This is a genomic window from Amycolatopsis sp. NPDC059027 (assembly GCF_042739735.1).
GTDB lineage: Bacteria > Actinomycetota > Actinomycetes > Mycobacteriales > Pseudonocardiaceae > Amycolatopsis.
Genome location: NZ_JBHYIK010000068.1, coordinates 1 through 54,007, shown reverse-complemented (window position 1 = coordinate 54,007; position 54,007 = coordinate 1). Strand labels below are relative to the sequence as shown.

General features: G+C 70.8%; 30 protein-coding genes. 17 read left to right on the top strand and 13 right to left on the bottom strand.

Annotated features, from left to right (window positions below; genetic code table 11):
• Positions 1-105: 105 nt before the first annotated feature.
• From ACFWY9_RS35430 to ald, 4 genes are all read right to left on the bottom strand, one after another.
• On the bottom strand, positions 106-1,506 hold the full coding sequence (locus tag ACFWY9_RS35430) for an amino acid permease (RefSeq protein WP_378330363.1): 1,401 nt from the start codon (positions 1,504-1,506) through the stop codon (positions 106-108).
• Between the two features lie 405 nt (positions 1,507-1,911).
• On the bottom strand, positions 1,912-3,276 hold the full coding sequence (locus ACFWY9_RS35425) for an aspartate aminotransferase family protein (RefSeq protein WP_378340908.1): 1,365 nt from the start codon (positions 3,274-3,276) through the stop codon (positions 1,912-1,914).
• A gap of 107 nt (positions 3,277-3,383) precedes the next feature.
• Positions 3,384-4,847, bottom strand: a complete 1,464-nt coding sequence (locus ACFWY9_RS35420; protein WP_378330336.1) for a PLP-dependent aminotransferase family protein — start codon at positions 4,845-4,847, stop codon at positions 3,384-3,386.
• Between the two features lie 60 nt (positions 4,848-4,907).
• On the bottom strand, positions 4,908-6,023 hold the full coding sequence (ald, locus tag ACFWY9_RS35415) for an alanine dehydrogenase (protein WP_378330337.1): 1,116 nt from the start codon (positions 6,021-6,023) through the stop codon (positions 4,908-4,910).
• 378 nt (positions 6,024-6,401) lie between these two features.
• Between ald and ACFWY9_RS35410 the strand changes: the two genes are divergently transcribed.
• The 4 genes from ACFWY9_RS35410 to ACFWY9_RS35395 all read left to right on the top strand — a co-directional run bounded on the left by ACFWY9_RS35410 (position 6,402) and on the right by ACFWY9_RS35395 (position 9,308).
• Positions 6,402-7,502 carry a VanZ family protein gene (locus tag ACFWY9_RS35410; RefSeq protein ID WP_378330338.1) on the top strand — a complete coding sequence of 367 codons (1,101 nt, stop codon included), beginning with the start codon at positions 6,402-6,404 and terminating at the stop codon, positions 7,500-7,502.
• 89 nt (positions 7,503-7,591) lie between these two features.
• Positions 7,592-7,906, top strand: coding sequence for a hypothetical protein (locus tag ACFWY9_RS35405; RefSeq protein ID WP_378330339.1), 315 nt, complete (start codon positions 7,592-7,594; stop codon positions 7,904-7,906).
• 28 nt (positions 7,907-7,934) lie between these two features.
• Positions 7,935-8,306, top strand: a complete 372-nt coding sequence (locus tag ACFWY9_RS35400) for an MmcQ/YjbR family DNA-binding protein (protein ID WP_378330340.1) — start codon at positions 7,935-7,937, stop codon at positions 8,304-8,306.
• Between the two features lie 471 nt (positions 8,307-8,777).
• Positions 8,778-9,308, top strand: a complete 531-nt coding sequence (locus tag ACFWY9_RS35395) for a hypothetical protein (protein WP_378340907.1) — start codon at positions 8,778-8,780, stop codon at positions 9,306-9,308.
• Between the two features lie 228 nt (positions 9,309-9,536).
• Here ACFWY9_RS35395 and ACFWY9_RS35390 read toward each other — a convergent pair whose 3' ends face one another.
• Both ACFWY9_RS35390 and ACFWY9_RS35385 read right to left on the bottom strand, forming a co-directional pair.
• Positions 9,537-10,160 (bottom strand): VOC family protein, encoded by a 624-nt coding sequence (locus ACFWY9_RS35390; protein WP_378330342.1) that lies wholly within the window; start codon positions 10,158-10,160, stop codon positions 9,537-9,539.
• Positions 10,161-10,278: 118 nt separating this feature from the next.
• Positions 10,279-10,866 carry a TetR/AcrR family transcriptional regulator gene (locus tag ACFWY9_RS35385; RefSeq protein WP_378330343.1) on the bottom strand — a complete coding sequence of 196 codons (588 nt, stop codon included), beginning with the start codon at positions 10,864-10,866 and terminating at the stop codon, positions 10,279-10,281.
• Positions 10,867-10,982: 116 nt separating this feature from the next.
• Between ACFWY9_RS35385 and ACFWY9_RS35380 the strand changes: the two genes are divergently transcribed.
• Both ACFWY9_RS35380 and ACFWY9_RS35375 read left to right on the top strand, forming a co-directional pair.
• A complete protein-coding gene (locus ACFWY9_RS35380) occupies positions 10,983-12,101 on the top strand; it encodes an FAD-dependent oxidoreductase (protein WP_378340906.1) in 1,119 nt (372 codons plus the stop codon).
• 225 nt (positions 12,102-12,326) lie between these two features.
• A complete protein-coding gene (locus ACFWY9_RS35375) occupies positions 12,327-13,298 on the top strand; it encodes an alpha/beta hydrolase (protein ID WP_378340905.1) in 972 nt (323 codons plus the stop codon).
• Positions 13,299-13,353: 55 nt separating this feature from the next.
• On the opposite strand, the gene ACFWY9_RS35370 is transcribed toward ACFWY9_RS35375, so the two are convergent.
• From ACFWY9_RS35370 to ACFWY9_RS35350, 5 genes are all read right to left on the bottom strand, one after another.
• Complete coding sequence (locus tag ACFWY9_RS35370) at positions 13,354-13,920, bottom strand: YbhB/YbcL family Raf kinase inhibitor-like protein (protein ID WP_378330346.1); 567 nt, start codon at positions 13,918-13,920, stop codon at positions 13,354-13,356.
• A 159-nt stretch (positions 13,921-14,079) separates the two neighbouring features.
• Positions 14,080-14,538, bottom strand: coding sequence for a dihydrofolate reductase (locus ACFWY9_RS35365; protein ID WP_378330347.1), 459 nt, complete (start codon positions 14,536-14,538; stop codon positions 14,080-14,082).
• The gene (locus ACFWY9_RS35360) at positions 14,535-15,332 is read right to left on the bottom strand and encodes a thymidylate synthase (RefSeq protein WP_378330348.1); all 798 of its coding nucleotides are present in this window, start codon (positions 15,330-15,332) and stop codon (positions 14,535-14,537) included. The genes ACFWY9_RS35365 and ACFWY9_RS35360 overlap by 4 nt, the downstream gene beginning before the upstream one ends.
• Positions 15,333-15,403: 71 nt before the next feature.
• The gene (locus ACFWY9_RS35355) at positions 15,404-16,198 is read right to left on the bottom strand and encodes an FkbM family methyltransferase (protein ID WP_378340904.1); all 795 of its coding nucleotides are present in this window, start codon (positions 16,196-16,198) and stop codon (positions 15,404-15,406) included.
• 28 nt (positions 16,199-16,226) lie between these two features.
• On the bottom strand, positions 16,227-17,495 hold the full coding sequence (locus ACFWY9_RS35350) for a nucleotide disphospho-sugar-binding domain-containing protein (RefSeq protein WP_378330364.1): 1,269 nt from the start codon (positions 17,493-17,495) through the stop codon (positions 16,227-16,229).
• Positions 17,496-17,719: 224 nt separating this feature from the next.
• Between ACFWY9_RS35350 and ACFWY9_RS35345 the strand changes: the two genes are divergently transcribed.
• Entirely contained in the window at positions 17,720-18,715 is a 996-nt protein-coding gene (locus ACFWY9_RS35345) for a proline iminopeptidase-family hydrolase (protein ID WP_378340903.1), read from the top strand.
• 6 nt (positions 18,716-18,721) lie between these two features.
• Positions 18,722-19,684, top strand: a complete 963-nt coding sequence (locus tag ACFWY9_RS35340) for an ACP S-malonyltransferase (RefSeq protein WP_378330351.1) — start codon at positions 18,722-18,724, stop codon at positions 19,682-19,684.
• 34 nt (positions 19,685-19,718) lie between these two features.
• On the opposite strand, the gene ACFWY9_RS35335 is transcribed toward ACFWY9_RS35340, so the two are convergent.
• Positions 19,719-19,967, bottom strand: coding sequence for an acyl carrier protein (locus tag ACFWY9_RS35335; RefSeq protein WP_378330352.1), 249 nt, complete (start codon positions 19,965-19,967; stop codon positions 19,719-19,721).
• A gap of 122 nt (positions 19,968-20,089) precedes the next feature.
• Here ACFWY9_RS35335 and ACFWY9_RS35330 point away from each other — a divergent pair, with 122 nt between their 5' ends.
• The 8 genes from ACFWY9_RS35330 (at position 20,090) to ACFWY9_RS35295 (ending at position 49,590) form a co-directional block, all read left to right on the top strand.
• Complete coding sequence (locus ACFWY9_RS35330; protein WP_378340902.1) at positions 20,090-21,622, top strand: AMP-binding protein; 1,533 nt, start codon at positions 20,090-20,092, stop codon at positions 21,620-21,622.
• A gap of 518 nt (positions 21,623-22,140) precedes the next feature.
• Positions 22,141-23,652 (top strand): AMP-binding protein, encoded by a 1,512-nt coding sequence (locus ACFWY9_RS35325; RefSeq protein ID WP_378340901.1) that lies wholly within the window; start codon positions 22,141-22,143, stop codon positions 23,650-23,652.
• Complete coding sequence (locus ACFWY9_RS35320) at positions 23,649-24,896, top strand: type III PLP-dependent enzyme (protein WP_378340900.1); 1,248 nt, start codon at positions 23,649-23,651, stop codon at positions 24,894-24,896. Before ACFWY9_RS35325 ends, ACFWY9_RS35320 begins: the two co-directional genes overlap by 4 nt.
• A complete protein-coding gene (locus tag ACFWY9_RS35315) occupies positions 24,893-25,372 on the top strand; it encodes a cobalamin B12-binding domain-containing protein (RefSeq protein WP_378340899.1) in 480 nt (159 codons plus the stop codon). The genes ACFWY9_RS35320 and ACFWY9_RS35315 overlap by 4 nt, the downstream gene beginning before the upstream one ends.
• Positions 25,369-26,670: a methylaspartate mutase gene (locus tag ACFWY9_RS35310; protein WP_378330357.1), complete on the top strand. Its 1,302-nt coding sequence runs from the start codon at positions 25,369-25,371 to the stop codon at positions 26,668-26,670. The genes ACFWY9_RS35315 and ACFWY9_RS35310 overlap by 4 nt, the downstream gene beginning before the upstream one ends.
• Positions 26,667-27,863, top strand: coding sequence for a cytochrome P450 (locus ACFWY9_RS35305; protein WP_378330358.1), 1,197 nt, complete (start codon positions 26,667-26,669; stop codon positions 27,861-27,863). The genes ACFWY9_RS35310 and ACFWY9_RS35305 overlap by 4 nt, the downstream gene beginning before the upstream one ends.
• Before the next feature lie 137 nt (positions 27,864-28,000).
• Positions 28,001-44,200 carry an SDR family NAD(P)-dependent oxidoreductase gene (locus tag ACFWY9_RS35300; protein ID WP_378340898.1) on the top strand — a complete coding sequence of 5,400 codons (16,200 nt, stop codon included), beginning with the start codon at positions 28,001-28,003 and terminating at the stop codon, positions 44,198-44,200.
• Positions 44,197-49,590, top strand: coding sequence for an SDR family NAD(P)-dependent oxidoreductase (locus ACFWY9_RS35295; RefSeq protein WP_378340897.1), 5,394 nt, complete (start codon positions 44,197-44,199; stop codon positions 49,588-49,590). Before ACFWY9_RS35300 ends, ACFWY9_RS35295 begins: the two co-directional genes overlap by 4 nt.
• 45 nt (positions 49,591-49,635) lie before the next feature.
• Here the strand turns inward: ACFWY9_RS35295 and ACFWY9_RS35290 are convergent, their stop codons facing one another.
• Complete coding sequence (locus ACFWY9_RS35290; RefSeq protein WP_378330361.1) at positions 49,636-52,299, bottom strand: AAA family ATPase; 2,664 nt, start codon at positions 52,297-52,299, stop codon at positions 49,636-49,638.
• A 712-nt stretch (positions 52,300-53,011) separates the two neighbouring features.
• Between ACFWY9_RS35290 and ACFWY9_RS35285 the strand changes: the two genes are divergently transcribed.
• Entirely contained in the window at positions 53,012-53,782 is a 771-nt protein-coding gene (locus ACFWY9_RS35285; protein ID WP_378340896.1) for a thioesterase II family protein, read from the top strand.
• Positions 53,783-54,007 lie beyond the last annotated feature (225 nt).

Sequence of the window (54,007 nt, the reverse complement as noted above, 5' to 3'; positions counted from 1 at the left end):
CCCACAAGCCACGCCCCACCCCCCGGGCGCGGCGGCGCCCGGGCGCGGCGCCCCGCCCCCGGCCGCCGCCCCCCGGAGGGGGCGCCGCCCGGGCAGGGGAGCGGGTCAGGCGAGGTCGGTGCCCGGGGTGTTCCGGAGTCGTGGCAGGGGAGTGTCCGGCGTGGCCGGAGGCGCCTCGGCGGACGGCGACGCGGGTGCCGGGGGAGCGCCGCGGCGGCGGCGGACTTCGTAGCCCACCAGGATCAGGACGAGGGTCACCGCGCTGAGCCAGAACTGCGAGCGCGTGGTCGGCAGCACCGCCATCGCCCCGATGACCAGCACCATCAACGCGATCGTCGCGTAGCTCAGCCACGGGAACAGCCACATCTTCAGAGCCAGCTTGCCCGGGTCCTCACGCTGCAGCCGACGGCGGAGCGTGACCTGAGCCAGCGCGATCGCCAGGTAGACGAACAGCGCGACGGCGCCGTAGGAGTTCACCAGGAACTGGAAGATCAGATCCGGCGAGGTGTAGGCGGCGATGACCGAGGCGTAGCCGACGACCGTCCCGGCGAGGATGGCGCGGCGGGGGACACCGCTGCGGGACAGCCGCGTGAACGCCCGGGGCGCGTCGCCGTGGTGGGTCAGCGCGAACAACATCCGGGACGAGGTGTACAGCGCCGAGTTCAAACAGGACAGCACGGCGGTGAGCACGATGCCGTTCATGATGGTCGACACCGCCGGGATGCCCAGGACGTCGAGCACCGCGGCGTACGGGCTGACAGCGGTTTCGGGGGAGTCCCAGGCCTTGATCGCCACGACCACGAACACCGATCCGACGTAGAACAGCACGACGCGGAAGATGATCGACCGCATCGCCTTCGCGATGGCCTTCTTCGGCTCGGCCGACTCGGCCGCGGCGATGGTGACGATCTCCGCCCCGGTGTAGAAACCGATACAGGGCACGACGGCCGCCAGTACCGCGCCGATGCCGAGCGGGGCGAAACCGCCGTGGGACACCAGGTTCGACACGCCACCGTGCGAGCCCGGCCAGATGCCGAACAGGTACAGCGCGCCGAGCACGAGGAACACGATGATCGCGACGACCTTGATCGAGGAGAACCAGTACTCGAATTCGCCGTAGGAGCGCGCGGAAACCATGTTGGTGCCGGTCAGCAGCACCAGCAGGCCGAGGCTGAGCACCCACAGCGGTACGCCGGGCAGCCACAGCTGCAGGATCCGCCCGCCCGCCACGGCTTCGACGGCCACGACGATGACGAAGAAGTACCAGTACATCCAGCCGACGGCGAACCCGGCGCGGTTGCCCATCGCCTCCCTGGCGTAGACGTAGAACGAGCCGAGCGCGGGCTTCGCCACCGTCATCTCGGCCAGCATGCGCATGATGAGCACGGTGATCAGGCCGGCGATCAGGAACGAGATCACCGCGGCGGGCCCGGTCGCCTGGACGACGACACCGCTGCCGACGAACAGTCCGGCACCGATGACACCGCCGAGCGCGATGAGGTTCATGTGCCGTTGTTTGAGCCCCGGTTTCAGTCCGCTGGGCCGGGCGGGTTCGGACATCGAGCTCACGTCTCCTCCAAGTCGCGGCACCGTTGCCGCTGGGCTGCTGGGAGCTTCGTTTGTGGTTCCCGTCACCGTAGGTACTGACTGGGCCCGGTACGAGAGCCAGTTACGCCGTGGCCGAGGGGTCCAGATGGCGACCGACTCTAGCGCGCGCGACAGGTCACCGGAGGTGATCCCGCAGTCCGGGATCGTGACCGATTTCCTCTGCTCCACAGGAATATCCGAGCCGGAGCGCGCAGCGTGAGCGTCCACAATGTACTCACATCGTGATACGGCCTTGACCGGGTAACAAAAACCGGGTGGGGCTGCCGAAGCATCGGCGGCCCCACCCGGGAGAAAGAGGGACGATCAGGGCTGGACGGCCTTCTCGACGTCGGTGAGCATCGCGTCGACGCCGTGCACCAGCTCGGCGAGTTCGGCCTCGCCCGCCACGAGCGGCGGCGAGATCATCAGCATGGTCGCGCCGCGGTCGTCGCCGCGCAGGATCACACCGGTGCGGCGGAACGCCTCGGGCAGCACCTCGCGCAGCACCTTGAGCGACTCGGCTTCGGTCAGCTCCCTGCCGCTCCGGTGATCGGCCATCAGCTCGATCGCGTAGAAGAACCCGGTCCCGCGGACGTCCTTGACGCAGCGGTGGGAGTCCTTGAGCGCGTGCAGCGCCGTGGACAGCCGCGGTGCCTCCTCCCGGACGTGGTCGAGGACGTGCTCGTCGCGCATCGCGGTCAGGTTCGCCACCGCGGCGGCGGTCGCCACCGGGTGCCCGCCCCAGGTCGCGCCATGCGTGAAGACACCGCCCTTCGGCGAGTCGTACAGCTCGGTGACCAGCCGCTCACGCACGATCAGCCCGCCGAGCGGCGCGTACCCGGACGTCGAGCCCTTGGCGAAGGTGATCATGTCCGGGACGACGCCGGTCAGGCCGTGGCCGAACCAGTGCCCCAGCCTGCCGAACGAGCAGATCACCTCGTCGGAGACCAGCAGGATGCCGTACTTGTCGCACAGCGCCCGCACCGCGGGCCAGTAGCCGTCGGGCGGTACCAGCGCGCCCCGGCCGTTCTGCACCGGCTCGGCGAACAGCGCCGCGATCGTTTCCGGGCCCTCCTCGAGGATGACGTCCTCGATCGCCTTGACACAGTCCAGTTCCCCGGCGGGCCCGCAGTCGCCGAGCAGGCCCAGGGTGTTCGGCACGTGCCGGACACCCGGCAGCAGCGGGCCGAACGGGTCCTTGATCTTCGGCAGGCCGGTGACCGACAGGGCACCCAGTGTGGTGCCGTGATACGCCATGTCGCGGGCGATGATCTTCGTCCGCTCCGGCCTGCCCTGGCTGCGGTGGTACTGACGGGCGAACTTCAAGGCCGACTCGACCGCTTCGGAGCCGGAGTTGACGAAGAACGTGGTGCCCAGGTCTCCGGGGGCGAGTTCGGCGATGAGCGTGGCCGCCTCGATCGCCGGATTGTGCGCCGAACCCCAGTTGCTGGCGTAGGCGAGGGTGCTCACCTGGTCGGCGACGGCCTTCGCGACGTCTGTGCGCCCGTGCCCGATGTTCACGCAGAACAGCCCGGCGAGGCCGTCGAGGTGGCGGCGGCCCTCGGTGTCGACGAGGTGGCAGCCCTCGCCGCGCACGAACACCGGGAAGTCGCTGTCCCAGGTGTCCTTGCGGGTGAAGTGCGGGCCGAGATGGCGGCGAGCCTGCGCTCGCAGCTGGGTGACGTCCACCGGAGACCTCCTTCAAGGCGCGAGTGTGTGCTTCGACTCTCGCAACCGCGCTGGTCCGAGGCCCAGCACCAGAAACGTGCGTTCCGACGGGTCCAGATGGGGCCGGGTCAGCCGCCGAGGAGTTCCCGGCAGGCCTGGCCGAGCAGGCGGATGCCCGGCTCGATCGCGCGTGGCGGGATCGCCGCGAAGCCGACCCGGAAATGGTTGCGCGGCGGGTCGTCACCGATGAAGAAGATGTCCCCGCCCTCGATGAGGACGCCGTCGCGTTCCGCGCGTTCGGCGAGGCGGCGACAGTCCAGTGTGGACGGTCCGGTCACCCACAGGCTCACCCCGCCCGGTGGGTACGGGCCCTGCGGCCACGGCAGGTGTTCGGCGACCGCCGCGCGCGTCGCCTCCCATTTGCGCATCAGCTTCGTCCGGTAGCGGCGCAGCGACCGCTGGTACTCGCCGCTGTCGATGAGCAGGGCCATGGCGCGTTGCAGGTGACCGGGCGGGTGCCGCAGCACGTAACGGCGGATCTCGCGCAGCTCACGGACCAGTTCGCGCGGGGCGGCCAGATAACCCAGTCGCAGCCCGGGGGAGAGGAACTTCGAGAACGTGCCGAGATAGACGACGTCGCCGGAGCCGTCAAGCGCTTTCAGCGCGGGCGTCGGACTGCCCTGGTAACGGAATTCGCTGTCGTAGTCGTCCTCGACGACCACCGTGCCGGCCGCCGCGGCGAGTTCGAGCAGGCGACGGCGGCGGCCGATGCTCAGGGTGACGTTGGTCGGATGGTGATGGCTGGGCGTCAGGTACAGCAGATCGACGCCGGTGAGTTCGTCCGGCGGGCGCAGGCCGCTCTGGTCGACGTCCAGTCCGCGCACTCCGGCACCGGTGCGCAGGAAGATGTGCCGCGCGTCGAGGTAGCCGGGGTTCTCCATCGCCACCGTCTGCCCCGGTCCGAGCAGCGCGCGCCCGAGCAGGTCGAGGCCCTGCTGCGAGCCGACGGTGATGAGCACCTCGGCCGGGTCGGCCTCGATTCCGCGGGCGGGGAGCAGATGCTTGCACACCATCTCGACCAGCATCGGGTCGTCCGAGCCGACGCTGTCCTGCAGCGCCGGGAAGACGTGCGGCCGGTACAGCGCGTCGCGCAGGCACCGGGCCCACGACCGGGCCGGGAACGCGGTGACGTCCATCTGGCCCGCCACGAACGGATAGGGGTAGGTGTGCCAGTCGGCGCGTTTCTCGACGTGCGGCACGTCCGCGTCGGGGTAGCGGCGGACCCGGGCCCGCCAGTCGATGCGGGACCGGGTCGTGCGTTCCTGCACCGCGCGGTGCGGCCGCATCTCCGCGTTGACGAACAGGCCGCTGCGCTCCCTGCTCTCCACGAACCCCTCGGCCACCAGCTCCTGGTAGGCGAGGTTGATCGTGTTGCGGGAGACGCCGAGTTCGGCCGAGAGTTCCCGGGAACTGGGCAGCCGGTGTCCCGGGTCGAACGTGCCGACCGCGATGCCGTGCTCGATAGCGCGCCGTACCTGGCGGTACAGCGGCTCCGGCGACGACCGGTCGATTTCGATCAGCGTACGGGGCACCGTTGCTCCTCGCCGAGGTCCGGGGCGAGGAGCAACCTAACCCGAACGGACGTCGCCCGGCTAGCCCAGCGCGGTTTCCGGCGCGACGGCGGTGAGCCCGTGGGCGGCCGCGACCGGCTCCGAGGTCAGCGCGCCGTCGACGGTGCTGACACCGCCGCGCAGCTCCGGGCGCCGGTCGATCGCCTGGCGCAGACCGCCGTTCGCCAGCTCCAGCGCATACGGCAGGGTCACGTTCGTCAGCGCGTGCGTCGAGGTGTGCGGCACCGCGCCCGGCATGTTCGCGACGCAGTAGAACACCGAATCGTGCACCCGGAAGGTCGGCTCCGCGTGCGTGGTCGGGCGGGTGTCTTCGAAGCAGCCGCCCTGGTCGACGGAGATGTCGACGAGCACACTGCCCGGCTTCATCCGCGAGACGAGGTCGTTGGACACCAGGCTGGGCGCCTTGGCACCGGGCACCAGCACCGCGCCGATCACCAGATCGGCCTCCAGCACGGCCGCTTCGATCGAGTAGGCGTTCGCCGCCGCCGTCCGGATGCGTCCCTGGTACATCCGGTCGGCCGCGCGCAGCTTGTCGACGTTCTTGTCGAACAGCACGACGTCGGCCCAGCTTCCCGCCGCGCCCGCCACGGCGTTCATCCCGGCGACGCCCGCGCCGAGCACCACCACCCTGGCCGGGGCCACGCCGGACACCCCGCCGATCAGCACGCCGCGGCCGCCGTTGGCCCGCATCAGCGTCTGCGCGCCGACCTGCGGCGCCAGCCGCCCGGCGACCTCACTCATCGGGAACAGCAGTGGCAGGGACCCGTCCGGCAGCTGCACGGTCTCGTAGGCCACCGACGTCGTGCCCGCCGCCAGCAGCGCTCGCGTGCACGGCTCGCTCGCCGCGAGGTGCAGGTAGGTGAACAGCAGCTGGCCCGCGCGGAGACGACCGTACTCCTCTTCGACGGGCTCCTTGACCTTGAGGACGAGTTCCCCGGTGGCCCAGACGTCGTCGGCGTGCTCCAGCACCTTCGCGCCCGCGGCGACGTAGTCCTGGTCGGCGATCGACGAACCCTCGCCCGCGCCACGCTCGACGAACACCTCATGCCCTGCCGAGACGAACTCGTGCACGCCGGCCGGGGTGAGGGCCACCCGATACTCGTTGTTCTTCACTTCCCGGGGAACACCGATCCGCATCTCCCGCTCCCATCCGCTGTCACCGTAGCTGTCGGACCCGCTGAGCTTGGGTGACGGCTGGCCTGGTCAGAAGGACCAGAACGCGCCCGTTCGAAGGGGCCAGTTGCCGCCGGGCGGTGCCGATCGCCGGAAATCCGGAGGCCTTCGCGAATCGGATTCCGGCACGCTCCCGATATTTGTCACGGTGATAAGAATTTTTCGAGGCCGCGCACATCGCGATTGTCACCTTTCGGCGGTGTCGCCGTTTCACGTACATTCTTCGGTGGTTGGAAATTCGCGGTCATGATACGTTGCCGTGACATTCGGAAGTGGTGATCCGGGGCGGCCCCGGATCGGGGATGTCCTTTGTGGACAAAACCGGAGGGGTTGTCCGAACCCATGTCCGAACTGACTTTTCCTGCGATTGTCGCGCTCTTCGGCGGCGGTGGTCTCGCGCTGCTGCTGGCGATTCCCTATCTGTGGTGGACCTACCGGGGGCGCGGTGAGTTCGGCGCCGGGCACATGGTGCTGGCGTTCGGTTGTCTCGTCTACGCGCTGGCGCTCTGGACCTACACATTGTTGCCGGTGCCCGAAACCACGCCGCAGTGGTGCGCACGACATGTGGTGGAGCCACAACTGCGCCTCTTCCATTTCGTCGACGACATCCGGGCTCGCCGCGGCGAGCCAGGGATCGCCGGTCTGCCGGGCAATCCGGCCCTGCAGCAGGTCGTCCTCAACGTGATCCTGTTCGTGCCGCTGGGCATGTTCGGGCGGCATCTCTTCCGCTGGCGGTCGCTCACCACGGTCGCCATCGGGCTGCTGCTGTCGCTGTTCATCGAGACCACCCAGCTCACCGCGGTCTGGGGCGTGTTCGAGTGTCCCTACCGCCTTTTCGACGTCGACGACCTGCTCGCGAACACCGTGGGCGCGGCCGTCGGCGTGCTGCTGGCCCCGGCCCTGCGCTTCGTCCCGGGACAGCGGGTCACCCGGCCGCCCGGGGACGCCCGGCCGGTCACCGCCCGTCGCAGGCTGCTCGGGATGGTCCTCGACGTGTTCGCGGTCTTTCTGCTCGGGACGTTGCTCAGGACCGGCGCCGCGCTGCTGGCCGCCAACGGACTCGGCTCCTTCGCCGGTCTGCCGGGAGCGAGCTGGCTGCTGGATTACGTGATCCCGGTCGGCGTCCTGCTGCTCCTGGTCCCGCTGTGCGGTGACGGCGCGACCGCCGGACAGCGGATCGTGCTGCTCGCCCCCGTTCGTCCCGACGGCAGCCGTCCTGAGCGCTGGCGGGTCCTGCCGCGGTTCGCTGCCGGAGGCGGTGGTTTCTTCGCTCTCGATCACCTCGGCCTGCACTTCTTCGCCGCCGTTCTCGCCGTCGTCGCCGCGTTCCTCGCCTGGCGTACGGCGGGACATCGCGGCCTGAGTGGATGTGTCGCGGGCCTGCGCTTCGCCGACTCCCGTGCCGTGAGCACCGGCGCGGCGGCGAAGGTGGCGCGTCAGTAACACGCAAACACTTGTACAATCGTTTGACTGTTGACTGGAGCGGGGGTTGACTGAAGGGAGGCCGGTACCGGCCGGAGGAGGTGAGTCCGATGTGGGCAGCGCTGACCCGGTTCCTGCGCCGTCGCCACGGCGACGGCTACGAGGAGCTGCTCGCGCAGGCGCGCCGGGAGTTCGAGTGTGACGTACTGGCCGCACTCCCGGCGAACCTCGTCGCCGAATCGCCCGGCGTGCCCGCTGTGGTGTTGTCCGTCGGGCTCACCCTGGCCGAACGCGGTGCCTCGCTGGGCGCGTTGTGTACCTGTCTCGAGGTGACCCGCGAGCAGGCGCGGACGTTGCTCTTCTACGCCGGGCGCCGTGACGGCGGCTTCGTGCTGCCGGGTCCGGAGCTGTATCCGAGGTACTGACATCGCCGTCCTTGGATAGGGTGGGCCGATGCGGGCTGCCGACTTGAAGAAGATCTGTCTCGGGCTGACCGGTGCGCGCGAGGAGTTCCCCTTCGGTGCGGAGAACAGCGTCTTCAAGGTGGCGGGCAAGATGTTCGCGCTGAGCCCGTTGCGAGGGCGGCCGTTGCGCGTCAGCCTCAAGTGCGATCCGGACGTCGCCGTGCAGTTGCGCGGCCAGTACCCGGCCATCACCGCCGGATACCACCTGAACAAGCGGCACTGGAACACGGTGGTCCTCGACGGTTCGGTGCCCGGCGATCTCGTCCGCGAGATGATCGAGGATTCCTACGATCTCGTGGTCGCCGGGCTGTCGCGCCGGGAGCAGGAAAAACTGCACTGGGTGGCGCTGTCCCGGGAGTGAACTTCGGTGCTGTGAAGGGCCCTTCAGGGCCTTCGAGGTCCGCGCTCACTGGCAAAGCCGTATCCCCGCCTCTGCTGAGAAAACCCCGTTAGGTCCCTGACTGTCCACTTCATACTGTCCGTGCCGGTATGCGGGTGTGTGACGGGTAAACCGTAGTTCCGCGGTAATTGGCGTGATCCGGGCTTGTCGTCGGCTCTGGGCATTGCGTCGTATTGGTCGGCATTCCTGCTTTCTGCTGAGAAATATCCACCGATTCCTGTCTGTATGGCCGGAAATCGTCGTGTTGTGAAGAACTGACTTCGCAATTTCACAGCGTGGTGGATGTTTACTGTTTCGCGGCCCGTAGCCGCCGTTTCCTGTCGTGTTCGTGTTCGGTGGCGAAGATTTCGGGTCGCTCCGCTCGCCGAGGTGAACGCGATCTCGGAAACGGGGCTTCGTCATGCCGTCTGGGAGGAAGATCCAATGCGTGTTATGCCCGCTTTACGTGTGATGGCGCCGATCGGCGCGGTTTCGGTCGTCATGGCCCTTGCCGCTCCGGTGTCCGCTTCGGCCGAATCCGCTACCACCGCCGCGACCTGTTCGCAGGCGGACCTGCCGTTGCCGGATCCGGCGTGCACGCCGGGCGCGACCAATCCGGACGTCACCCAGGACACGATCGGTTCCACGATCTGCGTCTCGGGCTGGACCTCCACGATCCGGCCGCCGACGTCCTACACCAACGCCCTGAAGCGCCAGGGTATCGCCGACTATGGCTACTCCGACACCAATCTGGCGGACTACGAGGAAGACCACTTCCTCCCGCTCGAACTCGGTGGTGCGCCGAAGGATCCGAAGAACCTCTGGCCGGAACCCCACTCCGGCGACGAGAACTCCTACTCGAAGGACTCCGTGGAGAACGCGGTCAAGAAGGCCGTGTGTGCCGGGAAGGTCACGCTCGCCGACGCACAGCACGCCATGCTCACGAACTGGACCACCGCCAAGGCCGTCCTCGGCATCGGCTGACCCCGCGGGCCGATGCGGTGCCGGGAGCCTTCAATGCGATGGGGGCTTCCGGCACCGCGACCGTTCAGTCCGAAGTGGACGGCGAGAGGGTGGTTGGCTTCCCGGGATCCGGGAAGCCGGGCCCGTCCGGTGGGCACGGGGCTGGTTCTTCCCGGAAATCGCGGGGTGCGGCGGAATCGGTGCTGTCCCAGGCGAGAGCGGCGACCATGCCGGGGTGATAGCGGCACATCAGGACCGCGCCGCCAGCGAGGTGGCTTCCCAGGCGAACCCGTCCGGGTCCGTGAAGGGCCCGGCGCCACTGACGGCGATCCGGTGCGAGCCGGTGCCGTCGGGGGAGACGCCGAGGTCCTTGGCGAGGGCGTGGCGCCGGTACAGGGCCAGTTTGACGGCGCCGCTCCCGGCGGCGAACTCGACGTACCTGCGGCCGAAACTCCTCGCCACGGTGAGGCCCTGGCCGACGTAGAACTGCTTGCTCGCGGTCACATCGGCGACCCCGAGGAGCAGCACGATGTCGTCGATCCGCCGGGTGGCGGGGCCGGTGTTCTTCTTCGCCGAGGTCGCGACCTTCCAGATGGCGCCGTCCGGGGCCTGGACCACCCCGCCGTAACCCCACATCGATTTCGCGGCGGGCTTGAGCATGGTCGCGCCCGCGTCGAGAGCGGCGTCGATGAGGGCGTCGACGTCGGCGGGCTGGGATACCGTGAGTGCCAGGGTGAAGCCGCGGAAGCCGGTGGCCGGCGTCTGCGAGGCCCGCAGGCGGAGCAGGGTGTCCAGCCCGAAGGCGGTGGCGTAGAAGCGTCCGGCGGCTTCGGGGTCGGCCGTTTCGAGGGTGATGCTGTCGATGGAGGTCATGACAGGAACGCTAGGCGCGACCCGGTGATCCGTGCTTCTCGATTCCTGATCGGTCTCGCGGTCCGTGTCGAGGCGCGCTTCCGGGTGTCCGGACGTGGCTTCGGGACCGCCGGCGCGGTCATCGTCGGCCGTCCTGGGGCGCGAGGACGCGGAGCATGCCGGTGAGTACGTCCTCGGCCGCGGGCGCGTTGTCCGCGTCGATCGGGAGCTGGAATCTCAGGCCGGTGACGAGGCACGTGCCGAACGCGCCGACGGTGCGCACCAGCTCTTCGTCCACAGTGTCCTCGTCGGCATCGAGCACTTCGGCCGCGAAGCCGCGGCGGCTGAGATCGAAGCTTCTGCGCAGCTCTTCCCGGAGTTCGGGCGAGTGTTCGGCGGCGACCACCGCTTCGCAGAACGCCAGCCAGATCTCCCGGTGTTCGGCGAAGTGCCTGATCGTGTCGGCCAGCACGGCGGCCAGCCGCTCGACCGGGCTGCCGGTACCACCCGCGGCCCGGCGCCTGCTCTCCCGCAGCGAGTCCGCGAACTCGCTGAGCGTCCGGACCATCGCGGCGTTGAGCAGCGTCTGGACCGAGCCGAAGTGGTAGCCGATCGCCGCGAGGCTCGTACCGGCCTCCGTCGCGATGTCCCGTGCCGTCGTGCGCGCGTACCCCTTCGTGGCCAGGCAGCGTCGCGCGCCGTCCAGCAGATCCTCCCGGTTTCCCATGGTGAGCATGCTAGCGCAGGAATGAGACGAACGTCTTGCACAAACGTGCTAGACAAACGTCTGAATCGGTCCTACCGTCGATCTCGGCTGGGGTACTCGATCAACGGGAGGAACGGATGAAGGCGGGGAACGTCCTGGTGTCCGGCGCCGGCATCGCCGGTCTGTCGGCGACGTACTGGCTGGCACGGCGCGGCTGGCGGGTGACCGTGGTGGAACGCGCCCCGGCGCCGAGGATCGGTGGTCAGGCGATCGACGTCCGGGGGTCGGCGCTGGGCGTCCTCGACCGCATGGGGATGCTCGATCGGGCCCGGCGGGCCAAGACCGCCATCCAGGGCATGAGCATGGTGGACGCCGACGGCGTCGAGCTGCTGCGCGACACCGAAACGACCATCACCGGCGGTGTCATCGACAACGACGACATCGAACTCATGCGGGACGACCTGAGCGGGCTCGTGACCGAAGCGATCGGATCGTCCGCCGAGTTCGTGTTCGGCGACTCGGTCACCGAACTGGCACCGGACGACAGCGGCGTCGCGGTCACCTTCGAGCACGCCGAGCCACGTCGGTTCGACCTGGTCATCGGCGCGGACGGGACGCACTCGCGGGTCCGCGCGCTCGCCTTCGGCCAGGAGGCGCGGTTCACGCACGCGCTCGGCAGGCATATCGCGATCTTCACCACGGAGAACTTCCTGGGGCTCGAGCACTGGCAGACGTGCCTGCGTACCGACGACCACCTGGTCGTCATGATGAGTGTGCGGGACGACGCCGAAGCGCGGGTGCTCCTCAACTTCAAGTCCACATCGGACACTCCGGACCACCGGGATGTCCAGCGGCAGAAGGAATTTCTCGCCAAGCACTTCGCCGGGGCCGGCTGGGAGCTGCCCCGGATGCTGGACGCGATGTGGCGGGCGCCGGATTTCTACTTCGACGAGATGTGCCAGATCAAGATGCCGGACGGCTGGTGCGCGGGCCGGATCGCGCTGGTCGGCGACGCCGCCCACTGCGCGTCGCCGATGTCCGGCCAGGGCACCAGCCTCGCGCTGGTCGGCGGTTACGTCCTGGCGGGCGAGCTGTCCACCGCCGGTGACCACGACGCGGGTTTCGGTGCCTACCAGCGGGAGATGGCGAGCTACGTCGCCGCGAATCAGGCGCTGGTCATGGACGACCGGGGCGCGCAGGCGCACCCGGAGGCGCTGGCGAAGGCGGCGAACGCGATCACCGTCAAGGACTACTGAGCACGACGTCGCGTCACCGGGCCGTGTTAGCCTCACGGCATGCTCATCGAGGTGGACAGAGTCTAGCCGCCGGGCCCGTCGGCGGCGTACCGGCCGACATCGGCCCCACCACGACTCTTTCCACCTCCGCTTCCCTTCGTTACGCGTGTTCCGGCGCGGGCACGAACGCGCCCGCGGTCGGCGGCGCGGCGACGGCGGAGGAAGCGATGACTCCCAGGAGTACCGATGACGCACGAAATTCCACGGCCGCCGTTCGATCCCGAACTCGCCGCCGTGTTGCCGACGCTCGACGGCCGGGTCCCGGCCGGGATGACCGCGGATCGGCTGGAGCACTACCGGGCGCTGCCTTTTCCCGGTATCGCGGAACAAATCGGGGACCGGCCGGTCGGCTGCGTGCACCACACGATCACCGGTCACGGCGGGGCGGAGATCGCCGTCTCCGTACTGTCCTCTGTGGACCACGAGAAGCCCGGGCCGGGGATCTATCACCTCCACGGCGGTGGCATGGTCATGGGCGACCGGTTCGCTTCGGCCGGTCCGCTGATCGACTGGGTACTGAAGTACGACGCGGTCGCCGTCACGGCCGAGTTCCGCCTGGCGCCCGAACACCCCGACCCCGTTCCCGTGGAGGATTGTTACGCGGGCTTGCGGTGGATGGCCGGCAACGCAGACGCTCTGCGGTTCGATCCCGGTCGCCTGGTGATCTTCGGCGGCAGCGGCGGAGGTGGCCTCGCCGCCGGGACCACGTTGCTGGCGCGCGATCGTGGAGGCCCGGCGCTGCTCGGCCAGTTGCTGCAGTGCCCGATGATCGACGACCGGAACGAGACGGTGTCGTCACACCAGTACGACGGTGTCGGCGTTTGGGACCGGACGAGCAATCTCACCGCGTGGACGGCGGTTCTCGGGGATCGCCGGGGCACCGCCGACGTCTCGCCGTACGCGGCGGCGGCGCGGGCGACGGATCTGAGCGGGCTGCCGCCGACGTTCATCGACGTCGGCGCGGCCGAGGTGTTCCGGGACGAGGACGTGGCGTTCGCGAGCGCGATCTGGGCGGCGGGCGGGGACGCGGAACTGCACGTCTGGGGCGGCGCGTTCCACGGTTTCTACGACCTGGCGCCGCAATCCGCGCCGGCACGGGCGTGCCTGGCCGCCCGGGAATCCTGGCTCGAACGGTTGCTCGCACGCTCCGTGCCGTAGCCGGACGTCGCGCCGCCTCGCCACGCTCGGCGGGGCGGCGCGCACGCCGGGGGAGCTACGACTTGCCGGTGATCCTCGCCGTGGCGATCGAGGCCGCGGTGATGGTCCTGGCGGCGGTCTGCGTCGACGAGTTGGCGTTCAGATTGGTGAGCGACGCCTTGTTGAGCGCGTAGACGACGAACTCGTAGGTGTTGATCGTGGTGGGCGAGCACGGTCCCTGATAGCCGTAAAGGCTCGCGCTTCCCCGGTAGTAGACCTGCCTGGCACCCGCGGGGACCGCGGGCTGGTAGGCGTGCTGGACGTTCTGGGGGAGCGAGGTCGTGCTCACCGGGATGTCGTAGATGATCCAGTGGAGGAGGTTGTTGTTGCTGAGATCGCGCATGATGATCGCGTAGCTCTTGGCGGTGTCCGGAGCGCCGGACCACGCGAACGGCGGGGATTCGTTCTTCTTGGCGGGGTCGTTGCCGCCGCCGCTGGTGCATTCGTGGACCTTGGGGATCATGCCGCCGTCGGCGAAAGCGGTGCTGGTCAGGGTGAACGCGGCCGGTGAGGCGGCGGCAGGGGAGAGCCCGGCGGCGCACGCGACGAACAGGGCGAACAACACGATTCCGGTGCTTCTCACTGAAGGCTCCCGAGGACGTTCGTGGTTCCTTGGCCGTCCGTGGCGGAGGGCACACGGACGGTCGAACCAGCGTGACATCCCGGGTTCCGGCGGCCAACACCACCGCCCGTCGTGGCCGAGGTATGTACCCTCTTGGCCACGCTGAGCACAGCGTGGCCGTCAGCCCCAGGTCAGGAACCGGTAGTGCAGCCCGGTCGAGGACTCCAGCCATTCCCCGGTGGAGTCCGGCGCGCGGCCGACGTCCGGCGCGTACGTGTCGCCGTCGAAGTGCTCCCGGATCTCGGTGACCACGATCCGGTCCGCGAGCGGCAGCGCCGCCCGGTACACCGCCGCGCCGCCCATCACCCAGACGTCCCCGGACACCGCGGCGAGTGCCGCCGACAGGTCGGGGAACGTCTCGACGCCTTCCTGCGGCGTACGCGACAGCACGAGGTTGCGCCTGCCCGGCAGCGGCCGGAACCGCGGCGGCAGCGACTCCCAGGTCCGGCGCCCCATGAGTACGGTCGCGCCCGCGGTCAGCGTGCGGAAGTGCTTGAGATCCTCCGGCAGATGCCACGGCAGCGCGCCGTCACGGCCGATGACGCCGTTCGACGACTGCGCCCACTCGACCCCGATCACACCGCCACCGGTGCCTTGATGCCGGGGTGCGGGTCGTAGCCCTCGATCGCGATGTGCTCGTAGGTGTAGTCGAACAGGCTCTCCGCCGGCTTCAGGCTCAGCGCCGGGAACGGCCGTGCCTCGCGCCCGAGCTGCGTGCGGACCTGGTCGAGGTGGTTGTCGTAGATGTGGCAGTCGCCGCCGGTCCAGACGAAGTCTCCGACGCCGAGGCCGACCTGCTCGGCGATCATGTGCGTCAGCAGCGCGTAGCTCGCGATGTTGAACGGCACCCCGAGGAACAGGTCCGCGCTGCGCTGGTACAGCTGACAGGAAAGCCTGCCGTCGGCGACGTGGAACTGGAAGAACGCGTGACACGGCGGCAGCGCCATCCGCGGGATGTCGGCGACGTTCCACGCGGACACGATGATCCGCCGGGAGTCGGGGTTCTCGCGCAGCGTGCGCAGCACCTCGGCGATCTGGTCGACGTGGCCGCCGTCCGGGGTCGGCCACGACCGCCACTGAACGCCGTAGACCGGGCCGAGGTCGCCGTCCGGCGCCGCCCACTCGTCCCAGATCGTGACGCCGTTCTCCTGGAGCCACTTCACGTTCCCGTCGCCGCGCAGGAACCACAGCAGCTCGTAGGCGATCGAGCGGAAGTGGACCTTCTTCGTCGTGATCAGCGGGAAGCCGTCGGACAGCCGGTACCGCAGCTGGTGCCCGAAGACCGACCGCGTGCCCGTCCCGGTGCGGTCGGCCTTGCGGGCGCCCGTGTCGAGCACGTGGCGGAGCAGATCTTCGTACTGCGTGTCCGGCATGCCCGCGAGCCTAGACGACCGGGCTCCGCCGGGACGCGCGGACGGCGCGGCCGGTGCCGCGCGTCACCCGGCTAGGGGAGGTCCCTGGTGGCGGTGACCATGTGCGTGGTGCCGGTGTCGTACATGTCCTGCTGCAGGTCGTCGAGGTGGAAACCCTTGTCCCGCAACAGTTCCACCGTTTCCGCGAGCTGGCCGTCGACGTCGTGGACCTCGGCGATGATGTTGCGGATCCCGGGCCAGTCGGCGTCGTCGAGGCTGCGGAAGACGTCGAGTTCGGCGCGTTCGACGTCGACCTTGAGCAACCCGACCTCCTTCAGGTGGTACTCGGCGAACAGGTGCGCCAGCGTGATGACCTTGACCGGGTATTCGACGGCGCCCGCCTTCGTCCGGTCGAGGTGGAACTGGCGCTGCCGCTCGTCGCTCACGCCGAAGCTGGTGAGCGCCGCCTCGATGTTGCGCCGGTCGTCCTCGTCGTCCACCCGCAGCGTCGACATGACGTCGCTGTTGGGGTAGTAGGTCAGCGTGGTCGTGCCGGGCTGGGTGCCGATCGCGACGTTGACCGCGATCGCCGTCGGGAGGTGGCGCTCGAAGTTCTGGACCAGGCATTCGAAGGTGGGCGGCGCGGGCTCGCAGGCGATGATGCGCAGGTCCGGCACCGCGTCGGTGACCAGCAGGGAGGTCAGCCCGATGTGCCCGCCGACGTCCACCACGGTGTCGTTCGGCCGCAGCCGGGCGATGCACCGGGCGTAGAGGCCGTCGGAGAACTCCTGCCACACCCCCGCGGTGTTGAACTTGTTGGTGCAGGACACCACGCGGCCGTCGGGCAGGGCGTATTCCTGGAACTGCGTCGTACCCGGTGGGTTCATGTTGGTTTTTTCCTTAGCCGTAGTGGTTTCAAGACGCTCGTGACGTGGCGAAGCCGGTCGCGAGGTCCTCCAGATCGCCGACGACGTCCTGCAGGGTCCGCGCCGCGTGCACTTCCTGCTGGACCTCGATCGCGTTGCGGCGGAACGAGGGGTCGACGAGCAGCTGCTCGACCTTCGCCCGCAGCTGGTCCGGGGTGAGGTCGGCGAGGTCGAGGAGCAGGCCGTAGCCCCGTTTCTCCTGGGCGATCGCGGAAATGCGTTCGCTCCAGGTGGTTCCGGGCACGATGAGCTGGGGGACGCCGTTCACCACGGCGTTCCCGATGGTCGCGCCGCCGCCCTGGTGCACGATCGCCGAACAGCTGGGCAGCAGCTCGTTCATCGGCACGAAGTCGACCGCGCGGACGTTGTCCGGCACCTTCGGCACGGTGGCGAGCTGGGCCGCGTTCAGTGTCGCGATCACCTCGACGTCCAGATCGGCGAGGCCGTCGAGCAGCGTCGCCACCGAGGCCTCCTCACGTCCGTGGACCTGGCGGTTGGACACGCCGAGCGTGAGACACACCCGGGGCCGTTCCGGCTCTTCGACGACCCACGAGGGAACCGCCATCGGCCGGTTGACCGCGACGAAGCGCACCGGGATGTAGTTGACGTCGAGGTCGTAGCGGATGCACTCGGGCGACGGGTCGATGGTGGCCATGCCGAGGCGCAGCTGCTCGTCGAACTCGCAGCCCTGCGTCGCCAGCCACTCGGACATCCACTCCTTGAGCGGGTCGTGCCGCTCTTCCGGCGGCTGCCTGCTCAGCAGGTCCGCGTGCTGCGCGAACAGCCGGGCGGTCTGGTCCGCGGCGTAGAGCATGCGCACGTGTGCCGCCCCGGTGGCCTTGGCCACGAGCGGGCCCGCGTACATCAGCGGGTCCCAGACGACGAGGTCGGGCTTCCAGTGCCGGGCGAACCGCACGATCTCGTTGAGCATGGCGTCGGGCGCGGTCCACCGGAATCCCTCGACCCAGGTGTGGTAGACCGAGCGCACGTATTCGTCGGTGTACTTCTCCGGGCGGCTTTCGGACAGCAGGTGCTCCGAGCCCATCGGATGCTCGCCGACCCCTTCGAGGTGCCGGTGCCGGACCAGGTCGAGGTCGCCGCCGAACCACATCGCGTCGAGCCCGGTCTCCAGGAACGGTTCCACTTCGGACGGATTGCGCTGGCCCACGTAGCGCACCTCGTGGCCCGCGGCACGCAAGGCCCAGCCGACCGGAGCCATGCTGTAGATATGGGTTCTGGTCGGGAAGACCATCAACATGACACGCACTGCCGTCTCCAATGGTTGGCGGTGACTTCACCCTAATTCGACGATCCCCGCTGGAAACCCGAGGAAAGCCACGGCGGCGAAGTTAGGGGTCCGAACGGGAATGCGGGCCTGGGGACCCCTAGCGGAGGACCGGGCGGAGGTCGCGATCCTCCCCGCGCCCGCCGCCCCGGGACGCCCCTAAGGGGGCTGGTCCAGCGGCGTCCCGGCGATTAGACATGGACGCGGTGAGAGCCCGTGACGGCCGTGTCGATGAGGTGATGGGAATGGTCAAGGCGCCCAGTGTCAAGGGATGGGTGCCCTTCGGCGACTGCCGGACCTGGTACCGGGTGACCGGCACGCCGGGCGCCGGGCGCCCGGCGCTGGTGGTGGCGCACGGCGGTCCCGGCAGCACCCACGACTACCTGCTGAACCTGGCGGAGCTCGCCGACGACGGCTGGCCGGTGGTGCACTACGACCAGCTCGGCAACGGTGGTTCGACCCGGCTGGCCGACCGTCCGACCGATTTCTTCACCCCCGAGCTGTACCTCGACGAACTCGACAATCTGCTGCGGGGGCTGCGGATCGCGGACAACTACGTCCTGCTCGGACATTCGTGGGGCGGCATGCTCGCCGCCCGGCACGCGGCGGCGGGACCGGCGGGGCTGGCCGGGCTTGTCATCGCGGACGCCCCGGCCTCCTACCTGCTCTGGCGGCAGGAGATGGAGGTGCTGCGGGCGGCGCTGCCACCGGAGATCGACGCGACGATGCGCCGGCACGAGGCCGCGGGCACCACCGACTCGAACGAGTACTTCCGCGCCGCGCGTGTTTTCTACGACCGGCACGTGTGCCGGGTCCAGCCCTGGCCGCGTGACTACGTCGCGTCGCTGATGGAGGTCTCGAACGACTCCACTGTGTACTCGGTGATGAACGGCCCGAACGAGTTCCACGTCGTGGGCACGTTGAAGGACTGGTCGGTGGTGAACTGCCTCGCCGAGATCTCGGTGCCGACGCTGCTGATGTCCGGTCGCCACGACGAGGCCACGCCGGTCACCATGCAGCCCTTCGCCGATCGGATCCCGGACGTCCGCTGGGAGATCTTCGAGGAGTCGAGCCATATGCCGAACCTGGAGGAGCCGGAGCGGTTCCGGGCGGTGCTCGCGGAGTTCCTCGGGCGGCTCGACCGGCAACCGGTGCCCGCAGCCCCCGAGCACGTCGAGAAGATGAGGAGGTAGTCACCGATGGACGAGGTGAGCCGTACCGCTGCGGCCATGGTGTTTCCCGGGATGAGCCCCGCCCGTTTCGCGGACGTCGGCAAGTTCATGCTGATCAACCCGTTCGCCAGGAAGCTCGTCGCGGCCGCGAGCGACCGGCTCGGCTATTCGCTGGTCGACCGGTTCCGCGAGACGCCTGGCGACTACTCCGAGTACGCGCAGGTGGCCTTCATGGTCAACTGCGTCGCGCTCGCCCAGTGGGCGGAGGCGGAGCTCGGGGTGACCCCGCAGGTCTGCGCCGGCCCCAGTTTCGGGGAGAAGCCCGCTGCCGTCCACGCCGGTTCGGTGTCCTTTGAGGACGGTGTGTGGCTGACCGCGAAGCTGGCTCGCTGCCTGGAGGAGTACTTCGCGACCGAATACCAGGACGTCGTGACGCATTCGTTCGTGCGCACGCCCCGGGAAAAGCTGGACGAGGTACTGGACGAACTGACCGGGCGCGGCGAGTGGCACGAGATCTCCTGCCACATCGACCACGACTTCTACATGGTGTCCCTGCGGGAGCACAACGTCGAATGGCTGCAGCGCCGGATCCGCGACCTCGGCGGGTTTTCGCTCTACACGATGCGGCCGCCGATGCACGCGAGCCCGTTCGGCGCGCTGCGGCGCAAGGCCGAGGACGAGGTGCTCGGCGCGCTCCCGATGGCCGATCCCCGGCTGCCGATGGTGGCCGACCAGGACGGCACGGTGCTGCGGACCGCCGAGGGCGTGCGCACGATGCTGCTGGACAGTTTCGTCCGGCCGATGCGCTGGATCGACGTCGTGGCTACGTTGAAGGATCTCGGCGTCGGCAAGGTGTGCGTCGCGGGCCCGGACAGCCTGTTCGGCAGGGTGGCCTGCACGACCGACAACTTCGAGGTGCTGGCCGTAGATCCCCGGCTCGCGCTCCAGCCCCGGCGGCGGAGCATGGCGCCTGCCGGGGGCGGCGCCTGAACGCCGGTGAACCGGCGCCGCCCCGGCGGTGGCGTCAGTTCGCCGGCTCCAGCACCCCGGAGAGCGTTTTCCACAGAATGCCCGGCGTCTTGAAGGTGTCCAGTGTCAGCGCGTCGTCCTCGAAGCGGACGTCGTAGGTGCGCTCCAATACGGAGAGCAGTTCGACCATCGCGAGCGAGTCGAGCCCGAATTCACGAAGCGGCGTGTCCGCTTCCAGCTTTTCCTCGGCGCCGAGGTAAGGCAGCTGACGGCGCAGCAGGTCTTCGAACTTGGTGTCCCACATGATGACTCCGGAATCGGTCGGTGAGCCGGCAACGAATTTCGCCGGGGGCAGTTCCGGAGTTTACTGCGTGCCCCGGGTTTTCCCCCGTAAAGTGCACCCCTAAATCACGGCGGAGGTCGGTAATGGATGAAGTGACCGGAGAGGGTCTGCACGGCAGGTTCCTCCGCGGGCTGGCGAAGTCCCCGGACGGGGTGGCCGTGCGGGTCGGCCCGGTGTCGATGACCTACGCGCGGGCGCACGAGCTGGCGTCGTGCTGGGCGGGCGCGCTGGTGCGGGCCGACGCGCGGGTGGTCGGGGTGCTGGCCGCCAAGGGGGTCACCGCGTACGCGGGCATCCTGGCCGCGCTCTACGCGGGCGCCGCGGTGGTCCCGCTGCGGCCGGACTTCCCGGTGGCCAGGACCCGGCAGATGCTCGATGCCTCGGGAGCGACCGCGCTGATCGTCGACGAGGCGAACATCGCGGCACTGCCCGCGCTGCTGGCCGGAAAGGACGACGTCGCCGTGCTCGCGCCGGAGAGCGAGCCGGATTCGGGGACGGTGCTGGTCGCCGATCCGCGGTACCGCCTCGACCAGCCACGCAAGGCGGGCCCGGACGACCCGGCCTACCTGCTGTTCACCTCGGGCTCGACCGGGCGGCCCAAGGGCGTGGTGATCACGCACGGCAACGCCGGGCACTACTTCGGCCTGCTCGACGCGCGCTACGACTTCACCCCGGACGACGTGTTCTCGCAGACCTTCGACCTGAATTTCGACTGTTCGTTGTTCGACCTGTTCTGCGCGTGGGGCGCCGGCGCCACGGCCGCGGTCATCCCGCCGCAGTCCTATCGGGAGCTGCCGCGGTACCTCGCCGAGCACGGGGTGACCGTGTGGTTCTCCACCCCGAGCGTGATCGACCTCGTGCGCCGGACCGAGGGGCTGGCCGACGGCGGTATGCCGGGCCTGCGCTGGAGCTTCTTCGCGGGCGAGGCCCTGAAGTGCCGCGACGCCGACGACTGGCAGCGCGCCGCGCCCGGCTCGACCGTGGAGAACCTGTACGGCCCCACCGAGCTGACCATCACGGTGGCGGCGCATCGCTGGTCGGAAGACTCGGCCGCGCTCGCGGTCAACGGCGTCGTGCCGATCGGCGAGCTGAACGGCGGCCACGATCACCTGCTGCTCGCCGACGACGGCGGGTTCGCGGACGACGAGGGTGAGCTGTGTGTCACCGGGCCCCAGCTCACGCCGGGCTATCTCGATCCGGCGGACGAACGGGGCCGCTTCCTCGAACACGACGGACGGCGCTGGTACCGCACCGGGGACCGCGTCCGGCGGATCGGGGACGGTGAGCTGGCCTATCTCGGCAGGCTGGATTCGCAGGTCCAGGTGCAGGGCTGGCGGGTCGAACTGGCCGAGGTCGAGCAGGCGCTGCGGGCCTGTGGCGCCCACGACGCGGTGACGCTGGGAGTCGCCGGGGACAACGGAACCGAGCTGTTCGCCTTCTACCTCGGCGAGCCGATCGCGACGATGACCCTGGTCCGGCGGCTGCGCGAGCTGCTGCCGGAGGGCACGATCCCGAAGCACTACCGGAACCTGGCCGAGTTCCCGCTGAACGCCAACCGCAAGGTGGACCGCCTGGCGCTGGCGGCCAAGGCGGCGGAACTACTGACCGGCTCCTGATCGCGCGGCCCGCCTCCTCCCGGGGCGCCGCACCGAGGGACGCCCCCGGTGCATCTGACGCGCCGAGGGACGCACTCGGTGCGTCCAACGTGCCGAGGGACGCCCTTGTTGCACCCCGAAGTGGCGTCGCGGCCAGGAGCTGGTTTCCGTGGTCGCCGAACCGAGCGAACATGGCGGCGGGGCATGTCTCGAAAGCGTCGTTCGGGACGCTGGACGTCCCCTACGGAGCGTTCGCGACATCGGGGCTGCCCGGGCCCCGCCGCGAGCAGCCCCTACCTGCCGCTCGGCAGGCACCCGCGGCACCGCCGGACGTGAACCCGGAAGGGCGGAGATTAGGGGTGTGGCGGCTCTCGGGTGGCAGGTAGCGTTCCGGGCAAACACTGGGGCTCATGGTGAATACCAGGTGAATGCTTTCAGATGTTCCGCCGGTCGACGGTGTCCGGGGAACAGCTGCAATAGATTCCTCGATACGGAATGTGCGCGCATATTTCCGCGTGGTCTGGAGTGCGGCTTTGGACGTGGTGAACGATTCCCCGAACGGAATGCTGGTGCATTCCCTGCTCGACGAGGCGGTCGCCGAAACCCCGGATTCGACGGCGGTGCGTGACAAGACCGGAGTATGGACCTATCGCGAACTCGCCGAATACACGCACGCGGTCGACGCGTGGCTGGAGTCCGAGGGGATCGGCTCGGGCGACCGGGTGGTCACCCAGCTGCCGACCACTCGCGAGCTGGTCGCGCTGTTCCTCGGCGTCTCCCGGCGCGGCGCGACACTGGTGGCGCTGAACCCGGGGATGAAGCCGTTCCACCTCCGGGCGGTGCTGGCGAGTGCCGAACCCCGCCTGGTGGTCGCGGACGGTTCCGTGGTGGGTGCGCTGCGTGAGGTGACCGAAACCCCGGTGCACGAACTCACATCGTGCTGGCGTGAGGTCGCGAGACTGCGCGAGCTGGGGAAGCGGGCGGCACCGGTGGAGATCCACCCCGACGACGTCGCCGCGTTGCTCTACACCTCGGGCAGTACGGCCGCCCCGAAGGGGGTCATCTGCCCACACGCGCAGATGACGTTCGCGTCCCGGGCGTTGCAGGCCGAGCTGGGCTACCGGCCCGGCGACGTCGTGTTCTGCCGGTTCCCGATGTCGTGGGACTACGGGTTGTACAAGGTGCTGCTGGCCTGCCTCGGCCGCTCCGAGCTGGTGCTGGCCGACGGCGAGTCGGATCTCCTCCTGCTACGGCGGATGCGCGAGGTCGGCGCGACCGTGGTGCCGATCGTCCCCTCGCTGGCGACCATGATCGCCACCCTCGCCGTCCGCGAGGGGGAGGCGCCCGCCCCGGTCCGGATGTTCACCAACACCGGCGCCGCGCTGCCGGCGTCCACGATCACCGCGCTGCGGGAGGCGTTCCCCGGCGTCCGCGTGGTCCGCCAGTTCGGCCAGACCGAGTGCAAGCGGATCTCGGTCATGCCGCCGGAGGAGGACCGCGAGCGTCCCGATTCGGTCGGCAGGCCGCTGCCCGGCACGAAGGTGCTGATCCTCGACGACGCGGGCGCGGAGCTCCCGGTCGGCGAGATCGGCGAAATCGTGGTCACCGGTCCGCACGTGATGCCCGGCTACTGGCGCGATCCCGAGCTGTCGGCACGCAACTTCCGGCGCGACGAAAACGGCGCCCTGCGGTTGCACACCGGCGACTACGGCCGCCTCGACGAGGACGGCTACCTGTACTTCGAGGGCCGCCGCGACGACATGTTCAAGCGCAAGGGGGTCCGGATGAGCACGCTGGAGATCGAGGCGGCCGCGATGGACATCGACGGTGTCCGCGCCGCGGGCGCCGTCCCGCCAGGGGAGACCCGGGATCTGGCGGTGTGCGTGGAGACCGATCTCGAACCCCACGTCGTGCTCCGGGAACTGGCCAAGCGGCTCGAACCCGCCAAGGTCCCCGCCGTCTGCCATGTGGTGGCGGAATTCCCCCTGACCGCGCACGGGAAGAACGCGTCCGCGGAACTCGTCCGGCTGCTGGAGGGAGCGGGGCTGTGAACTCGCACGAAGAATGGGCGGCGCGCTTCGGCACCCCGCTGTACGTCTACGACCTCGACCGCGTCGCGGCGGCACGGGACGAGCTGTTCTCCATGCTGCCCGAGGGATTCGAGCTGTACTACGCGCTCAAGGCCAACCCCCATCCCGAGGTGGCGCGTGCGACGCGCGAAGGCGGTCGCGCTTGCCGCGCGGAGATCAGTTCGTCCGGCGAACTCGCCGCGGCGCTGTCCGCGGGCTTCGCCGCCGGAGAGTGCCTCTACACCGGACCGGGCAAGACCGACGGCGAGCTGGACCACGCGCTCGGTCTCGGGGTGCGGATGTTCTCCGTGGAGTCGCTCGGCGATCTGCGGCACATCGGCGCGGCCGCGGTGCGCCTCGGCGTCACCGCGCAGGCCTTGCTGCGCGTCAACTCCCTGACGGCGAGCGCGACGACCGGCATGCGGATGATGGGCAAGCCCTCGCAGTTCGGCATCGACAGCGAGACACTGCCCGAGGTCATGCCCGAGCTGACGAGTGTCGCCGGGACCCGGGTCGTCGGCGCCCACTTCTTCACCATGAGCAACGCCAAGGACGAGGCGAGCCTGATCGGCGAGATGCAGCACGTGATCGCGCTCGCGGCCGAACTCCAGCGGGAAGTCGGTCTCCCACTGGAATTCCTGGACATCGGCGGCGGGTTCTCCAGCCCGTACGCGGTGCGGGGCGAGCGAGCGGTCTACGACAAGCTGCGCACCGAACTGGAGAACAGCCTCGACGTGCACCTGCCCGGCTGGCGCGACGGCACGACACGGCTGGCCTGCGAATCCGGTCGCTATCTGGTGGGGGACAGCGGTTCCCTGCTGACCCGCGTGGTGAACGTCAAGCAGAGCCGGGGCGGGAAGTTCGTGATCGTCGACGCCGGGATCAACACGCTCGGCGGGTTGTCCGGCCTCGGCAGGCTGCTGCCCGCGTCGGTGGAGGTGGACGGTGAAACCGGTGACGTCGCGAACCTGGTCGGTCCACTGTGTACTCCGGGCGACATCCTGGGCCGCGACATCGACCTGCCGGAGCTGTCCGGCGGGGAGCTGCTCACCGTCCCGAACGCCGGTGCCTATGGCGTCACCGCGAGCCTGCTGACCTTCCTGGGCAGGCCCGCCCCCGCCGAACTGGTGGTGCGTGGCGAAGAGATCGTGTCGGTGTCCCGGCTCGAACCGCGCCGGGTCTTCGAACAGAGTGTCCACGAGACGAGCGGGGTCGCGGCGGAGTGAGCACGTCCGAGTCCCTCGACGTCCCCGCCCCGCCGCGCCCGCCGCGGTCCGCAGGCGACCGTCCGGTGCTCGTCAGCGGGGTCCGCTCCGACGCGCACACCTGGAACCTGGTCTTCCTCCAGCTGCTGATCGAGGAGCTGGGCCACGAGGTGGTGAACCTCGGCCCGTGCGTCCCGGAGGAGCTGCTGATCTCCGAGGCGCTCCAGCTGCGGCCCGCGCTGGTGGTGATCAGCAGCGTCAACGGGCACGGCTATCAGGACGGGCTGCACCTGATCCGGCGGCTGCGCGCGGACGATCGTCTCGCGAACGTGCCCGCGGTGATCGGCGGCAAACTCGGGATCACCGGCGGGGAAAGCGAAAGCCACCTCGCCGACCTGCTTTCGGCCGGGTTCGACGCGGTGTTCGACGACGGTGCGGAAGGGGTGCTGTCGTTCCGGCGCTTCGTCGGCTCCATCACGGCCGGGGCCACGCCGTGAGTTTCGGCGAGTTCGTGCGGCGCGCGCACCGGGCGGGATCGCTCGTCGTGCAGCCGCGCATGGGCTTCGGCAGGCCCGAGCAGATGCGGGCCGGGCTCGTCGCGACCAAGAACGCCGACGCCGTCACCGTCGGCACGATCACGTTGGACAGCTACACCCGCGTCGGCGACCTGGAATCGGCGGAAACGGCGCTGCGGGAAGGAATCGGCCTCAACGGGTACCCGATCGTCACCCACCACCCCGAGACCACCCGGCTGATGCTCGACGGTGTGTCCGATGTGGACTATCCGGTCCAGGTGCGGCACGGATCCGCGCGCCCGCAACACATTTTCGGCGCCCTGGCGGCGACCGGCCTGCACGCCACCGAGGGCGGCCCGGTGTCCTACTGCCTGCCCTACGGCCGCACCCCGCTGGAAGAGTCCGTGCGCAACTGGGCCGACTGCTGCGCACTGCTGCTGCGGATCCGGGAAACCGGCGTCGAGCCGCATCTGGAGACGTTCGGCGGCTGCATGATGGGCCAGCTCTGCCCACCGAGCCAGCTGGTCGCGATCAGCGTGCTCGAAGCGTTGTTCTTCTACCGCCACGGCGTGCGGGACATCTCGGTGAGCTACGCGCAGCAGATCAACCTGGCACAGGACCAGGAAGCGATCCACGCCTTGCGCAGGCTGTGCGCGGAGCTGCTGCCGGACGCTGACTGGCACGTAGTGGTGTACGGCTACATGGGCCTTTACCCGACGACACCGGAGGGCTCCCTCGCGTTGCTCGCGAGGGCCGCGGAGCTGGCGGTGAGCACCGGGTCGGAGCGGCTCATCGTGAAGACGGTCGCGGAAGCCCACCGGATCCCGACGGTCGCCGAGAACGTCGAGGCGCTCGAACACGCGGCCCGCGTCGCCCGCGGAACCTCTTTGATGGCGGACGGAAAGCGGGACGGCGGACAGGTCTACCGCGAGGCGTACGCGTTCGTCGACGCCGTGCTGAACGGGCACGAGGACATCGGGCGGGCGCTGCTGCTGGCCTTCCGCCGCGGACTGCTCGACGTCCCCTACTGCCTGCACCCCGACAACGCCGGGCGCAGCCGCAGCAACATCGACGCCGAGGGCAGGCTCGGCTGGTCCACGCTCGGCTCGATGCCCCTGGCCGGGGTGGCCGAGGCGGGCCAGGCGCCCGCGGTGACCGCGGCGAGCCTGATGCACGCGTTGTCCTTCGTCCAGCAGGAGTTCGACGGGCCCGTGCTGGCGGCCGGGTCGCGCGGCGCCGTCGGTGAGGACCGATTGACCGTAAAAGGAGAACTGGGATGACGACCGGCAGGCAAGTCCACGAGTACCCGTTCGCGATGCGGGAGACGGAGGTTTCGCCCCGCTACGCCGAATTGCAGCGCAACGAACCACTGTGCCGGGTTCAGCTGCCCCATGGCGAACCCTCCTGGCTGGCGACCCGCTACGACGACGTCAAGACGGTGCTGACCGACCCGCGGTTCAGCCGCGCCGTCGCGCAGGGGCTCGATCAGCCGCGGATGCGGCGCGAGCTGGCCGACGACGGCCTGATGGGCATGGACCCGCCCGACCACGCCCGGCTGCGCAGGCTCGCGGGCAAGGCGATCACCGCGCGCAAGGTGGAGAAGATGCGCGCCGACGTCACCGCGATGACCACCGGCCTGATCGACGCGATGGTCGAAAAAGGACAGCCCGCCGACCTCGTCGAGGACTTCGCGCGGCCGCTGCCGGTGTCGGTCATCTGCAAGCTGCTCGGCGTCCCGTTCGAGGATCACAAGATCTTCCGCGAGTGGACCGAGGCGCTGACGAACGACGCGACCGCGAAGGGCGACGTGCTGCACACCGCGGGCGACGCGCTCGCGGACTACATGGCCGAGCAGATCGCCAAGCGCCGCGTGGAACCCACCGACGACCTGCTGGGCGCGCTGGTGACCGCGCGCGACGCGGGTGACAAGCTGAGCGAGGACGAGCTCATCTCCATCGCCGGGGCCGGACTGCTCACCGGCGGAGTGGAGACGGTTTCCTCGGCGCTGCCGAGCTTCGTGTACACGCTGCTGACCAACCCGGACGAACTGGCGTTGCTGCGCAGCAAGCCGGAACTCCTGCCGTCGGCGGTCGAGGAACTGCTGCGGTACGTGCCGATCAACACCGCCGCGATGTTCGCCCGGTACGCGCTGGAGGACATCAAGCTGGGGGACACCCTGGTGCGGATGGGCGACCCGGTGCTCACCGCCCTGCACGCGGCGAACCGCGATCCCGAGGTGTTCGAGGATCCCGAGCGCATCGACCTGACGCGCAAGAAGAACCCGCACCTGACCTTCGGCTTCGGGCCGCACCACTGCATCGGCGCGCAGCTGGCCCGGCTTGAGCTGCAGGTGGCGCTGGGCGCGCTCCTCGAACGCTTCCCGAACCTGCGCTTCGCGGACGGGCCCGAGGGCGTCGAGTGGAAGTTCGGGGTGATCGTGCGCGGGCCGTCGCTGCTGCCCGTCGCCTGGTGAACACCCCTTTCGTCGGGGACTTCTGGGGCCGGTAGGGGTGCCGCGCGTCCTCCTGCCCGCCCTAGCGTGGGTGCTGTCGTGTCCGGTCGTGGTTGGCGTCCGTCCCTAGTGGACAGGGTTGGTATGGGGTACGCAAAATGAGTGAATCCGCAAGTTTCCCGTCGGACCTCGGACCCGCGGACGGCGGTGCGGCGGGGCTGGCGCGCCGGCTCGAGCAGCTGCCCGTCTCCGAACAGGCGAGGCTCCTGACCGAGCTGGTGCGTGAGGAGACCCTCCAGGTGCTGCGCCGGATCCGTCCCGGCACCACGCACCTGCGGGTCGAGCGCGCGTTCCGCGATCAGGGCCTCGACTCGCTCGGCCTGGTCGAGGTGCAGACCAGGATCAACGCGGTCACCGGGCTGCGGCTGCCGCCCACGGTGATCTTCGATCAGCCGACCCCGGCGCTGCTGGCGGAATACGTGCGGACCGAGGTGCTCGGCCTGCCCGCCGGGGACACCCACGCCGTGCTGCCCGCCGTGGCGGGGGACGAGGACGACCCGATCGCCATCGTCGGTGTCGGCTGCCGGTTCCCGGGCGGCGTCGGCTCCGCCGAGGACCTGTGGCGGCTGGTGGCCGAGGGCGGCGAGGTGCTCGGGGACTTCCCGGACGACCGCGGCTGGGACCTCGCCGGCATGTTCGACACCGACCCGGGCGCGACCGGTAAGAGCTACGTCGACAAGGGCGGTTTCCTTTCCACCGCAACGGAATTCGATGCCGACTTCTTCGGCATCAGCCCGCGCGAGGCGCTGGCGATGGACCCACAGCAGCGGCTCATGCTGGAGACCGCGTGGGAGGCGCTGGAGCGCGCGGGCATCGACCCGCTCGGCCTGCACGGCAGCCGGACCGGTGTGTTCGTCGGCGCCGAGGTGCACGAGTACGGCGTCCGCGTGCACGAAGCTCCTGATGGTCTCGACGGCTATCTGATGACCGGCAACGCACCGAGTGTGGCATCCGGCCGCGTCGCCTACGTGCTGGGGTTGCGGGGACCTGCGGTCACCGTCGACACCGCCTGCTCCGGTTCGCTCGTTTCGCTGCACCTCGCGATTCAGGCGCTGCGACGCGGCGAATGCTCGCTGGCGCTCGTCGGCGGCGTCGCGGTGATGGGCAGCCCCGGCATGTTCACCGCGTTCAGCAGGCAGCGCGGGCTCGCCCCGGATGGCCGGGTCAAGGCGTTCGCGGCCGCCGCCGACGGCACCGGCTTCGCCGAGGGCATCGGGCTCCTCGTCGTCGAGCGGCTCTCCGACGCGCGGCGGCTCGGGCACGACGTCCTCGCGCTGGTCCGCGGCTCCGCGGTCAACTCGGACGGCGCGAGCAACGGCCTCACCGCCCCCAGCGGCGACTCGCAGCGGCAGCTCATCCGCCAGGCGCTCGCCCAGGCCGGGCTCGGCGCGGGCGAGGTCGACGCGGTCGACGCGCACGGCACGGGCACCACGCTCGGGGACCCGATCGAGGCGCAGGCGATCCTCGCCACCTACGGCCAGGACCGCGAACGTCCACTGTGGCTGGGTTCGGTGAAGTCCAACCTCGGCCACACCCAGGCGGCCGGCGGTGCGGCCAGCGTGATCAAGATGATCATGGCGATGCGGCACGGTGTGCTGCCGAAGACCCTGCACGTGGACGCGCCCTCGCCGAACGTCGACTGGGCCGCGGGCAAGGTCGAGCTGCTGACCGGGCAGGTGCCGTGGGAGCGTGCGGACGGACGTCCGCGTCGTGCCGGGGTGTCCGCCTTCGGCATCAGCGGCACCAACGCGCACGTCATCCTCGAAGAGGCGCCCGCCGTCGAAGCGGTGTCCGAAGAGGACGCTGAGGAACGTTCCGTAGCGAACGTCCCGTTTGGACTTTCGGCCAAGAGTGCCCCGGCATTGCGTGCGCAGGCGGAGCGCCTGCTGTCCTTCGTTTCGGCACATCCCGAGCACTCGCTGATCGACCTGGCCTACTCGCAGGCCACGACGCGCGCGGCATTGAACCATCGCGCGGTCGTCGTCGCCGACGATCGCGCCGTGCTGGAGAACGGCCTGCGCGCGCTGGCCGAAGACACCCCCGCTCAGGGCGTGTTCACCGGTGCCGCGTCCGGTGCCGGGATCGCGTATCTGTTCACCGGTCAGGGTTCTCAGCGCGCCGGGATGGGCCGGGAACTCTACGAGACCTACCCCGTGTTCGCGGCCGCGCTGGACGACGCGATCAGCTATCTCGACCTGCAGCTCGACCGGCCGCTGCACGAGGTCCTGTTCGCCGCGGAAGGCTCGCCGGAGGCGGGCCTGCTGGACCAGACGCGCTACGCGCAGGCGGCGTTGTTCGCCGTCGAGGTGGCGATGTTCCGGTTGCTGGAATCGTGGGGCGTCCGGCCGGACTTCGTCGCGGGCCATTCGATCGGTGAGCTGGCGGCCGCGCACGTGGCGGGTGTCTGGTCGCTGGAGGACGCCTGTGTCGTGGTGGGCGCGCGGGGCCGGTTGATGCAGGAACTCCCGTCCGGTGGCGCGATGTTCGCCATCGCCGCGACCGAGGACGAGGTGCGCCCGTACCTCTCCGAGCGGGTCGGCATCGCGGCGGTCAACGGCCCGTCCTCGGTGGTGCTTTCGGGCGCCGAGGACGACGTCGCCGAGGTGGCCGCGGGCTTCAAGGAGCGGGGCCACAAGACGAGCAGGCTGCGGGTTTCGCATGCCTTCCACTCGCCGCTGATGGAGCCGATGCTGGCGGAGTTCCGGCAGTTCCTGCAGGTGGTGGACTACGCGCAGCCCCGGATCCCGGTGGTCTCGAACGTCAGCGGCGAACTGGCGACCGCCGACGAACTCCGCGACCCGGAGTACTGGGTGCGTCATGTGGTCGAAGCCGTGCGGTTCGCCGACGGGGTCCGGTCGCTGAGCGCCGCGGGCGTCGGTACCTACCTGGAACTCGGCCCTGACGCGGTGCTGTGCGCGATGGCAGGGGACTGCCTGACCGGCGAGGACGACGTCGTGCTGGCGCCGGTCGCGCGCCGGGACCGTCCGGCGGCCGGGGTGCTGCACGCGGCGCTGGCGGTCGTGCACGCCCGCGGCGGCGTCGTCGGCTGGGAATCGTTCTTCGCCGGGACGGGCGCGAAGCGCGTCGAGCTGCCCACGTATGCCTTCCAGCGCACGCGGTTCTGGCTCGAAGGACCGACGGGCACCGGCGGTGCCGGGATCGGGCAGACCGCGTCCGCGCACCCGCTGCTGTCGGCGGTGGCCAATCTCGGTGACGACGGCGTGGTGCTGACCGGCCGGATCTCCCTGCGCACCCACCCGTGGCTGGCCGACCACGGCATCGCGGGTTCGGTGCTGCTGCCCGGAACGGCCTTCGTGGAGATGGCCGTGCACGCGGCCGGGCACGTCGGCTGCACGACGGTCGACGAGCTGACGCTGCGGGCGCCGCTGACGGTCCCGGACACCGGGGGCGTGGTGCTGCAGGTCGTGGTGAGCGCGGCGGGCGAAACCGGCGACCGGTCGATCGACGTGTACTCCCGCGCCGAGGACGACATCGCGGACATGACCTGGATCCACCACGCGAGTGGCAGGCTGGCCACGTCCGGGGCCCGGATCGGCGACCTCGGGGTGTGGCCGCCGGAGGGCGCCGAGGCCGTCGAAATCGGTGGCCTGTATGAGGATCTGGGCGCCGAGGGGTACGCGTACGGGCCGGTGTTCCGCGGGCTCAAGTCGGTGTGGCGGCGCGGTGGCGAGGTGTTCGCCGAGGTCGCGCTGCCGGAGGAGGCACGCGAGGAGGCCGCGGCGTTCGACCTCCACCCGGCGCTGCTGGATGCGGTGCTGCACGCCACCGACTACGCTGAGGGCGCGGCACGAGGCCGCGACGAGATCGAGCTGCCGTTCGCGTGGACCGGGGTCGCGCTGCACGCCACCGGCGCCGACGCGGTGCGGGCGCGGATCTCGGTCTCCGGAACCGGCGGGATCACGCTGGAGCTGGCCGATGGCACCGGCGCGCCGGTGGCGACGGTCGGCGCGGTCCGGATGCGCCCGCTGCCCGCCGACCGGCTGAGCGGCCGGGACCAGTCGCTGTTCCGGGTCGGCTGGAACCCGCTCGGCGGAGCGGACGGCCCGGCGCGCCGCCTGGCCGTCGTGGGCGCGGACGTCCTCGGGCTCGGCGACGGTGTCCCGGTGTTCGAGGATCTGCACACGCTGGCCGCGGCCGGAATTCCCGACGCGGTCGTGGTCCCCGCTGTGTCCGATGTGGACGGTCCGGCGGTCGTCGACGCCGCGCACGAGGTCACCCTCCGGGTACTGGACCTGTTGCAGCGCTGGCTTTCCGGCGACCGGTTCGCCGAGACCACGCTGGTGGTGGTGACCCGAGGCGCGGTGGAGCCGGACACCGCGGCGGGACTCGCCTGCGCCCCGGTGTGGGGCCTGGTGCGCTCGGCGCAGGCGGAGAACCCGGGACGGTTCGTGCTCGTCGACGTCGACCAGGACGGCCTCACGTCCCGGACCGTGGCCGCCGCGCTGGCTTCCGGCGAGCCCGAGCTGTCGGTGCGGGGCGGAGTGCTGCGCGCGCCGCGGATGGTGCGGGTGAAGGCACCCGAGCCCGAGGCCGCGACGTCGTGGGACCCGGACGGCACCGTGCTGATCACCGGCGGGACCGGCGGCCTGGGCGCGCACGTCGCGCGGCATCTCGTCGGCACCAGGGGAGTGCGGCGGCTGCTGCTCGTCAGCCGTCGTGGCCCGGCGGCGCCGGGCGCGGCGGAGCTGACCGCGGAGCTGGAGGCGCTCGGCGTGTCGGTCCGGGTCGCCGCATGTGACGCCGCCGACGCGGACGCGCTTTCCTTGCTGCTGCGGGAAATTCCGGACGAACATCCGCTGCGCGCGGTCGTGCACACGGCGGGTGTGGTGGACGACGCGCTGATCGGCACCCTGACCCCGGCCCAGGTGGCCGAGGTGCTGCGGTCCAAAGTGGACGCCGCATGGCTGCTGCACGAACTGACCCGCGGGCTCGACCTGGCGAACTTCGTCCTGTTCTCCTCGGTCGCCGGGCACCTCGACGGCGCGGGACAGGGCAACTACGCCGCGGCCAACGTCTTCCTCGACGCGCTCGCCGCGTACCGGACCTCGCTCGGCCTGCCCGCGACGTCGCTCGCGTGGGGCCTCTGGTCCGGCCCCGACGGCATGGGCGGCAGGCTGGCCGACGCGGACCTGCGGCGCGCGAACAGCCTCGGCCTCACCGCGCTGACCCCGGAGGAAAGCCTCGCGACGTTCGACGCGGCGTTGCGCACCGGCGAGGCCGCGGTGCTGCCGGTGCGGGTGGACCTCGCGGCCCTGCGCTCGCGGGCGGACGGCGTGCCCGCGATGCTGCGTGGCCTGGTGCCCGCCCCACGCCGCGCCGCCGGGCAGGCCGCGGCCGGACCGGCGGCGCCCGCCACCCCGGACTGGCTGGCCGGAGTGAACGACGGCGACCGCGCACAGGCCGCGTTGGACCTGGTCCGCACGCACGTCGCCGCCGTACTCGGGCACGCGGGCGGCGACGCGATCGCGCCGGACCGCGCGTTCGGCGAGATCGGGTTCGACTCGCTCGCCGCGGTCGAACTGCGCAATCTGCTGGAATCCCGGACCGGGCTGCGGCTGCCGGTCACGTTGATCTTCGACTACCCGACGCCGCGCGTGCTGGCCGCGCACATTCTGGAGAAGGCGGGCGGCGGGCAGCGGTCGGTCACCGTGCGGCAGAGCACGGCGAGCGCGGACGACGAGCCCATCGCGATCATCGGAATGAGCTGCCGTTACCCCGGCGGTGTCAGCACGCCGGAGGAGCTGTGGCGCCTGCTGGCCGAGGGTACCGACGCGGTGTCCTCGTTCCCGGTGGACCGCGGCTGGGACGTCGGTACTCTGTACGACCCCGAGCCGGGCAAACCGGGCAAGAGCTACGCGCACGAGGGCGGCTTCCTGCACGACGCCGCGCAGTTCGACCCGGAGTTCTTCGGCATCGGGCCGCGCGAGGCGCAGGCGATGGACCCACAGCAGCGGCTCGCGCTGGAGATCTCGTGGGAGGCGCTGGAGCGCGCGGGCATCGACCCGCTTTCCTTGCGCGGCAGCCGGACCGGCGTGTTCGCCGGGGTCATGTACCACGACTGGGGAACCCGGCTCGGCGAGGTGTCCGAGGACGTCGCCGCCTATCTCGGCAACGGCAGCCTGGCGAGTGTGGTGTCCGGCCGGGTGTCCTATGTGCTCGGTCTCGAAGGGCCGACGGTCACCGTCGACACGGCGTGCTCGTCCTCGCTCGTCGCGCTGCACTGGGCGATCCAGGCGCTGCGCCGGGGCGAATGCGAGCTGGCGCTGGCCGGTGGCGTGACCGTGATGTCCACTCCGGACACTTTCGTGGACTTCAGCCGTCAGCGCGGACTGGCCGCCGACGGCCGGTGCAAGTCGTTCGCCGCGGGTGCGGACGGCACCGGCTGGGGTGAGGGCGCCGGGATGCTGCTCGTCGAACGGCTGTCCGACGCGGTGCGCAACGGGCACGAGGTGCTGGCCGTGGTCCGCGGGTCCGCGGTCAACCACGACGGCGCCAGCAACGGCCTGACCGCGCCCAACGGTCCTTCCCAGCAGCGGGTCATCCTGCAGGCGCTGGAAAGCGGCGGGCTCACACCGTCCGATGTGGACGTAGTGGAGGGGCACGGGACGGGCACGACGCTCGGTGACCCGATCGAGGCGCATGCCCTGCTCGCCACCTATGGCCAGGACCGCGAGCGGCCGCTGCTGCTCGGTTCGGTCAAATCGAACCTGGGGCACACCCAGGCCGCGGCCGGGGTCGCCGGCATCATCAAGATGGTGCTGGCCCTGCACAACGGCGTGCTGCCCCGGACGCTGCACGTGGACGCGCCCTCGCCGGAGGTCGACTGGGCCTCGGGCTCGGTCGAACTGCTGACGGAACCGCGTGAGTGGGCCGAAAACGGGCATCCGCGCCGGGCCGGGGTGTCCTCGTTCGGCGTCAGCGGCACCAATGCCCACGTGATCATCGAACAGGCACCACCCGCCGAAGACCTTGCGAACACCGAGTCGCTTCCGGTCCTTCCGCTGGTGCTGTCCGGGAAGAGTGTCGTGGCGTTGCGGGCGCAGGCCGCCCGGCTGCGGGACTTCGTCGAGGAGCGTCCCGAGATCCCGCTCGGCACGCTGGCGCGTTCGCTGGCCACCTCGCGTGCGGCGCTCGAACACCGGGCCGCGGTGATCGCGGGCGACCACGCGGAACTGATGCGTAGCCTGGAAAAGCTGGCCGCGGGGGAGACCGCGGCGTCGGTGGTGACCGGCGCGGTAGGGGAGCACAAGCTCGCGTTCCTGTTCTCCGGTCAGGGTGCCCAGCGGATCGGCATGGGCCGCGAACTCGCCGAGGTGTCCGAGGTTTTCGCGACCGCGCTCGACGAGGTTTGTGCCGCGTTCGATCGCGAACTCGACCGGCCGCTGCGTGCGGTGATGTGGGCGGAGCCGGGCTCGCCGGAAGCCGCGTTGCTCGATCGCACCGAGTACACGCAATGCGCGTTGTTCGCGATCGAGGTCGCGTTGTTCCGGTTGTTCGAAACCTGGGGCATCACTCCGGGTTTCGTCGCGGGGCACTCCATCGGGGAACTCGCCGCGGCCCATGTCGCGGGCGTCTTCTCGCTGGCCGACGCCTGCACGCTGGTCGCCGCGCGCGGACGGCTGATGAACGCGCTGCCCGAGGGCGGCGCGATGGTCGCGGTCGCGGCGCCCGAGGACGAGGTCAGCGCGCTGCTGGCCGGTCACGAGGACGTCGCCATCGCGGCGGTGAACGGCCCGGCGGCGGTCGTCGTCTCCGGTGAAGAAGCCGCCGTGCTCCGGATCGCCGACGCGGTCAAGGAAAGCGGCCGCGAGACCCACCGGCTCACGGTGAGCCACGCGTTCCATTCGCCGCTCATGGAGCCGATGCTCGCCGAGTTCGGCGAGATCGCGGCCGGGATCTCCTATCAGGCGCCGCGCATCCCGGTCGTCTCCGCGCTGACCGGCGCGGTGGCGACGGCCGACGAGCTGTGCTCGCCGGGGTACTGGGTGCGGCACGTCCAGGCCACCGTCCGCTTCGGCGACGCCGTGCGGACACTCGCGGGCGAGGGCGTGCGCACCTTCGCCGAGCTGGGCCCGGACAGCGTGCTTTCCGCGGCGGGTAGCCGGAACGTCGAAGACGGCGCGGACTTCGTGTTCACGCACGTCCTGCGGCGTGAGCGGGCCGAGCTGCCCGAGCTGATGGCGGCCGTCGGGCGGCTGCACGTACGCGGGATCAGTCCGGATTGGACAGTGTTGCTGGGCGAGGGCCCGCGCACCGCGTTGCCCACCTATGCCTTCCAGCGCAGGCGGTTCTGGCTCGACGCGACTCCGGCGCGGGACGTGGCCGGGGTCGGCCAGCGGGCCGCCGCGCACCCGATGCTCGGCGCCGTGGTCGCGGTCCCGGGTTCGGACGGGGTCGTGCTCACCGGCCGTCTCTCGGTCGAGAGCCAGCCATGGCTTGCCGACCACGTCGTGCGGGACTCGGTGCTGCTGCCCGGCACCGGTTTCGTCGAACTGGCGATCCGGGCCGCCGACGAGGTCGGCTGCGCGGCCGTCGAGGAACTCACCCTGCGGGCTCCGCTGATCCTGCCGGAGTTCGGCGGCGTGGCGTTGCAGGTCGTCGTCGGTGCCGAAGAAGCGGGCCGTCGCGCGCTGTCGGTGTACTCGCGGGCCGAGGACGCTCCGGCCGATCTCCCCTGGACACTGCACGCGAGCGGTGTGCTGGGCGTTGAGGCACAGCCGGAATCGTTCGACCTCACCGCGTGGCCGCCGGAAGGCGCCGTCCCGATCGACGTCGAGGGCGCATACGAGCGGCTGATCGACCGGGGCTACGGCTACGGCCCGGTCTTCCAAGGGATGCGTGCGGCCTGGCGACGCGGCGAAGAGATTTTCGCCGAGGTCGCGCTGCCGCCGGAAGCCGTGGACTCGGCGGCCGCGTTCGGGCTGCACCCGGCCCTGCTGGACGCCGCCATGCACGCCGACCTCCTCGGCGAGAACGACGGCGCGACGCTGCTTCCGTTCGTGTGGAACGGGGTCACGCTGCACGCGGCGGGCGCCGCGATGCTGCGCGTCCGGCTCACCCGGCTTTCGGGTGACGAACTGACCGCGATCGACGTCGCGGACGGCGAAGGCAGGCCGGTGGCTTCGGTGCGCTCGCTGGTTTCCTTCCCGATCACCGACGAACAACTCGCCGAGGCCGCCACGCACGGGCACGCCGGTGAGCTGTTCCGCGTAGCGTGGAACCCTTACCCCGCAGCGGTTCCGGCGGGGACGGCAACGAACTGGGCCGTGCTCGGCGACAACCTCGGCCAGGATCTTCCGGCGTACGAAGATCTGGGTGCCCTGCTATCCACTGTGGACGCCGGAGCGGAGGTGCCGGACGTCGTCGTGCTCGCCCCGGCGGACACGAACGCCACCGATGACGTCCCCGCCCGGACACGGACGACACTGACCGGGCTGCTGTCGGTTATGCAGGACTGGCTGGCCGATGACCGGTTCGCCGCGTCACGGCTGGTGGTGACCACCCGCGACGCCGAGACGGATCCGGTGCAGGCGCCGGTGCGGGGCCTGGTGCGGGCCGCGCAGGCCGAGCATCCCGGCCGGTTCGTCCTGGTCGATCTGGCCGGTGACGCCGCCGTATTGCCCGCGGTGGTGGAGTCCGGCGAGCCGGAGGCCACGCTGCGCGACGGCGCGATGTTCGTGCCGCGCCTGGTCAGGATCCCGGCTCCCGAGGCTGCTGAATCGTCCACATGGGACACCGAAGGCACGGTGCTGATCACCGGCGGCACCGGGGGACTGGGCGGTCTCGTGGCCCGGCACCTGGTCGCCGCGCACGGGATGCGGCACCTCCTGTTGACCAGCAGGCGTGGCCCGGACGCCCCGGGCGCCGAGCGGTTGCGCGCGGAGCTGGCCGAACTCGGCGCCTCGGTCTCGATCGTCGCTTGCGATGTCGGCGACCGCGAAGCCGTCCGCGGTCTGCTGGCGGAGGTTTCCGCCGAGCACCCGCTGACCGCTGTCGTGCACGCCGCCGGGGCCGCGGACAGCGCGGTGTTCGACGCGCTCACCGGCGAGCAGTTCGACGCCGTGCTGCGGCCCAAGGCCGACGCGGCCTGGCATCTGCACGAGCTGACCCGGGATCTCGACCTGGCGGCGTTCGTGCTGTTCTCCTCCGCGGGCGGCATGGTCCTCGCCGCGGGGCAGGGCAACTACGCCGCGGCCAACGCCTTCCTCGACGGTTTGGCCGGATTCCGCCGGGCACAAGGACTTCCGGTCACCTCGCTCGCCTGGGGCCTGTGGGCCGAGAACACCGGTCTCGGTGGTGAACTCGGCGAGGCCGATCTGCGGCGGATGGCCCGGCTCGGCATGCCCGCGCTCACCGCCGCCGACGGTCTGGCGCTGCTGGACGAGGCCCTGCGGGCGGACGAGTCCGTCACGGTCCCGATCCGCCTCGATCTCGCGGCCTTGCGTGCCCGGACCGACGAGGTTCCCGCGCTGCTGCGCGGTTTCCTGGCCGCACCTACGCGACGGGCCGCGTCCGGAACCGCCGCACTCACCGCAGCCTCGGGCAACGGCCTCGCCGAACGGCTTTCCGGCCTTTCCGGGGTCGAACGCGACCGGTTCCTGCGGGAGCTGGTGTGCACGCAGGTCGCGTCGGTGCTCGGATACGACGGCGCGGGGGACATCGACGACGGCAAGGCGTTCAAGGAGCTGGGCTTCGACTCGCTGGCCGCGGTCGAGCTGCGCAATCTCCTCGGCGCGGCGACCGGGCTCACCCTGCCCGCCACGCTGGTCTTCGATCACCCCAACGCGCGGGCGATCGCCACCTACCTGGCGGACAAGCTGATCGGCGCCGCCGCGGTGGCGCCCGCGGCGCCCACCGTGACGGTGGCGCGCGACGAGCCGATCGCGATCGTGGGCATGAGCTGCCGTTACCCCGGCGGCGTCACGTCGCCGGAGGACCTCTGGCAGTTGCTGGTGACCGGCACCGATGCGGTCACCGGGATGCCGGCCGATCGCGGCTGGGATGTCGAGGGCATCTACGACCCCGAACCGGGCGTCCCGAACAAGACCTACACCCGCGAAGGCGGATTCCTGCACGACGCCGCGGAGTTCGACCCCGGATTCTTCGGGATCGGGCCGCGGGAAGCCCTGGCGATGGACCCGCAGCAGCGGCTCATGCTGGAGCTGGCCTGGGAGGCCGCCGAACGGGCCGGGGTCGACCCGAGTTCGTTGCGCGGCAGCCGGACCGGCGTCTTCGCCGGGCTGATGTACGACGACTACGGCAGCAGGCTGCGCAACCCACCGGAGGATCTCGCCGGGTACCTGACCAACGGCAGTTCCGCCGCCATCCTGTCCGGCCGGATCTCGTATCTGCTGGGGCTGGAAGGCCCGTCGCTGACGGTGGACACGGCGTGTTCGTCCTCGCTGGTCGCGCTGCACCTCGCGATGCAGGCGCTGCGTAACGGCGAATGCTCGCTCGCGCTGGCGGGCGGCGTGACCGTACTGTCCACTCCGGACGCTTTCGTCGACTTCAGCCGTCAGCGCGGACTCGCCGCGGACGGCCGGTGCAAGTCGTTCTCCGCCGCGGCCGACGGCGTCGGCTGGGCGGAAGGCGCCGGGCTGCTGCTCGTCGAGCGGTTGTCCGACGCACAGCGGCTCGGGCACGACGTGCTGGCGGTCGTGCGCGGCAGCGCGGTCAACCAGGACGGCGCCTCCAACGGTTTGACCGCGCCGAACGGTCCTTCGCAGGAACGGGTGATCCGGGCGGCGCTGACCGCTTCCGGGCTCACGACGTCCGATGTGGACGCTGTGGAGGCACACGGCACGGGCACCACCCTCGGCGACCCGATCGAGGCGCAGGCGCTGCTCGCCACCTACGGCCAGGACCGGCCCGAAGACCGGCCGCTGCTGCTCGGCTCGGTGAAGTCGAACCTCGGGCACGCGCAGGCGGCGTCCGGCGTGGCCGGGATCATCAAGGTGGTGCAGGCGCTGCGCAACGACCTGCTGCCGAAGAACCTGCATCTCGACGCGCCCTCACCGCACGTCGACTGGTCGGCGGGCGCGGTGGAACTGCTCACCGAGGCGCGGCCGTGGCCTTCGGCCGGACGTCCGCGCAGGGCTGGGGTGTCCTCGTTCGGGCTCAGCGGCACCAACGCGCATGTGATCATCGAGGAGGCGCCGGCCGCACCCGTCGAGACAGCGAGCGAGGACGCGCCCGCGCTGCCGCTCGTGCCGCTGGCACTGGCGGGTAGCTCGGTGGACGGCCTGCGCGCCCAGGCGGCGAAGCTCGCCGATCACCTCGGCGAGGACACCGGCTTGCTCGACGTCGGTTACTCGCTCGCGACCGGCCGCGCCGCGCTGGATCACCGCGCCGTAGTGCTGGCGGCCGGCACCGAGTCGGCGATTCGCGGCCTTTCCGCGCTCGCCAAGGGAGAAACCACGACCGACGTCGTCGCGGGGCCGACGCGGACTGGCGGGCTGACGGCGTTCCTCTTCACCGGTCAGGGTGCCCAGCGCATCGGGATGGGCAAGGAGCTGTACGGCACCTTCCCGGCCTTCGCGACGGCGCTCGATGAGGTGTGCGTCGCGCTCGATCCGGAACTCGACCGGCCGCTGCGCGAAGTCATGTGGGCCGAGCCGGACTCGCCCGAAGCCGAACTGCTGGACCACACGGCGTACACGCAGAGCGCGTTGTTCGCGGTCGAGGTCGCGCTCTTCCGGCTGCTGGAGTCGTGGGGTGTCACGCCCGACTTCGTCACCGGGCACTCCGTCGGCGAGCTGGTGGCCGCGCACGTCTCCGGCGTGCTCGACCTGGCCGGCGCCGCCGTGCTGGTGGCCGCGCGCGGCCGGTTGATGCAGGCGTTGCCCGCGGGCGGGGCGATGGTCTCCGTCGCCGCGGACGAACAGCGAGTGCGGGACGCGCTCGTCGACGGCGCTGGGATCGCCGCGGTCAACGGGCCGCGTTCGGTGGTGCTCTCCGGGGCCGAGGACGCGGTGCTGGCGGTCGCCTCGCGGCTGGCGGACGAAGGTGCCAAGACGCGACGGCTGCGTGTTTCGCACGCCTTCCATTCGGCACTGATGGAGCCGATGCTCGCGGAATTCCGCGCGGTGGCGGGGAAACTGACCTGCCGCGCGCCGGTCGTCCCGATCGTGTCGAACCTGACCGGCGAGGTCTGCGCGCCCGAGCTGCTGACCGACCCGGAGCACTGGGTACGGCACGTCCGCGAACCGGTCCTGTTCGGCCAGGGCGTCCGCTCGCTCGTCGAGGCCGGGGTCACCCGGTTCCTCGAGGTCGGCCCCGACGCGGTGCTGAGCGGCATGGCCACGGAATGCGTCGAGGAGAAGGACGGCACGGCCCAGGTACCGACCCTGCGTCGTGCGCGGCCGGAGGCGCAGACACTGCTCAAGGCGATCGCGGAACTGCACGTGCTCGGCGACGGCCCCGACTGGTCCGCGTTCTACGCGGGCCGGGGCGCCCGCCGGGTGGATCTGCCGACGTATGCCTTCCAGCGCAAGCATTTCTGGCTTCTCGACGGCGCCGCCTCCAGTGACGTGGGTTCGGCGGGGCTCGGCGCGGCGGAGCACCCGCTGCTGGGCGCGGTGGTCGAGCTGCCGGGCACCGGCGGGGTGGTGCTGACCGGCAGGCTGTCGCCGGATCACCAGCCGTGGCTGGCCGATCACCGGGTGCTGGACCGCATCCTGTTGCCGGGGACCGCGTTCGTCGAGCTGGCGATCCGCGCGGGCGACCAGGTCGGCTGCGCCGTCGTCGAGGAACTGACCCAGCGCGCGCCGCTGGTGCTGCCCCGCGCCGGCGGGGTGAACGTGCGGGTGGTCGTGGGACCCGAGCAGTCCCCGGAGTCCGGCCGCCGATCGCTGGAGGTGTATGCGCGCTCCGACAGCGACGGCGAATGGCAGCTGCACGCGGCCGGTGTGCTCGCCCCGGAGACGGCCTCGGCGCCGTTCGACCTCACGGAGTGGCCGCCGCGCGGCGCGGAGCCGTTCGCTCTCGACGGGGTCTACGAGCACCTGGACGCGCTCGGCTACGGGTACGGCCCGATGTTCCAGGGCGTCCGGGCGGTGTGGCGGCGCGACGGCGAGGTCTTCGCGGAGGTCGCGCTACCCCCTGAGGCCGCCGCCGAGGCGGCGACGTTCGGGCTGCACCCGGCGTTGCTCGACTCCGCGGTCGGGACGACGGACTACCTCGTGGACGGCGGCCCGCTGGCGATCACCGAGACGGCGATCCCGTTCGCCTGGACCGGGGTGTCGCTGCACGCGGCGGGAGCCGCCTCGCTGCGGGTCCGGACGACCCCGGCCCCCGGCGGGAACGGGGCCTCGCTCGCCATCGCGGACAGCGAGGGCAAGCCGGTGGCGTCGATCGAATCGCTGGTGCTGCGGCCGGTGCCCGAGGCACAGCTAGGCGCCGGACGGCCCGCGCCGGAGTCGCTGCTGCGGATCGGCTGGAAGCCGAAGCAGGTCGAGCCGGGGACGGTCGTCCCCGAGGACTGGGCGGTGTTCGGGACCGGCGATCTCGGCCTCGGCGTGCCGGTGTATAACGACGTCGACGCACTGACCACAGCGATCGAGTCCGGGGCGCCGGCGCCGCAGGTGCTGGTGCTGCCGGTCGAACCGATGTCCGGGACCATGGCCGAGCGGGCACACGAGCTGCTCCGGCGGACCCTGCAGCGGGTGCAGCGCTGGCTGGCCGAGCCGCGGTGCGCGACCGGGCGGCTGTTCGTGCTGACCAGCGACGCGGTGCGGGCGTCCGGTGCGCCCGATCCGGCGCAGGCTTCGCTGTGGGGCCTGATCCGGGCGGCACAGGCGGAAAACCCGGGCAGGCTGGTACTGGCCGATGTGGACAGTGTCGTGACCTTGCCGACACTGGCCACCGTGCTGGCTTCCGGTGAGCCCGAGGTCGCCGTGCGGAACGGGGAAATCCTGCTGCCCCGGTTCGAACGCGTGTCCACTGTGGACTCCGAATTCGCGCCTTCGCCCGAGGGCACGGTCCTGATCACCGGTGGTGCGGGGTTGCTCGGCGCGATGCTCGCCCGGCATCTGGTGGCCGAGCACGGCGTCCGGCATCTGGTGCTGACCAGCCGTCGGGGGATGGACGTGCCGGGTGCGGCCGAACTGCACGCGGAACTCACCGGGCTCGGCGCATCGGTGTCCATTGTGGCCTGTGACGTCGCCGATAGGGACGCGCTCGCGGCCCTGCTCGACGGTGTGCCCGCCGAGCATCCGCTGACCGCGGTGGTGCACGCGGCGGGCGCGATGGACAGCGCGGTCTTCGGCACGCTGACCGCCAAGCAGCTCGACGTCGTGTTGCGGCCGAAGGTCGACGCGGCCTGGCATCTGCACGAGCTGACCAAGGACCTCGACCTGGCCGCGTTCGTGCTCTACTCCTCCGCCGGGGGCACGGTGATCACGGCCGGGCAGGCGAACTACGCGGCGGCCAACGTGTTCCTCGACGCGCTCGCCGAGTACCGCGTGGCGAACGGGCTGCCGGGCAAGTCGCTCGGCTGGGGTCCCTGGGTGGGCGCCGAAGGGCAGGTCGACGTCGAGTGGATCGGCCGGGGCGGTATCGCGGAACTGGATCGGGAGGAGGGGCTGGCGTTGTTCGACGCGGCGATGGGCGCGGCGGACGCGGTGCTGGCGCCGATCAAGCTCGACCCGGAACGGCGCCGCAGGCTCGACCTCCCCGCCCTGTTGCGCGGCATGTTCGGGGCACCCGCACGCCGCGTCGTGCAGGCACCGTCGCCGGTCGCCGCCGTGGAACGACAGGTCTCGCTTGCCGAGCGGCTGGCCTCGGTTCCCGCCGACGAGCGGGAGCGGGCCGTGCTGGACCTGGTCTGCACCAACGCCGCCGCCGTGCTCGGGTACGCCGACGCGATGGAGATCGACTCGCGGAAGGGCTTCACCGACCTCGGGCTGGATTCGCTGGCGGCGCTGGAACTGCGCAACCGGCTCGGCACCGAGACCGAGCTTCGCCTGCCCGCCACGCTGATCTTCGACTATCCGAGCCCGGTCGTGCTGGCCGAGTACCTGCTCGGCGAGCTGGCACCGGCCGAGGCCGCCCAGGAACCGGCGTCGGCGGACGACGAAACGATCCGGCGCGTTCTCTCGGCAGTCCCGATCGCGAAGTTGCGTGAGGCGGGGCTGCTGGACGCGCTGCTGGCGCTGGACACCGGCGCCGCCCGGGTGACGTCCGATGTGGACAGTGCGGAACCGGTCGAGGAATTGGATCTCGGCGCACTGGTACAGGCCGCGCTCGGCGAGGACAACGGCGAACGGAGTGACGTGTGAACCAGCAGCAGCCGTCGACCGAACAGATCGTCAGCGCGCTCCGGAAGTCCCACGCGGACAACGAACGGCTGAAGCGCGAGAACGCCCGGCTCGCCGCCGCCGCGAACGAGCCGATCGCGATCATCGGGATGGGCTGCCGCTATCCCGGCGGCGTCACGTCCCCGGAAGAACTGTGGCGGCTCGTCGCGGACGCCCACGACGTGATCTCGGAGTTCCCCGCCGACCGCGGCTGGGACCTGGCCGCGCTGTACCGGCCCGAACCGGGGACCCCGGGAACGACCTACACGCGGCGCGGCGGGTTCGTCGACGGGGCGGGCGACTTCGACCCGGGGTTCTTCGGGATCTCGCCGCGTGAGGCGGTGACGGTGGATCCCCAGCAGCGGTTGCTGCTGGAGGTCTCCTGGGAGGCGCTGGAGCGCGCCGGGATCGTCCCGGAGTCGTTGCGCGGCAGCCGGACCGGCGTGTTCACCGGGCTGATGTACCACGACTACGGCGGCGCCAGCACCGACGGCGGGATGGTGTCCGGCCGGATCTCCTACACGCTGGGGCTGGAGGGGCCTGCCATGACGGTGGACACCGCCTGCTCCTCGTCGCTGGTCGCGTTGCACACCGCGGCCGCGTCGCTGCGCGCGGGGGAGTGCGGGCTCGCGCTGGCGGGCGGGGTCACCGTGATGGCCACACCGGAGATGTTCGTGTACTTCAGCGAACAGCGCGGAATCGCCCCGGACGGGCGCTGCAAGTCGTTCGCCGGCGCGGCCGACGGCGTCGGCTGTTCGGAGGGCGCCGGAATCCTGGTCTTGGAGCGGCTGTCCGACGCGGTGCGCAACGGGCACCGGGTGCTCGCGGTGCTGCGCGGGTCGGCGGTGAACTCCGACGGCGCCAGCAGCGGACTGACCGTGCCCAACGGGCCGGCGCAGCAACGGGTGATCCGGCAGGCGCTCACCGCGGCCGAACTATCCACATCGGACATCGACGCGGTCGAAGCGCACGGCACCGGGACCGTGCTCGGCGACCCGATCGAAGCCAACGCGTTGCTGGCGACCTATGGCAAGGGACGGCCGTCGGACAAGCCGTTGTGGCTGGGTTCGGTGAAGTCGAACTTCGGGCACACGCAGGCCGCGGCCGGGGTCGCCGGGGTCATCAAGATGGTGGAGGCGATGCGCCACGGCGTCCTGCCGAAGACGCTCCACGTGGACGAACCGTCGTCCAAAGTGGACTGGGACGAAGGTGGCGTGCGGCTGCTCACCGAGGAGCGGGACTGGCCGCGCGAGGCGCGTCCGCGTCGTGCGGCAGTGTCCTCGTTCGGGCTGAGCGGTACCAACGCCCATGTGATCGTCGAGGAGTACCCGTCCGAAGAACCCGCACCGCGATCGGCGGCGACCGACGTCGTGGTGCCCTGCCTGCTTTCCGCGAGTACCGACAGTGGGGTGTCCGCGCAGGCGGCCCGGCTGCTGGGGTTCTTGCGGGAACGTCCGGAACCGTCCGTGGCCGATCTGGCGTTCTCGCTGGCCACCACCCGGACGTCGTTCGCGCACCGGGCGGCGGTGCTCGCCGCGAACCGGGACGAACTGCGGCAGGGCTTGAGCGCGCTGGCGGCGGGCGAGGAGTCCGCGGCGGTCGTGCGCGGACTGGCCAAGGCGGGCGGGTCGCTCGCCTACCTGTTCACCGGCCAGGGTTCCCAGCGTCCGGGCATGGGCCGGGGGCTGTACGAGGCGTATCCGGTGTTCGCCCGTGCCCTCGACGAGATCGCCGCCGAATTCGACCCCGGGCTGGACCGGCCGCTGCGTGAGCTGATGTTCGAAGCGGACGCGGACGACCTCGCCAGGACCGGGGCTACCCAGGTCGCGTTGTTCGCGCTCGAAGTGTCGCTGTTCCGGTTGCTGGAGTCGTGGGGAGTACGGCCCGCGTTCGTTGCGGGACACTCGATCGGCGAACTCGCGGCGGCCTACGTCGCCGGTCTGTGGTCGCTGCCCGACGCGTGCGCGCTTGTGGCGGCGCGCGCCCGGCTGATGCAGGCGCTGCCCGAGGGCGGCGCGATGGTCACGGTCGAGGCGGGGGAGGACGAGGTCTGCGCCGAGCTCGTCACCGGGGTGGACATCGCCGCGATCAACGGCCCGGCCTCAGTGGTGATCTCCGGAGCGGTCGAGGAAGTCGGGCTTGTCGCGTCGGTCTTCGAAGCACGCGGGCGGCGTACGCGCGCATTGCGGGTTTCGCACGCCTTCCATTCCGCGCTGGTCGAGCCGATGCTGGCCGAATTCCAGGTCGCGGCGGAGAAACTGACCTACCTGGAGCCGACGCTGCCGCTGGTGTCCACTGTGTCCGGTGCGCGTGCGAAAGCCGAAGAGTTGCGCGATCCCGGCTACTGGGTGCGTCAGGTCCGCGCGACCGTGCGTTTCGCCGACGCCGTCCGGACGCTGGAATCCACGGGGGTGACGCGGTATCTCGAACTGGGCCCTGCGGGCACCCTTTCCGCGCTGGCCAAGGAAGGTTCTGACGGCGGTACTTTCACGCCGCTGCTGCGTAAGGACCGTGACGAGGTCAGGGAGCTGGTCCGGGCACTCGCGATCGCGCAGGTCCACGGCGAGCGGCTGGACTGGACGGCCTTCTCCGCCGAACACGGTGGTACGCGGGTGGACCTGCCCACCTACGCGTTCGAGCGCAAGCGGTACTGGCTCGAATCCGGGGCGTCGGCGCTGGACGGGGACCTCGCCGGGATCGGCCAGTTCGCCGCAGATCATCCGATCCTCGGTGCCGTGGTGACACTGTCCGAACAGGACCAGGTGGTGCTGACCGGCAGGCTGTCGCCCGGGAAGCAGCGCTGGCTCGCCGAGCACACCGTCGGGGAGCTGATGGTGTTCCCCGGCAGCGGTTTCGTGGAGCTGGCCGTCCGTGCCGGTGACGAGGTGGGCTGCGCGGAAGTGGCGGAGCTGACCCTCGCCGCTCCGCTGGTGCTGTCGGAAACGACGGGCGCGCGCGTGCGGGTGTTCGTCGGCGCGGCCGACGAGAGCGATCGCCGTCCGGTGACCATCTCGTCGCTCGCCGAGGACGCACCGCCGGACGCCGCGTGGACTACGCATGCGAGCGGCTTCCTCGGCGACCGCGAGAACATTGCCGCTCAGTCGTCCGAGTGGCCACCGGCCGACGCGGTCGAAATCGATCTCACGGACCGCTATGAAACCTTGGCACAGCAGGGCTTCGGCTACGGTCCCGTGTTCCGCGGGTTGCGCTCGGCCTGGGCGCGCGGGGAGGACGTACTGGCTGAGGTCGTCCTGCCGGCGGAGACGGACGCGGGGGAGTATGGCCTGCACCCGGCCCTGCTCGACGCGGCGTTGCACGCGGTCGGGCTCGCGGGCCCCACTGTCGACAGGGCGGCCATGCCGTTCTCCTGGGCTGGCGTCCGGCTGCACTCGGCGGGCGCGCCCGCACTGCGGGTCACGCTGACTTCCCTGGGAGAGAACGAAATCTCGCTCGCGGCGACCGACCGGGAAGGAAACCTCGTCCTTTCCGTGCGCTCGCTGGCGTTCCGGCCGATCGAGGACGGTCGGTTCGCGGCGGCCCGCCACGACGCCTTGTTCCACGTCGGCTGGCAGCCGTGGGCGGGGACACCGGACGCGGCGCTACCCGAGGTCGCCGTGCTCGGCGACGTCGATCGCCTGGGGCACACAGAAACCTTGCGGAGCTGTGCCGATCTCGCCGACCTGACCGAGGTCGCTCCCGAGATCGTGTTCGCGGGACTGCCCGCGGACGGGGAAAAGGACATCGTCCGTGCCGTGCGCGAGCGCGTCCATCGGGCACTCGCCCTCGTCCAGTCCTGGGCGGCGGACGAGCGGTTCGCCGCGTCGCGGCTGGTCGTGGTCACCGGCGGGGCGCTGGCCGACGAGCCCGTGCGCGGCCTGCTGCGGACGGCCGCTCAGGAGTATCCGGACCACTTCGCCCTGCTCGACGTCGAGAGCGGGCCGGTGCCCTTGACCGCGGTCGCCGCCGCTGTGCGGGCGGGTGAAACAGAACTCGCGGTGCGTGACGGCGCCGTCCACGTTCCCCGGCTGGCCAGGTTCACGCCGGAAGTGTCCACATCGGACAAGCTGGATCCCGCGGGCACCGTCTTGGTCACCGGGGGAACGGGCTTCCTCGGCGGTCTGGTCGCGCGGCATCTGGTGCTCGAACACGGGGTCCGGCGGCTGTTGCTGACCGGCAGGCGCGGGATGGACGCGCCGGGTGCGACCGAGTTGCACGCGGAGTTGACCGGACTCGGTGCGGAAGTGTCCATTGTGGCCTGTGACGTCGCCGATCGGGACGCGCTGGCGGCCCTGCTCGACGGCGTGCCGTTGACCGCGGTGGTGCACACCGCGGGAGTGGTCGACGACGGTGTCCTGCCCGCGCTGACTCCTGAGCGGATGGACGCCGTGCTCGGGCCGAAGGCAGACGCCGCCTGGTACCTGCACGAGCTGACCCAGGATCTCGACCTGGCGGCGTTCGTGTTGTTCTCGTCCGTCGGCGGCACGCTCGGCGCTCCCGGCCAGGCCAACTACGCCGCCGCCAACGCCTTCCTCGACGCGCTGGCGCGGCATCGGGCAGCCCAGGGACTCCCGGCGGTTTCGCTGGCGTGGGGGCTGTGGTCGGGCGGCGGGATGTCCGGCGCGCTCGACGACGCCGATCTGCGCCGGATGGCGCGCTCGGGCGTGGCCCCGCTGGGCGCCGAAGAAGGATTGGCGTTGTTCGACGCGGCCATCGCGGGCTCGGCGCCGTCGCTCATGCCCGCGAAGCTGGACTTGGCGGCATTGCGGCGGCAACCGGGCGACGTGCCGCCGATCCTCGGCGGGCTCGTGCGCACCCGTCGCCGGGCCGCCACCGGAACCGAAGCCATCGCCGAGGCCGGGTCGCGGCTGGCCGGTCTGGCTGGACCCGAACTCGAACGGGCGGCGCTGGACCTGGTGTGCACGACGGCGGCGCTGGTGCTCGGTCATGATCGCGCGGACGCGATCGATCCGGAGAAGGGCTTCCTCGACCTCGGCTTCGACTCGCTGACCGCGGTCGAATTCCGCAACCGGCTGGACCGGAGCACCGGCAAGAGGCTGCCCGCGACGCTGATCTTCGACTATCCGACGGCGGCCGCGCTGGCCGCGTTCCTGGTCGGCGAGTTCGCGGCGGAAGCGGTCTCCTCGCTCGACGCCGATTTGGCGGCGTTGGAATCCGCGCTGCGTGCCGCGCGACCCGACGAGGGCGAGCACGCCGACGTTGCGGCCAAGCTGAAGGCACTCGTCACACTCTGGGGGCAGGCACACGGCGGCGCGGCGGAACCGTCCGATTTGGACGGAGCGACCGCGGACGAGCTGTTCGAGATCCTGGACGGGGAACTGGAATCCTCCGGTTTCCCACCGGAACAGCCGTGAAGGCCGGGGGCGGCGCCCCCGGCCTTCATTGCGACGTCGAGAAGGTCAGGCGGCGCCGACCTTGTCGCCCAGCTCCGCGGGCAGCTGGCTGCGGCCGCTCACCCCGAGTTTGCGGTACACCCGCGTGAGGTGCTGTTCGACCGTGCTCACCGTGATGAACAGGGTGCTGCCGATCTCGCGGTTGGTCCGGCCGAGCGCGGCCAGCTGGGCGACCCGCAGCTCGGCCTCGCTCAGCACCGCGGAATCGACCGGCTCGCCCGCGCCGGTGCGGGCGTGCTGCTCCGGGAGCTTCTTGGCGTGCGCCGGTCGCAGCGCACCCGGCGGCCGCGGGGCCGACCCGCCGCCCATTTCGCGCCACGGCTCGCGCGGGCGGCCGAGGATCGCCGTCGTCCGGCTGACCTCGAGCCGGTCGCCGGACTGCGTGAAGCATTTGATCGCCCGGTCCAGCAGCACCGGGCGGTCCTCCGGCCTGCCCGCCAGCGCGAGCACCCGCAGTGACATCCCGCGGAGGTAGCCGTCGGCCTCACCGGCCTGTGCCAGCTGCTGCCGCGCGAGGTCGCGGGCGACGTCGAGGTTGCCCAGCCGCAGGTTCGCCTCGGCCAGGTCGGTGCGCCAGGGCGCCAGGATCGGGATGTCGGAACCGACCCTGCTCGCCGAGCGCTGGAACTCCTGGAAGTCGCTGACCGCGGCCAGTGCGCGGCCGGTGGCGAGGTAGTAGTGCCCCCGGGCGCGCAGGAACAGCAGCCCGCCGATCGTCTCGAACATCGCTTCCGGCACCGGATACCGGAGGATCTCGGCGGCGTCGGCGAACCGGCCCGCGGTGACGTAGGCCCACAGCAGGCTGGTGAGCGGGTAGCTGATCGAGGCACCCCAGCCGGGCGCGCCGAGCAGTCCCAGCGCCGACTGCGCCCGCGCGGCCGCGCCCGCCACGTCGCCGCTGCGCAGCACGACCGAGGACCAGACGCCGTCGAGCATGGCGCGCCAGGTCGTCGCCCCGTGCCGGGCGGCCTCCTCGCTCAGCGTCGCCCACCACTTCTCCGCCCGGTCCGGCCGGTTGTCCAGTACCAGCGCGATGATCGCCGTGACGAGCGCTTCCAGCGTCGTGTCGCTGAGCTTGCAGTTCTGCAGGATCCGCTCGGCGCTGGCGGTGGTGGTGTCGTTGCCGCCCTGGGTCCACACCTGGGACAGCGAGTGGGCCGCCTGGTGCCACGGGTCGGGCTCCGGCCGTCCGCCCGTGGTGGCCGCCGACTGCGGCTGCGGACCGAAATACCACTGGTAGGCCAGTTTCAGCTCCGCCTCGGTCTGCTGGTCGAGCGCCTCGGGACGGCTGGTGAGCACGTTGAGCGCGGTCGTGTAGGTCTCGCGGTCGCCGTTCCACAGCGCGTGCCGCACCAGCACGGCCGAGTCGGCGTGCTCCAGGTTCCCGTCGACGGCGGCCTGGCGCAGGGTCTCCAGATAGGAGGTGGTCCCGGACGGGTTGACCCGCCAGGTGATCCAGGCCAGCGAGCGCACCAGCGCCTGCCGCTCGGCGGGATCGGTGGCCGCGGACAGGGCGAGTTTCAGGCAGCGGGTCGCGAACGGGATGTCCTCGGTCCGCGCCGCCAGCGCCGCCGCCCGCCGCAGCACCGGGATCGACCAGTTGCCGATCACCGCGCCCGCCGTCACCAGGTGCCCGGCGACCTCGCTCAGCGGAGCGGCCTGCTGGTGCTTCAGCTCGGCGGCACGCAGGTGCAGCCGGGATTTGGCGGCAGGGGAAACGCTCTCCAGCGTGGCCGCCTGGGTGGCCGCGTGCCGGAACCGGCCGTTCTCCAGCAGACCGCTGGCGGTCAGCACGGCCACCGACTCCTCGACGTCGGCCGGGGCGACGTCGATCAGGCCGCTCACCAGCTCGGTGGTGCCGGAAGCGCCGAGCACGGCCAGCGCGCCGGCGACCTCCCGCAGCCGGTCGTCGCCCCTGGCGAGGAACTCCTGGACCGCTTGCGCGAACGCGGTTCCGGTCACGAGCGGTGCCCGTGGCTCCGGGTGCCGGTTGTCCTGGATCAGCGCGTCGGCGAGCAGGGGATTCCCGGCGGTCAGTTCGTGCACCCGTGCGGCGAGGCCGGTGGCGGGCTCCCCGCCGAATGCCGTGGAGAGCCCGGCGGCGATGGTCGCGCGGGACAGCGGCACCAGGTGCACGTGATAATGCGGCTGGCGGGCGAAGCAGGCGTGCAGCCGTTGCTGGTCGTTGGCGGGATGATCGCTCTTGTTCAGGACCAGCAGCAGCCTGCTCGCCTGGATCCGGCGCTGCAGCTGGAGGAGTAACTGCAGCGACACCTCGTCGAGGAACTGCAGATCGTCGATCCCGATGACGACCGCCTGGTCCCTGGCGTGGTTCAGAATGGCGCGGCAGACGTCCCGCAGAAGCGGGGTGTCGGCAGGAGATGCGGCGTCCTGGACGGTGTTCGGCGGGCCGTGCTGGACTTCGGCGGCGCGCTCGGACAATTCCGCGGGCAGTCCCGGATTGCTGAGCAGCTGGTCGATGATCGCGGTGCCGAACTCCCGTTCGTCCGGTGCTCCGGTCGCCCTTAGTGTCAGAGCTCCCGATTCGGCGGCGTGGTCCAGAAAGTCATTCAGCAGCCGTGTTTTTCCGCTGGCAATTCCGCCACTGACCAGTACCAGGCGGCCCGACCCCTGTGTACTTCGCCGGAAATGTTCTCGCAGGGAATTCAAGGCCTCATTCGGCTCGTTGCGCACAATTACACCCCAGTTATTCGGAACTAATACGACCTCACGAATGGATGGGGTCCGCTTCCCTGCGCTTCGGGGATACCTCTGCACGGCCGCGGGCGGAACGACGATTTCCGCACGGACGCGCCCTCTCGCCCCGGTGACGGAGAGTTCGCGGATCCCACCGTGATTACGCGAAGTGACGAAGAATGCCTGTCGACCCGGCTCCACACGCCCCCGCGGTGTCATGGCGTGCCGTCCGCTGCCACGACTCGTGGATACCGGTCACGACCGGGCCGGACACGCCCGCCGGACGACGGGCGCCACGGGTGCCGGAGCACACCGGGGAGGCGCCGTGGCCGCCGGGCGAGGCCCCGGCCGGTCGTATGGATACCGAAGGAAGCCGGCTAATCGCTACACCTGTCACGCATACGCCTTCCGTCTCTGGTCACCACCGTTAGCCCCCTCGGCTACGCCCCAGCGTGCTTCCCAAATCCTGACGACGAAGGCATCCTCGCGTTGTCGTCAGCCCGGATAATACTGCAAGTCACCGGGATGCGGCACGTTCGAGTGAATTTTTCCCTGGGCGTGGGGTAGGGGTTGCCGCACTGGAGCAGCGCTCTCCGGCCGGTGCCCGCCGACCGGGGTTCCTCGCGCCCCCGACCACCTATAGGGGTTGTTCCAGGCGGCGCTGACCTGGCAAATTGCTTATCCCATGGCTGACACGAAAAGTGCCGGTGCCTGGATCCGCCGGTTCCACGCCACCGACGAGGCATCCGTCCGGCTGCTCTGCCTCCCCCACGCGGGTGGCTCCGCGACCTACTACTTCCCGGTCTCCCGCGCGCTCGCCCCGGCCATCGAGGTGGTGGCCGTCCAGTATCCGGGACGGCAGGACCGCCGGGCGGAGCCGTGCGTCGAGGACATCCGCGCGCTGGCGGACGCCATCGTCGCCGAGCTGCCCGCCTGGTCCGATCGTCCGCTCGCGCTGTTCGGGCACAGCATGGGCGCGACCATCGCCTACGAGGTCGCCCGGCGGATGGAGGCGGGGGGAACCCCGCCGGTCGGGGTCTTCGCCTCGGGCAGGCGCGCCCCCTCGGTGGCCCGCACCGAGTCCGTGCACCTGCGCGACGACGACGGCGTCGTGTCCGCGCTCAAGGAGCTCAGCGGCACCGAGGACCGGCTGCTCGGCGACGAGGAGCTCCTCCGCATGATCCTGCCCGCCGTGCGCAGCGACTACAAGGCCGTCGAAACCTACCGCCACGACGGCGGTCCCGAGCTGAGCGGCCCGCTGTGCGTGCTGGTGGGCGACAGCGATCCGGTCACCAGCATCGAGGACGCGCGGGCGTGGCAGCAGCACACGACCGGCTCGTTCCGGCTGGAAGTGCTGCCGGGTGGCCATTTCTACCTCAACGCGCAGGCGGCGGCGGTCCAGCGGACCATCGTGGCTCAGCTCGGCGACTGGGCGGCCCTCCCGACCGCTTCGTAACTCCCTCACGGAGGGTGACCCCTCCGCTGGAGGGTCCACTGTGGACTTCTCTGCCGTGAAGGCCTCCTTACCGGCGCTCAACGCCGGTAAGGAGGCCTTCACGGCGTTCCAGGCCGCTGAGTGAGCGCGGGCCGGTGTGGCGAACCACCCGGTAGGGACGGTAAGAGCCCCCCCCCGAGCGGTAGCGACACCGCGCGGCGACAACAGGTGCCGGGGCGGGGGCAA

Excerpts from the sequence above, each read along its gene's own strand:
- ACFWY9_RS35430 (WP_378330363.1), bottom strand. The coding sequence starts at position 1,506 with ATGAACCTCATCGCGCTCGGCGGTGTCATCGGTGCCGGACTGTTCGTC.
- ald (WP_378330337.1), bottom strand. The coding sequence starts at position 6,023 with ATGCGGATCGGTGTTCCCCGGGAAGTGAAGAACAACGAGTATCGGGTG.
- ACFWY9_RS35410 (WP_378330338.1), top strand. The coding sequence starts at position 6,402 with ATGTCCGAACTGACTTTTCCTGCGATTGTCGCGCTCTTCGGCGGCGGT.
- ACFWY9_RS35405 (WP_378330339.1), top strand. The coding sequence starts at position 7,592 with ATGTGGGCAGCGCTGACCCGGTTCCTGCGCCGTCGCCACGGCGACGGC.
- ACFWY9_RS35400 (WP_378330340.1), top strand. The coding sequence starts at position 7,935 with ATGCGGGCTGCCGACTTGAAGAAGATCTGTCTCGGGCTGACCGGTGCG.
- ACFWY9_RS35395 (WP_378340907.1), top strand. The coding sequence starts at position 8,778 with ATGCCCGCTTTACGTGTGATGGCGCCGATCGGCGCGGTTTCGGTCGTC.
- ACFWY9_RS35390 (WP_378330342.1), bottom strand. The coding sequence starts at position 10,160 with ATGACCTCCATCGACAGCATCACCCTCGAAACGGCCGACCCCGAAGCC.
- ACFWY9_RS35385 (WP_378330343.1), bottom strand. The coding sequence starts at position 10,866 with ATGGGAAACCGGGAGGATCTGCTGGACGGCGCGCGACGCTGCCTGGCC.
- ACFWY9_RS35380 (WP_378340906.1), top strand. The coding sequence starts at position 10,983 with ATGAAGGCGGGGAACGTCCTGGTGTCCGGCGCCGGCATCGCCGGTCTG.
- ACFWY9_RS35375 (WP_378340905.1), top strand. The coding sequence starts at position 12,327 with ATGACGCACGAAATTCCACGGCCGCCGTTCGATCCCGAACTCGCCGCC.
- ACFWY9_RS35360 (WP_378330348.1), bottom strand. The coding sequence starts at position 15,332 with ATGCCGGACACGCAGTACGAAGATCTGCTCCGCCACGTGCTCGACACG.
- ACFWY9_RS35355 (WP_378340904.1), bottom strand. The coding sequence starts at position 16,198 with ATGAACCCACCGGGTACGACGCAGTTCCAGGAATACGCCCTGCCCGAC.
- ACFWY9_RS35350 (WP_378330364.1), bottom strand. The coding sequence starts at position 17,495 with ATGTTGATGGTCTTCCCGACCAGAACCCATATCTACAGCATGGCTCCG.
- ACFWY9_RS35345 (WP_378340903.1), top strand. The coding sequence starts at position 17,720 with ATGGACGCGGTGAGAGCCCGTGACGGCCGTGTCGATGAGGTGATGGGA.
- ACFWY9_RS35340 (WP_378330351.1), top strand. The coding sequence starts at position 18,722 with ATGGACGAGGTGAGCCGTACCGCTGCGGCCATGGTGTTTCCCGGGATG.
- ACFWY9_RS35335 (WP_378330352.1), bottom strand. The coding sequence starts at position 19,967 with ATGTGGGACACCAAGTTCGAAGACCTGCTGCGCCGTCAGCTGCCTTAC.
- ACFWY9_RS35330 (WP_378340902.1), top strand. The coding sequence starts at position 20,090 with ATGGATGAAGTGACCGGAGAGGGTCTGCACGGCAGGTTCCTCCGCGGG.
- ACFWY9_RS35305 (WP_378330358.1), top strand. The coding sequence starts at position 26,667 with ATGACGACCGGCAGGCAAGTCCACGAGTACCCGTTCGCGATGCGGGAG.
- ACFWY9_RS35300 (WP_378340898.1), top strand. The coding sequence starts at position 28,001 with ATGAGTGAATCCGCAAGTTTCCCGTCGGACCTCGGACCCGCGGACGGC.
- ACFWY9_RS35285 (WP_378340896.1), top strand. The coding sequence starts at position 53,012 with ATGGCTGACACGAAAAGTGCCGGTGCCTGGATCCGCCGGTTCCACGCC.